The organism is Coleofasciculus sp. D1-CHI-01 (assembly GCF_040218875.1).
GTDB lineage: Bacteria > Cyanobacteriota > Cyanobacteriia > Cyanobacteriales > Coleofasciculaceae > Coleofasciculus.
This window is the reverse complement of sequence record NZ_JAVJQP010000078.1, coordinates 1-57,671: the sequence shown is the minus strand read 5'-3', so window position 1 is coordinate 57,671 and position 57,671 is coordinate 1. Positions and strand designations below refer to the sequence as shown.

At 46.2% G+C, this 57,671-nt stretch carries 52 protein-coding genes, 1 tRNA gene, 3 pseudogenes and 1 CRISPR repeat array; of the genes and pseudogenes, 22 read left to right on the top strand and 34 right to left on the bottom strand.

What is annotated here, in order from left to right; all coding sequences use genetic code 11:
* Positions 1-227: 227 nt before the first annotated feature.
* The 4 genes and pseudogenes from RIB93_RS14495 to RIB93_RS14480 form a co-directional block, all read right to left on the bottom strand.
* Complete coding sequence (locus tag RIB93_RS14495) at positions 228-1,310, bottom strand: class I fructose-bisphosphate aldolase (RefSeq protein WP_446373456.1); 1,083 nt, start codon at positions 1,308-1,310, stop codon at positions 228-230.
* A gap of 93 nt (positions 1,311-1,403) precedes the next feature.
* The gene (locus RIB93_RS14490; protein ID WP_446373478.1) at positions 1,404-1,934 is read right to left on the bottom strand and encodes a hypothetical protein; all 531 of its coding nucleotides are present in this window, start codon (positions 1,932-1,934) and stop codon (positions 1,404-1,406) included.
* Between the two features lie 866 nt (positions 1,935-2,800).
* Positions 2,801-2,899, bottom strand: a pseudogene (locus tag RIB93_RS14485) (CSLREA domain-containing protein); the annotation flags it as partial.
* Positions 2,900-3,189: 290 nt separating this feature from the next.
* On the bottom strand, positions 3,190-4,563 hold the full coding sequence (locus tag RIB93_RS14480) for an aldehyde dehydrogenase (RefSeq protein ID WP_446373455.1): 1,374 nt from the start codon (positions 4,561-4,563) through the stop codon (positions 3,190-3,192).
* A gap of 66 nt (positions 4,564-4,629) precedes the next feature.
* Between RIB93_RS14480 and coaE the strand changes: the two genes are divergently transcribed.
* Positions 4,630-5,220 (top strand): dephospho-CoA kinase, encoded by a 591-nt coding sequence (gene coaE, locus RIB93_RS14475; RefSeq protein ID WP_446373477.1) that lies wholly within the window; start codon positions 4,630-4,632, stop codon positions 5,218-5,220.
* 60 nt (positions 5,221-5,280) lie between these two features.
* Here the strand turns inward: coaE and RIB93_RS14470 are convergent, their stop codons facing one another.
* The 3 genes from RIB93_RS14470 to def form a co-directional block, all read right to left on the bottom strand.
* On the bottom strand, positions 5,281-6,063 hold the full coding sequence (locus RIB93_RS14470) for a helix-turn-helix domain-containing protein (RefSeq protein WP_446373454.1): 783 nt from the start codon (positions 6,061-6,063) through the stop codon (positions 5,281-5,283).
* Positions 6,064-6,190: 127 nt separating this feature from the next.
* On the bottom strand, positions 6,191-7,585 hold the full coding sequence (locus RIB93_RS14465) for a TldD/PmbA family protein (protein ID WP_446373453.1): 1,395 nt from the start codon (positions 7,583-7,585) through the stop codon (positions 6,191-6,193).
* 60 nt (positions 7,586-7,645) lie between these two features.
* Positions 7,646-8,179, bottom strand: coding sequence for a peptide deformylase (gene def / locus RIB93_RS14460; protein ID WP_446373452.1), 534 nt, complete (start codon positions 8,177-8,179; stop codon positions 7,646-7,648).
* Positions 8,180-8,333: 154 nt separating this feature from the next.
* On the opposite strand from def, the gene dnaA reads away from it, so the two are divergent.
* The 3 genes from dnaA to RIB93_RS14445 all read left to right on the top strand — a co-directional run bounded on the left by dnaA (position 8,334) and on the right by RIB93_RS14445 (position 13,961).
* Positions 8,334-9,719, top strand: a complete 1,386-nt coding sequence (gene dnaA, locus RIB93_RS14455) for a chromosomal replication initiator protein DnaA (RefSeq protein WP_446373451.1) — start codon at positions 8,334-8,336, stop codon at positions 9,717-9,719.
* Between the two features lie 421 nt (positions 9,720-10,140).
* The gene (gene dnaN, locus RIB93_RS14450) at positions 10,141-11,349 is read left to right on the top strand and encodes a DNA polymerase III subunit beta (protein ID WP_446373450.1); all 1,209 of its coding nucleotides are present in this window, start codon (positions 10,141-10,143) and stop codon (positions 11,347-11,349) included.
* Positions 11,350-12,119: 770 nt separating this feature from the next.
* Positions 12,120-13,961, top strand: coding sequence for a CHASE2 domain-containing protein (locus RIB93_RS14445; protein WP_446373449.1), 1,842 nt, complete (start codon positions 12,120-12,122; stop codon positions 13,959-13,961).
* Between the two features lie 652 nt (positions 13,962-14,613).
* Here the strand turns inward: RIB93_RS14445 and RIB93_RS14440 are convergent.
* Positions 14,614-14,687: transfer RNA gene (locus RIB93_RS14440), tRNA-Arg, on the bottom strand.
* 52 nt (positions 14,688-14,739) lie between these two features.
* Between RIB93_RS14440 and moaC the strand changes: the two genes are divergently transcribed.
* Positions 14,740-15,240, top strand: coding sequence for a cyclic pyranopterin monophosphate synthase MoaC (moaC, locus tag RIB93_RS14435; RefSeq protein ID WP_446373448.1), 501 nt, complete (start codon positions 14,740-14,742; stop codon positions 15,238-15,240).
* A gap of 559 nt (positions 15,241-15,799) precedes the next feature.
* Positions 15,800-16,882, top strand: coding sequence for an ATP-dependent 6-phosphofructokinase (locus RIB93_RS14430; protein ID WP_446373447.1), 1,083 nt, complete (start codon positions 15,800-15,802; stop codon positions 16,880-16,882).
* Between the two features lie 140 nt (positions 16,883-17,022).
* On the opposite strand, the gene RIB93_RS14425 is transcribed toward RIB93_RS14430, so the two are convergent.
* The 3 genes from RIB93_RS14425 to RIB93_RS14415 form a co-directional block, all read right to left on the bottom strand.
* Entirely contained in the window at positions 17,023-17,313 is a 291-nt protein-coding gene (locus RIB93_RS14425; RefSeq protein ID WP_446373446.1) for an RNA recognition motif domain-containing protein, read from the bottom strand.
* A 403-nt stretch (positions 17,314-17,716) separates the two neighbouring features.
* A complete protein-coding gene (locus tag RIB93_RS14420) occupies positions 17,717-17,935 on the bottom strand; it encodes a hypothetical protein (RefSeq protein WP_446373445.1) in 219 nt (72 codons plus the stop codon).
* 120 nt (positions 17,936-18,055) lie between these two features.
* Positions 18,056-18,301: a hypothetical protein gene (locus tag RIB93_RS14415; protein ID WP_446373444.1), complete on the bottom strand. Its 246-nt coding sequence runs from the start codon at positions 18,299-18,301 to the stop codon at positions 18,056-18,058.
* A gap of 80 nt (positions 18,302-18,381) precedes the next feature.
* On the opposite strand from RIB93_RS14415, the gene RIB93_RS14410 reads away from it, so the two are divergent.
* The 3 genes and pseudogenes from RIB93_RS14410 to RIB93_RS14400 all read left to right on the top strand — a co-directional run.
* Positions 18,382-18,852 (top strand): hypothetical protein, encoded by a 471-nt coding sequence (locus tag RIB93_RS14410; protein WP_446373443.1) that lies wholly within the window; start codon positions 18,382-18,384, stop codon positions 18,850-18,852.
* Positions 18,853-18,908: 56 nt separating this feature from the next.
* On the top strand, positions 18,909-19,667 hold the full coding sequence (gene cysE / locus RIB93_RS14405; protein WP_446373442.1) for a serine O-acetyltransferase: 759 nt from the start codon (positions 18,909-18,911) through the stop codon (positions 19,665-19,667).
* A 252-nt stretch (positions 19,668-19,919) separates the two neighbouring features.
* Positions 19,920-20,231: pseudogene (locus RIB93_RS14400) on the top strand (RNA-guided endonuclease IscB); the annotation flags it as partial.
* Between the two features lie 203 nt (positions 20,232-20,434).
* On the opposite strand, the gene sds reads toward RIB93_RS14400, so the two are convergent.
* On the bottom strand, positions 20,435-21,406 hold the full coding sequence (gene sds / locus RIB93_RS14395) for a solanesyl diphosphate synthase (RefSeq protein ID WP_446373441.1): 972 nt from the start codon (positions 21,404-21,406) through the stop codon (positions 20,435-20,437).
* 1,093 nt (positions 21,407-22,499) lie between these two features.
* On the opposite strand from sds, the gene minC reads away from it, so the two are divergent.
* The 4 genes from minC to RIB93_RS14375 all read left to right on the top strand — a co-directional run bounded on the left by minC (position 22,500) and on the right by RIB93_RS14375 (position 25,123).
* Positions 22,500-23,285 carry a septum site-determining protein MinC gene (minC, locus tag RIB93_RS14390; RefSeq protein WP_446373440.1) on the top strand — a complete coding sequence of 262 codons (786 nt, stop codon included), beginning with the start codon at positions 22,500-22,502 and terminating at the stop codon, positions 23,283-23,285.
* Positions 23,282-24,079, top strand: a complete 798-nt coding sequence (gene minD, locus RIB93_RS14385; protein ID WP_446373439.1) for a septum site-determining protein MinD — start codon at positions 23,282-23,284, stop codon at positions 24,077-24,079. The genes minC and minD overlap by 4 nt, the downstream gene beginning before the upstream one ends.
* Before the next feature lie 82 nt (positions 24,080-24,161).
* Positions 24,162-24,455: a cell division topological specificity factor MinE gene (gene minE, locus RIB93_RS14380; protein ID WP_006103004.1), complete on the top strand. Its 294-nt coding sequence runs from the start codon at positions 24,162-24,164 to the stop codon at positions 24,453-24,455.
* Positions 24,456-24,550: 95 nt separating this feature from the next.
* The gene (locus tag RIB93_RS14375; RefSeq protein WP_446373438.1) at positions 24,551-25,123 is read left to right on the top strand and encodes a Uma2 family endonuclease; all 573 of its coding nucleotides are present in this window, start codon (positions 24,551-24,553) and stop codon (positions 25,121-25,123) included.
* A 66-nt stretch (positions 25,124-25,189) separates the two neighbouring features.
* On the opposite strand, the gene RIB93_RS14370 is transcribed toward RIB93_RS14375, so the two are convergent.
* The 11 genes and pseudogenes from RIB93_RS14370 to RIB93_RS14320 all read right to left on the bottom strand — a co-directional run bounded on the left by RIB93_RS14370 (position 25,190) and on the right by RIB93_RS14320 (position 34,084).
* Complete coding sequence (locus RIB93_RS14370) at positions 25,190-25,411, bottom strand: hypothetical protein (RefSeq protein WP_446373437.1); 222 nt, start codon at positions 25,409-25,411, stop codon at positions 25,190-25,192.
* A gap of 86 nt (positions 25,412-25,497) precedes the next feature.
* Positions 25,498-26,832, bottom strand: a complete 1,335-nt coding sequence (locus RIB93_RS14365) for a DUF4255 domain-containing protein (RefSeq protein WP_446373436.1) — start codon at positions 26,830-26,832, stop codon at positions 25,498-25,500.
* Positions 26,832-27,860 carry a fused MFS/spermidine synthase gene (locus RIB93_RS14360; RefSeq protein ID WP_446373435.1) on the bottom strand — a complete coding sequence of 343 codons (1,029 nt, stop codon included), beginning with the start codon at positions 27,858-27,860 and terminating at the stop codon, positions 26,832-26,834. Before RIB93_RS14360 ends, RIB93_RS14365 begins: the two co-directional genes overlap by 1 nt.
* A gap of 221 nt (positions 27,861-28,081) precedes the next feature.
* Positions 28,082-28,228, bottom strand: coding sequence for a DUF6760 family protein (locus RIB93_RS14355; RefSeq protein WP_446373434.1), 147 nt, complete (start codon positions 28,226-28,228; stop codon positions 28,082-28,084).
* Positions 28,229-28,236: 8 nt separating this feature from the next.
* Entirely contained in the window at positions 28,237-28,554 is a 318-nt protein-coding gene (locus RIB93_RS14350) for a hypothetical protein (RefSeq protein ID WP_446373433.1), read from the bottom strand.
* 338 nt (positions 28,555-28,892) lie between these two features.
* A complete protein-coding gene (locus tag RIB93_RS14345; protein WP_446373432.1) occupies positions 28,893-29,252 on the bottom strand; it encodes a hypothetical protein in 360 nt (119 codons plus the stop codon).
* A complete protein-coding gene (locus RIB93_RS14340; protein WP_446373431.1) occupies positions 29,249-29,743 on the bottom strand; it encodes a phage tail protein in 495 nt (164 codons plus the stop codon). Before RIB93_RS14340 ends, RIB93_RS14345 begins: the two co-directional genes overlap by 4 nt.
* A 122-nt stretch (positions 29,744-29,865) precedes the next feature.
* Positions 29,866-30,354 carry a phage tail protein gene (locus tag RIB93_RS14335; RefSeq protein ID WP_446373430.1) on the bottom strand — a complete coding sequence of 163 codons (489 nt, stop codon included), beginning with the start codon at positions 30,352-30,354 and terminating at the stop codon, positions 29,866-29,868.
* A 73-nt stretch (positions 30,355-30,427) separates the two neighbouring features.
* Positions 30,428-30,916: a phage tail protein gene (locus RIB93_RS14330; RefSeq protein ID WP_446373429.1), complete on the bottom strand. Its 489-nt coding sequence runs from the start codon at positions 30,914-30,916 to the stop codon at positions 30,428-30,430.
* Positions 30,917-31,343: 427 nt separating this feature from the next.
* Positions 31,344-33,065, bottom strand: a complete 1,722-nt coding sequence (locus RIB93_RS14325) for a phage tail sheath family protein (RefSeq protein ID WP_446373428.1) — start codon at positions 33,063-33,065, stop codon at positions 31,344-31,346.
* Positions 33,066-33,267: 202 nt separating this feature from the next.
* Positions 33,268-34,084: pseudogene (locus tag RIB93_RS14320) on the bottom strand (hypothetical protein).
* Positions 34,085-34,841: 757 nt separating this feature from the next.
* Here RIB93_RS14320 and RIB93_RS14315 point away from each other — a divergent pair.
* Entirely contained in the window at positions 34,842-35,024 is a 183-nt protein-coding gene (locus RIB93_RS14315) for a hypothetical protein (RefSeq protein ID WP_446373427.1), read from the top strand.
* A gap of 147 nt (positions 35,025-35,171) precedes the next feature.
* Here the strand turns inward: RIB93_RS14315 and RIB93_RS14310 are convergent, their stop codons facing one another.
* From RIB93_RS14310 to rimI, 3 genes are all read right to left on the bottom strand, one after another.
* A complete protein-coding gene (locus RIB93_RS14310) occupies positions 35,172-35,570 on the bottom strand; it encodes an ExbD/TolR family protein (protein ID WP_446373426.1) in 399 nt (132 codons plus the stop codon).
* A 351-nt stretch (positions 35,571-35,921) separates the two neighbouring features.
* Positions 35,922-38,396 carry an ATP-dependent Clp protease ATP-binding subunit gene (locus tag RIB93_RS14305; protein WP_446373425.1) on the bottom strand — a complete coding sequence of 825 codons (2,475 nt, stop codon included), beginning with the start codon at positions 38,394-38,396 and terminating at the stop codon, positions 35,922-35,924.
* 327 nt (positions 38,397-38,723) lie between these two features.
* Positions 38,724-39,359: a ribosomal protein S18-alanine N-acetyltransferase gene (gene rimI / locus RIB93_RS14300; protein WP_446373476.1), complete on the bottom strand. Its 636-nt coding sequence runs from the start codon at positions 39,357-39,359 to the stop codon at positions 38,724-38,726.
* Between the two features lie 77 nt (positions 39,360-39,436).
* Here rimI and lysA point away from each other — a divergent pair, with 77 nt between their 5' ends.
* The 3 genes from lysA to RIB93_RS14285 all read left to right on the top strand — a co-directional run bounded on the left by lysA (position 39,437) and on the right by RIB93_RS14285 (position 42,725).
* Positions 39,437-40,846 (top strand): diaminopimelate decarboxylase, encoded by a 1,410-nt coding sequence (gene lysA, locus RIB93_RS14295; protein ID WP_446373424.1) that lies wholly within the window; start codon positions 39,437-39,439, stop codon positions 40,844-40,846.
* A 195-nt stretch (positions 40,847-41,041) separates the two neighbouring features.
* Entirely contained in the window at positions 41,042-41,965 is a 924-nt protein-coding gene (gene cdaA, locus RIB93_RS14290) for a diadenylate cyclase CdaA (RefSeq protein WP_446373423.1), read from the top strand.
* Positions 41,966-41,984: 19 nt separating this feature from the next.
* Positions 41,985-42,725 carry an isoprenyl transferase gene (locus RIB93_RS14285; protein ID WP_446373422.1) on the top strand — a complete coding sequence of 247 codons (741 nt, stop codon included), beginning with the start codon at positions 41,985-41,987 and terminating at the stop codon, positions 42,723-42,725.
* A 24-nt stretch (positions 42,726-42,749) separates the two neighbouring features.
* Here RIB93_RS14285 and RIB93_RS14280 read toward each other — a convergent pair whose 3' ends face one another.
* A complete protein-coding gene (locus tag RIB93_RS14280; RefSeq protein ID WP_446373421.1) occupies positions 42,750-43,022 on the bottom strand; it encodes a DUF3143 domain-containing protein in 273 nt (90 codons plus the stop codon).
* 8 nt (positions 43,023-43,030) lie between these two features.
* Positions 43,031-43,654: a J domain-containing protein gene (locus RIB93_RS14275; RefSeq protein ID WP_446373420.1), complete on the bottom strand. Its 624-nt coding sequence runs from the start codon at positions 43,652-43,654 to the stop codon at positions 43,031-43,033.
* A gap of 377 nt (positions 43,655-44,031) precedes the next feature.
* Between RIB93_RS14275 and RIB93_RS14270 the strand changes: the two genes are divergently transcribed.
* A complete protein-coding gene (locus tag RIB93_RS14270; protein ID WP_446373419.1) occupies positions 44,032-44,757 on the top strand; it encodes a response regulator transcription factor in 726 nt (241 codons plus the stop codon).
* Positions 44,758-44,852: 95 nt separating this feature from the next.
* Here RIB93_RS14270 and RIB93_RS14265 read toward each other — a convergent pair whose 3' ends face one another.
* Entirely contained in the window at positions 44,853-45,599 is a 747-nt protein-coding gene (locus RIB93_RS14265) for a C40 family peptidase (RefSeq protein WP_446373418.1), read from the bottom strand.
* Positions 45,600-45,636: 37 nt separating this feature from the next.
* Between RIB93_RS14265 and RIB93_RS14260 the strand changes: the two genes are divergently transcribed.
* The 3 genes from RIB93_RS14260 to RIB93_RS14250 all read left to right on the top strand — a co-directional run bounded on the left by RIB93_RS14260 (position 45,637) and on the right by RIB93_RS14250 (position 49,017).
* Entirely contained in the window at positions 45,637-46,578 is a 942-nt protein-coding gene (locus RIB93_RS14260) for a serine hydrolase (protein ID WP_446373417.1), read from the top strand.
* A gap of 92 nt (positions 46,579-46,670) precedes the next feature.
* Positions 46,671-47,891, top strand: coding sequence for an RNA-guided endonuclease InsQ/TnpB family protein (locus RIB93_RS14255; RefSeq protein ID WP_446373416.1), 1,221 nt, complete (start codon positions 46,671-46,673; stop codon positions 47,889-47,891).
* Positions 47,892-48,018: 127 nt separating this feature from the next.
* The gene (locus RIB93_RS14250; RefSeq protein ID WP_446373415.1) at positions 48,019-49,017 is read left to right on the top strand and encodes a hypothetical protein; all 999 of its coding nucleotides are present in this window, start codon (positions 48,019-48,021) and stop codon (positions 49,015-49,017) included.
* A 191-nt stretch (positions 49,018-49,208) separates the two neighbouring features.
* Positions 49,209-50,205: a CRISPR direct-repeat array (repeat unit 37 nt; unit sequence GTTTCAATCTCCTTTGGAGATCTAATGTATTTGGAAC).
* A 469-nt stretch (positions 50,206-50,674) separates the two neighbouring features.
* Here RIB93_RS14250 and cas2 read toward each other — a convergent pair.
* The 4 genes from cas2 to cas6 form a co-directional block, all read right to left on the bottom strand.
* The gene (gene cas2, locus RIB93_RS14245; protein ID WP_446373475.1) at positions 50,675-50,947 is read right to left on the bottom strand and encodes a CRISPR-associated endonuclease Cas2; all 273 of its coding nucleotides are present in this window, start codon (positions 50,945-50,947) and stop codon (positions 50,675-50,677) included.
* A 121-nt stretch (positions 50,948-51,068) separates the two neighbouring features.
* Positions 51,069-52,097 carry a CRISPR-associated endonuclease Cas1 gene (gene cas1, locus RIB93_RS14240; protein WP_446373414.1) on the bottom strand — a complete coding sequence of 343 codons (1,029 nt, stop codon included), beginning with the start codon at positions 52,095-52,097 and terminating at the stop codon, positions 51,069-51,071.
* 78 nt (positions 52,098-52,175) lie between these two features.
* Complete coding sequence (gene cas4 / locus RIB93_RS14235; RefSeq protein ID WP_446373413.1) at positions 52,176-52,766, bottom strand: CRISPR-associated protein Cas4; 591 nt, start codon at positions 52,764-52,766, stop codon at positions 52,176-52,178.
* 177 nt (positions 52,767-52,943) lie between these two features.
* A complete protein-coding gene (gene cas6 / locus RIB93_RS14230; protein WP_446373412.1) occupies positions 52,944-53,729 on the bottom strand; it encodes a CRISPR-associated endoribonuclease Cas6 in 786 nt (261 codons plus the stop codon).
* Between the two features lie 292 nt (positions 53,730-54,021).
* Here cas6 and RIB93_RS14225 point away from each other — a divergent pair, with 292 nt between their 5' ends.
* Positions 54,022-54,963, top strand: coding sequence for a helix-turn-helix transcriptional regulator (locus RIB93_RS14225; RefSeq protein WP_446373411.1), 942 nt, complete (start codon positions 54,022-54,024; stop codon positions 54,961-54,963).
* Positions 54,964-55,160: 197 nt separating this feature from the next.
* On the opposite strand, the gene cas3 is transcribed toward RIB93_RS14225, so the two are convergent.
* Positions 55,161-57,536, bottom strand: a complete 2,376-nt coding sequence (gene cas3, locus RIB93_RS14220) for a type I-D CRISPR-associated helicase Cas3' (RefSeq protein WP_446373410.1) — start codon at positions 57,534-57,536, stop codon at positions 55,161-55,163.
* Between the last annotated feature and the right edge of the window lie 135 nt (positions 57,537-57,671).

The following is a 57,671-nucleotide window of genomic DNA, read 5'->3' as shown; positions in this document are numbered from 1 at the left end:
GTACCGGTTTTTTGTTTATTGCGATAATCTCCATTGCAATTTCACGGATTATTTCAATGCATGACAGCTTATATGGAACTTTGGACAAAATTGTTACACGACATATAGTGAAATGCTTTTCAAGCGAGTATGACCCTAGATGTAGTGCTTATAAGCCTTTTGTCCAAAGTCCCAATTTATGTCTGACTACTCATCCTCCATCCGCTATCCTGGAATGAAATTCAGGATTAAGCAATGGTCACGTCGCCGGACAAGTAAACATCCTGAATCGTGTGGAACAGCTTAACGCCTTCCTCAAAAGGTCGCTGAAATGTCTTGCGTCCAGAAATCAATCCACAACCGCCAGCCCGTTTATTAATCACAGCAGTGCGAACAGCTTGGGCAAAATCATTTTTCCCTGATGAACCGCCAGAATTAATTAAACCGGCACGACCTGCATAGCAATTGAGAACTTGATAACGAGTTAAATCAATGGGGTGATCACTGGTGAGTTCCGTATAAACGCGATCATCCGTTCTGCCATATTTCTCACCCGTGGCTTTAGCCACCGCACCATAGCCATTATTGCATTCAGGCTGCTTCTGCTTAATAATATCGGCTTCAATGGTAACGCCAAGATGATTGGCTTGACCCGTGAGGTCAGCCGAAAGATGATAATCTTTATCTTGCTTAAACACGCTATGGCGTAAATAGCACCACAGGATTGTTGCCATCCCCAACTCGTGGGCGCGGGCGAAGGCTTTACTCACTTCCTCGATTTGGCGACTCGATTCTTCGGACCCAAAGTAAATCGTCGCACCGACAGCCACAGCGCCTAAGTTCCAGGCTTGCTCGACGTTGGCGAACATAAGCTGATCATATCGATTCGGATACGTCAGCGTTTCATTGTGGTTCAGTTTAGCAATGAAGGGGATGCGGTGGGCATATTTGCGAGACACCATGCCCAAAACCCCTAACGTCGTAGCAACCGCATTACAACCGCCTTCCAAAGCAAGTTTGACAATGTTTTCCGGGTCAAAGTAGACCGGGTTCGGGGCAAAAGAGGCGGCGGCGGAATGCTCAATCCCTTGGTCTACGGGTAGGATAGACAGATAACCCGTATTGGCAAGGCGTCCGCTTGAGTAGATCTGCTGAAGACTACGCAACACTGGGGCAGGGCGATCGCTATTGGCAAAAATCCGTTCCACCCAGTCCGGACCAGGTAAATGCAACAGACCTTTATCCACTTTAGCGTTGTACGTCAATAGATTGTCTGCCTCTTCACCTAACCAGGATTCTATCGATTGAGGTGCTGTTAAAGTAGCCGTCATATTGTTTTCCTCAAAGTGTTGTCACTTGTTTTTCAATTTTGACAGTCTTTGGGGGTGATCTCTGTCCCCATAACGATAGAGTTCCCCCTGGAGTCAGTGGCAGTTGCGGTTATCGATGTTCTCAATGGGGACAGAAGCGGATAAACGATGCCCTGTATCACTATTCAGAAAGACATCCTGGGATGTTGAGCGACTTTGGCTTAAACTAATGCCCAAACCTTGATTATTAAACAGACGATTCATCTGGATTAAATTATCAATTGCCTCCGCCATTCCCCCTGGAACAGTTTCCACCGTCGTAATTTGAATACCATTGGCTCCATTATCGTGAATTGTGTTATTTAAAATTTGGGTGTTAGTAATGGAGGCATTAAAGCCAGCTTCATCACCTCTTGCTTCTAACCGAATTCCATTATGACCATTATTCGCGATCGCATTCCCGGTGATCCGCGTTCCCCGAATCAAAACATCCATCAGCGGCAATACAGTATCAGGGGTATAAATATTAGAAAATATGGCAATTCCATCACCGCCATTGGCGATATTACTGCCACTGGGATTGATCCCAATATAATTGTTTTCAATCCGGTTATCCCAGGGCTGTGTCCCAAATCCTCGGTAGATATGAATTCCGTGGCGACGGTTCCGGTATAATCCGTACCAATATAATTACATTCCACTAAATTATTGCTGGCATAATTGGAAATCCAGAGATTTGTCGTATGGCTTCCGGCGATGACGTTGCCTCTAATTGTATGGTTTTGGGCAGGATATCGGGAATCTAAAGCGGCAAAATTGCCATCCCCTATCACTACACCATGACCGCGTTTCTCCGTGGTATTCCCTAATACATTTTTACCTGTGTAATCTGTGCCAATAAAATTATTAACAATAGTATTGCCTTGCTGATCGGCATTAGCATCGCCGTTGACGAGAACACCCAAGAATGTATTCCCGGAAATGACATTGTTTTTAATGATAGTATTATTGGGATTCGTTGTGTTTCCGGCTTTAATCACCACACCTCTGTTATTACCAAGGGCGACTGTACCCGTAACATCTGTACCAATATAATTGCTATCAATAATAATTTGGCTGGAGTTATTTAATATTTCGATACCAGCGCGTTGAAACTGATTAATTACCAGTCCTCTGATCACTACCTGATCCGCATCAATCGCAATACCACTTACTTTACCCGCCGCCGCACCATTTAACTCAATAACTGGACGGCTAATTGTTATTGTTTGGGCTGGAAGCGGAACGCCCATTGGGTTGGGACAAGTTAGGGAATGGGTTGCAATCGTTTGGAAACCGGGTTGAGATGTGCCATCAATAACCACCGCCTCTGTTAGAGTTGGTAATGGCGAAGTAGGGATAATGCTGGGTTGAGCCGATTGAATATTAAACGCGATCGCATCAATAATAGGATGGGGAGAACCTGTCCGGCAATCGCCATTTGTGGTATCCCTATTCGTATTGGCGTTATTAATCGCTTCGCGCAGCGTACAATTGCCATCACCAGCATTGATATCGTCGGCAGTGGTATTAACTACAATAGCAGCAGTTTGTGCCGAAGCACTATCCATGAGTAGCGAGAACCCGCTAGCCCATAAACCGATAGATGCTATAGCTTTTGTGCGCGTAGACATAATAAGTTTTTCAGCGTAGCGCTACCCCAAAAATAATTGTTCATGCCGTTGATGCTGTTCGTCAATTATAATACGAACTTACGCAATTTAATGCATTTTTTCTCTGTTCTCTGTTCCCTTATTCCCTCCCCTTGGTAAAGGGAGGGTTAGGGAGTGGTTTTTCTCAAGGTATGGGGGATTTTTCAGCTTACGTTGACGCGGAAAGAGGTTTTCCGCAACTGTTCCACCTAACTAATAATTCGCTTAAACAATGACAACTTGCCGTTATAAGGTGGATACCGCCAATTTAAATCGAACCAAAATCCTTTTTTCAATACACTCTTAAAGTGAGAAAATGTATCAAAACTAGCTTTACCGTGATAGTTGCCCATTCCACTATCCCCAACACCACCAAAGGGTAAAGTTGTCACTCCAACTTGCATTACCGTGTCATTGATACAAACACCACCGGATGAGGTTTGCTGCAAAACTTGTTGCTGTTTCTGTTTATCTTTGGAAAATAGGTAGAGGGCTAAGGGTTTAGGTCGAGCATTAATCTGCGCGATCGCATCATTCAAGTCTTGATACTCTAACACAGGCAAAATCGGACCAAAGATTTCCTCTTCCATGATCGGCGAATCCCAAGAAACCCCATCAATCACAGTGGGGGCGATATACTTATCTTCTGGTCGAGTTTGTCCGCCAGTGACAATTTTTCCATCCTTCAACAGAGGAACCAGCCGATCAAAATGTCGGTGACTTATAATTCGGGCATAGTCCGGACTTTTCTCCGGCTCCTGACCATAAAAATCTGCAACACATTTTTGCATTTCTGTCAATAGATCAGACTTAATTCGCCGATCAACTAATAGGTAATCTGGGGCGATACAGGTTTGTCCCGCATTCAGGTATTTTCCCCAAGTAATCCGTTTCGCCGTGTCTTTGAGATCCGTATCTGCATCGACAATACAGGGACTTTTACCGCCCAACTCTAACGTCACAGGCGTTAGATGTTTCGCGGCGGCTTCCATGACAATTTTGCCGATCGCGGTTCCCCCGGTAAAAAAGATATGGTCGAATTTTTCAGCCAGAAGTGCTTTACTGGTATCAGCGTCTCCTTCGACAATCGCGATATAAGCCGGATCAAAGGTTTTTTGGATTAGATTGGCGATCGCACTTGAGGTATGAGTGGAAATTTCTGAGGGTTTGAGTACCGCACAGTTTCCGGCGGCGATCGCGCCGACTAAGGGAGAAATCAATAACTGGAAGGGATAATTCCAAGGAGAGATAATCAGCACCACACCCAAGGGTTCAGGATAAATCTTCCCCGAGGCGGGGAATTGTTCTAATCCCACAGCCACCTTTTTCGGTTTAACCCAGGATTTGAGGTGCTTGATAGCGTAATTAATTTCCCCAATCGCCGCGATTTCAAAATAGGCTTCAAACTCCGGGCGCCCTAAATCAGCTTTAACCGCGTTGATAATCGCCTCTTGATCATCAACAACGGCTTGTTTAAGTCGTTTTAGCTGTTCGATGCGCCACTTGACATCCTTGGTTTTCCCTGTGGCGAAAAAATCCCGTTGTTTGCGGATAATATCAGTAACTGGTACTTGGGTAAGCATTCTGGCGTCCTTTCCGGCTGCAACTTATACTTATTGTGATAGCGTACTTTAACCTTGACTGAATCACTGTTGAAACGGATTATTGGCTTAACTGGAGGGATTGGTACAGGTAAAACCACGGTTTCTAATTATCTTGCCGATACCTATCAGCTGCCGATTTTAGATGCGGATAGCTACGCCAGAGACGCCGTGCAGCCTGGTTCCCCGGTTTTGAACCGGATTATTACCCGCTACGGTTCTGATGTAAAATTAGCCGATCGCACACTAAACCGCAAACGCTTAGGAGAGATCGTTTTCCCGAACCCAAAGGAACGCCAGTGGTTAGAACAACAAATCCATCCTTATGTGCGCGATCGCATTGAGTCTCAACTCAATATCCTAGAGTCTCCCACGGTGGTTTTAGTGATACCCTTATTGTTTGAAGCCAATATGACAGACTTAGTGACCGAAATCTGGGTTGTCAGTTGTCCCCAAGAACAGCAAATCCAGCGAATTCAAGAACGCGATCGCCTCTCACTCGAACAAGCTCAATCCCGTCTCAACAGTCAGCTTCCCCTCGCCGAAAAAGTGGCGCGTGCTGATGTGGTTTTAGATAATTCCTCCACTCGCGACTCTTTACTTCAACAAGTTGATCGGGCTTTGGTTAGAACGAAATAAACAAAAAATAAAATAGTAGTTTCATCCCCCGGTTGAAACGCAGGGGAGCCTGCACCATCGCTATTCTGTAAAGGTTACATCTTTGACTTCACCCATCTCTCCCAATGGTTTCGCTGTTTTTTGATTTAACGATACCCATACCGCCCCCGCGTTTCCAGATCGGATCGTTAATTCATTGTTAGCGTTCCAACTTTTGGGAGAATCGTTCTCCGTTAAAATTCCCTCAAACTCAGTTTTACCATCAACGCTAACCCGCACCCAGGATTCCCCTTTCACTTCTACTGTCACTTGAACCGGAAAATTGGGATCAGAGACAGTCGGCGCAGGCGTTGAGGTGACAGCGGGTTGGTTGGGATTAAGCTGTTGCTCAATTGTCCCAGAATCTTGAGCAGGTATAGAGGGTTGGGGTTTGAAGACTTGGTTAAGCAGATACACCAATCCACCGATCGCGACGATTCCACCAATACCAATGTATAGCAGAAAAGGTTGACGGTAGAGCCGATCAGATTGACGCGATCGCGAAATCGGAGTGGACTCAGAATTTTCGGCTTGAGAGTCAGCAGAATCAGAGGGTTGCGGTACCACCTCGGTGGCAAAGCTTTGGAGTAACCTTGTGCTGTCTAAATTCAGTGTTTCGGCATACCGCCGAATAAACCCTTGAACAAAGACAGGTTCAGGCAACTCCTCACACCGTCCAGCCTCTAGCGCTTTCAAAGAGCGCAAGGAGATAAAGGTTTTGAGAGCAATTTCCTCAATCGATTTCTCCTGCTCTTCTCTACAGTGTCGTAAATAGGTTCCTATATTTTTCAGTTGCTCTTCTTGAGCCGTAGTTAAATGGTTCACCTGATCCGCCTATCAAGGATTACACATTTATCGCGAATAGCGCTCCCAGTATATCACCTGTCCGTTGTCCATTGTCTATTGTTAAGGACAAAGAACAACAGACAACAGGCAAGTGACTCAAACAACGCTACTGACTACCTCCCACGACAACATTGCGAATTCGTAAAGAAGGACCACCACACCCTACAGGTAAGCCACTCTGTCCGCCTTTTCCACAACCGCCTGACTCATCCCAGTAGAAGTCATTACCGATCGCTTCGATGTCGCCTAAGGTTTTAAACACATTGCCAGATAGGGTAACATCCCGCACGGGTTCAGCAATCTGTCCCTCGCGAATCATCCAAGCTTCACCCGCGCTAAAGGTGAACATCTCCCCATTAGTCATACCCCCTAACCAGTTGCGGGCATAAACCCCTTCGCGAATTCCTCGGACTAAATCCTTAACCGGGGTTTTGCCCGGTTCAATCCAGGTATTGGTCATGCGGACAATAGGTGGATAGTGGTAGTTTAGACAACGGGCATTGCCAGTGGGAGCTTCGCCTAACTTACCTGCCGTTTCACGAGAATGCAGACGCCCCACTAAAATGCCATCTTTAATCAGTTGAGTCGTTGTTGCAGGTGTTCCTTCATCATCGTAGCAATAGCTACCGCGATGTCCCTCTGGGGCAGCACCGTCGAAGATTTGCAAATCCGGTGAACCAAAGCGACGCCCTTTGCTCATGACTTCCAACAGATCGGGGTTTTCATACGCCATATCCGCTTCTGAAAGATGTCCGAAGGCTTCATGAACAAATAAACCGGAGAGAATAGGATCAATAACCACCGTGTAAACTCCTCCCCGAACGGGTGACAGAGACAAAGCATTAACTGCCCGTTCCGCCGCCCCCTGTACTTGCCTGTCAAGATCCGTGAGATCTTCGTAACCATTGCGAGATCCGGTGGTTTCTCGTCCCGTCTGCACAATCTCATCCTTTCGGGCGGTAGCCGAGAAACGCATTTCTAGATCTGCCCAAGATTGCTCAATTAGAGTGCCTTCGGAGGTGGCGATAATGATCCGTTGATGGCTGTCCCCGTAGCGGACAGAGGTGGTTGTAATCCGGGGATCAAAACGTTTGAGCAATTGGTTGTAGCGATCGCACAGCGCTTTCTTCTCGGTTAGAGGAATCATCCGGGGATCAGTCCCAGTTAGGGGGAGTTGGCAAGTATCTTGCACGATCGAAATCGGGGCAAGTAGGGTTTCTCCATCCCCGACAATTCGGGCGGCGCTGATTGCTTCTTCCAGTCGCTCCTTCAGGCTAGAGAGTTGATTGAAACTGGCAAAGCCCCAACCGCCCTTATAACAGGCTCGTACCTGTCCACCAATAGCAAGCCCCTCACTCAAGGTTTCTACCTTATTGCCCCGCACGATAATGCTGGTTCCTTCAGATTCTTCTAAGCGAATCGCTAAGTAATCCACGCGAGAGCGATAGCGAGCGATCAGGTCTGCAATTAAATTTTGAGTATCCGCGAGTACAGTAGGCATGGTCTAGGGAACTAGCAAGATAGAACTGCTTCTATTGTGCAATGACTCTAGCCTTGGCTGCTACGGTTGTTCTCCAATCCGCCGTTGATACTCTTGCTCTGTGATTAAATCTTGGGTACTCTCCACCCGGTCTAGAAACACAAGACCATTGAGATGATCATATTCATGCTGAACAATTCTTGCCACAAAATCGGTTAACTGTTGTCGCTGCGTCTTACCCTGTTGATTGGTGTACTCTACCTCAATCGCCTGATACCTCGGCACTAACCCGCGAATACCGGGAATACTTAAGCAACCTTCCCAGCCTTTGACCACCTCATCTGAGTGAGCCACAATCTGTGGATTGATCATCGCTGTCGGTTCCATGGTGGGGGCATTCGGATAGCGGGGATTGGGACGAGACGCTACGATAAACAAACGGCAGGATTGAGAAACTTGGGGAGCAGCGATTCCTACCCCGTTAGCAGCTACAGCCTTTGCCTTGAGAGCCTCAATCAGCTTGTGTATCGATTCATCTTGAACATTATCGATGGGTTGCGCTAGCTGGCGTAAGATAGGGTTGCCTAACTGAGCGATTTCTAGGGATTGGGTCATAACAGGGTGAAATTAAACTGGACAGTTACTATTTATTGGTGTACTTTACTCAATACTAAATCGCTATATATATAGATAGACGTGTGCCGGAATATCTCGCCAATTGATCGAATGAGGAGAACAAGCAACAATTACCGACAATAGAGGAATGCCCGTGGAAATGTCCCCCGAACAGCTCTGGATAAAGGTATTGGAGCGTCTACAACTCCAACTCAGCCGACCCACGTTTGAAACCTGGCTCAAGGGAACAACCGCTCAGCAGCTCGACCAGAATTGCTTAGTGGTTTGTACTCCCAATCCCTTTGCCAGGAATTGGTTGCAAAAGTATTACATCAAAACAATCACTGATGTGGTGCAGGAGATCCTGGGACAATCGGTGGACATTTACCTTACCGTGATCACTGACGACGACAACGCCACAATCAGCGATACAGGTATTTCCTGGTCGGTTCCGGTTGCGGCTAACCCCGATGCAGAACGTCCATCTCATCAACTCCCTAAACCCACAGAGTTAAATCAGAAGTACGTGTTTTCTCGCTTCGTGGTTGGTTCAAATAATCGCATGGCTCATGCGGCGGCTTTGGCTGTAGCCGAATCACCAGGGCGGGAGTTTAATCCCCTGTTTTTGTGTGGGGGCGTTGGTTTGGGGAAAACTCACTTAATGCAAGCGATCGCGCATTTTCGGTGGGAGAATTCTCCGAGTTCTAAGATCTTCTATGTGTCTACTGAACATTTTACCAATGACCTAATTGCCGCCATCCGCAAAGATAGTATGCAAAGTTTTCGGGAACACTATCGAGCGGCTGAGGTGCTGTTGATTGATGATATTCAGTTTATCGAAGGAAAAGAATATACTCAGGAAGAATTTTTTCATACGTTCAATACCTTACACGAAGCGGGTAAACAAATCGTCTTAGCATCCGATCGCCCGCCGCATCAGATTAGCCGCTTGCAAGAACGGCTATGTTCTCGCTTTTCGATGGGGTTAATCGCCGATATTCAGCCGCCTGACTTGGAAACCCGGATGGCAATTTTGCAAAAAAAGGCAGAGTATGAGAACATCCGGTTGCCGCGATCAGTGGTCGAGTATATTGCGACTCAATATAAATCGAATATTCGCGAACTAGAAGGGGCATTAATTCGAGTCGTCGCCTACATCTCGATTTCGGGAGTACCGATGAGTGTCGAGAACATTGCACCAATTTTGAATCCGCGAACCCCAACCATACAAGCTGCTCCGGAGATCATTGTGACAACCGTCGCTGATGCCTTTAATGTCTCGGTAGAAGACTTGAAAGGGAACTCACGCCGCCGAGAAATTAGTTGGTCTAGGCAAATTGCTATGTATCTGATGCGGCAGCATACTGACTTGAGCTTACCCCGAATTGGTGAAGAATTTGGCGGCAAGGACCATACCACGGTTATGTATAGCTGCGACAAGATTACTCAATTACGAGAACGCGATCCCAGCGTGGCACAGAAACTGAGTCAATTGAGCGATCGCATTAATTTGGCAAGTCAAACTCAAAGCCAAGCTTAAAGGGAACAGGGAACGGGGAACAGGGAACGGGGAACAGGAAACTGTGCAGGTAGAGTGTAGGGTGTAGGGGCGGGTTAGACAGATAACATTTTGATCCGTCCTTGGCAGAGAAAAAATTAAATTAGAGCTTATCCGAGAAGTATTGGGTATGGGATGAGTATAAATACACGGTGGAAAAATTTCCGCAATTTTCCACAACCTTTTCCACAAGGACTCCGTTCCTAAAACACGAAGAATTCAGGAATTGGCAATCATCTGAGTCTAGTTTTTCCACAGTTTCCCCAAGGTCTGAATTCCATGCTAGAGTTGCCTCTGGATAGATGAGAGAGCCACGATTGTGCCTCATGTAGAGTCCAACTCAAATCTCGCTGACTTTCCTTGACGAGAATTCTAGCTGTGCCAAACATTGACGATTCCTTCTATGAAACTAACTTGTACCCAAAGTGAACTCAATACCAATCTTTCTCTCGTAAATCGGGCGGTTCCCTCACGTCCCACCCATCCGGTATTGGGTAATGTGTTACTCCAAGCCGATGCGAAAAATCAGCGAGTAAGTTTAACCGCCTTCGACTTGAGTCTAGGTCTGCAAACCAGTTTCAACGCCAACGTCGAAGCGGATGGTGCGATCGCGATTCCGGCTAAACTGTTCAATGACATTGTTTCCCGTTTGCCAGAGGGAGACATTACTCTCGATGACTCCCTATCCGAAACGGAGAGTGATGCACACACCGAAAGCCTATCGATCACCTTAACCTCGACATCCGGACAATACAAAATGCGAGGAATGAACTCAGAGGACTTTCCCGAACTCCCCCAAATCGAAGATGGAATGGTGGTTAAACTCCCGGTTGAAGCCTTAATTGAAGGATTGGGCGGATCATTATTTGCCACCAGTGCAGATGAAACCAAGCAGGTGCTGACCGGAGTGCATCTGATGGTTCAAGAAGATAGTCTGGAATTTGCCGCGACTGATGGTCACCGACTAGCGGTTGTGGAAACTCTTAACGCTAAACCAACCAGTGAGGAGGATGAAGACCAACCCTCTGACGAAACCCAACCTGGAGAAGAGACTCCCTCGTCCTTTGAGTTAACTGTACCCGCTAGAACCTTACGGGAACTTGAACGGATGTTAGGACTCTCTGAATCCAGTGATACTGTCGCCTTGCAGTTTGAGGTAGGTCAAATTATCTTCCAAGGCGGTAATCATCGCTTGACCAGTCGGACATTAGAGGGACAATATCCGGCTTACCGCCAACTCATCCCCGGTCAGTTTCAGCGCCAGGTGGCTATTCCTCGGCGTCAATTACTGAGTGCGGTTGAACGAATTGCAGTCTTGGCTGATCAGAAAAATAATATCGTCAAGTTTGATATTGATGCCCAGGCGCAAACCATTGATCTGACCGTGGAAACTCAAGATGTTGGCAGTGCCAGAGAGTCCCTATCAGCACAAGTTACGGGTGAAAGTATCGAGATTGCCTTTAATGTGAAGTACTTAATCGACGGCTTAAAGGCGCTGTCTACGTCAGATATTCAGCTCCAAATGAATGCGGCGAATACTCCAGTGATTCTCACACCTCTGGGTGGCTTGAAAATGACCTACCTGATTATGCCTGTGCAAATCCGGGATTGAGGTTTTTGTCTAGGGTTCATGGTTCATGGTTCATAGTTCATTGGTTCTTACATTTGTAGCTGCCATGGACAATGAACGATGAGCCTGGTATATGGCAAACTCTTTCTCATTTTAGTTATAAAACTATACATTATTAATTTATATTTTTTTGCCAAAAAAATTAAAAGCTTATTGTCGTTTACGAGGATAATCTTAAACACGACGTTACCTAGAAATTATTGATTAATTTATTTCTCCCAGTGTCATTACTTTTATTTATCGTTTTGAAACCCTTCTTGATATCTGCTATTATCTATAAGCAGATTTGAGCTTTAAAATTGCGCCATGGAATATTGGAGTCAGCCAATGGGAAAAACCGACATCCATATTTTATTGTATTCCATTATACAATTATCTAGCCGATCTACAGGATAAGTAAAAAATAATGCTGAATAATGTGTCCAGCACAGATTATTATTTCCAAACTGATTTAGACACATTATATCTTGCCATCAATAATTGTTTAGCGACTCGAATCTATCTTCTGGGTGCAATAGACAGACCATTATAAGCTAGACAAGTGGTAATCAGGGTTCAATTTAAACATTTGCCGGACTTTTATATAAACTTTACAAAGTCTTCATTGTCCATTTACAAAGTCTTCATCATTACTTAACTTAATACTCCTGTCTCATTTTCAAATTCTTGATAACTGTAATGTAAACAGTAAGTTAAGCCAGTCAGGGTTCATAAGCGTGCTTACCTTCCCAACAGCGAATGATTGATCTGTGATGCAACCCGTAATCGATAAACAAGTTGTCGTATCTGACCATGTGGTAACCATGGTGTTCACAGACCTAGTTAGTTCCACAGCGGTCAAAAAATATTTAAAGGGAAATGACATCACTACCCGCAATCGCCTCTACTTTGACACGATTCTCAAACCCCATCGCCAGCGTGTTGAAGCGAATTTAGTGGCTTACGGAGGGCGTGTAGTCAAGACCGAAGGTGACGCTTACTTTGTGGTTTTCGCCAATGCGTCTCAAGCAGCTCAGTGGGCAGTGGCGCTGCAAATTAGTCACACCTGTGAACCCATTGACACCCCCCTGGGTCCGTTACAAGTCAAAATTGGCATGCACACCGGGAGTCCCTTACCCGACGGTGATGATTTTATTGGCGAGGAAGTTGACTACGCGGCTCGGGTGTCCTCACTTGCCCATGGGGGACAAATTCTGCTGTCGGAAGTGACAACAGACTTGATTTACGATGGGGGAATTACAGACTTAACCATTATCCCCCGTGGCAATCACTACTTAAAGGGCATTGGCAAAGCGCCGATTTTTGAACTGCTATACCTCAACAAACGGCAACGACAGCGTAAAAAACCCAGATCTTGGAAATCTCGGGGTCTTCAACTGTTGGCAAGTCTAACCGGTGTCGGCGTGGCAATGGGTGTTGGTTTGACAGGTATGCTACAGCCTTTGGAACTGAAGGCGTTTGACCACTTTATGCAAATCCGTCCTCAACCGGAAAGTCCTGACCCACGCCTGCTGATGATTACGATTACAGGGGGTGAGGTTCGAGCACAATCCTCTGCTCAACGGCAAGGGTTATCCTTGTCGAATGCTAAACTGGCTCAACTCCTGGAAAAATTAGCCCAATATCAACCGCGAGTCATTGGTTTAGACCTCTATCGCGATTTTCCAGTAGACCCTCAATATGGTGATTTAGCGAATCGTTTACGGCAAGACAAGCGTTTAATAACCGTCTGTAAGGTGGGAGATACAACTGATAATCCCGGAATTCCGCCTCCTCCAGATATTCCTCCAGACACCTTACCCGAACGAGTTGGATTTAGTGATGTAATGTTAGACCCAGATGGCGTTGTGCGTCGTCATCTTCTGGGTTTAGCGCCTCCTGACCAATCCGAATGTCAAATCAGTAACTCTTTGAGTCTAGTTATGGCTTTGCGTTACTTAGAAGAGGAGGGCATTACGGCTGAGTTGACTCCCAATAATGATTTGCAGATTGGTCAGGTTGTTTTCCCGACCCTAAAAAATAATAGTGGAGGGTATCAGAATATCGATGCCGGGGGCTATCAAATGTTACTGAATTATCGGGCTACGAGTTCAGTAGAAACGATTGCGCGTACCTATACGTTAAAAGAGGTACTTGAGGAAAATAAATTAACGCCTGAATTGGTCAAAGACCGTATCGTGTTTATTGGTACTGTTGATAAGACCTTTCATGATTTTCATGCAACTCCGTACAATAAAAACAACCGACCTGAGACGGCTGGGGTATTTCTGCAAGCCCAGATGACGAGTCAAATTATCAGTGCGGTTAAGGATGAGCGACCTCTTTTGGTGTGGTGGTCTGAGTGGGCTGAATATCTTTGGATTGGGGCTTGGTCTGTTGTGGCGGGTCTAGTCAGTTGGCGTTTCCGGTCCCCTCTGTTGCTGGGCTTGGCAGTCGCTGGAATGCTGAGTGTTCTCTATGGCTGCTCTTATGTGATCTTTATCCAAGGAATTTGGGTGCCGATGATACCATCAAGCATAGCGATCATTGTCACCAGCGGCATGGTTAGTGTGTATTTTGCCCATCCCCGTTTAAAATATTGGATACTCTATTGATACCAAATCCGCCTTTGTCACCCCCTTTATACCTTGGCTGCTATTCCCCACACCCCACACCCCATTTAGCACCTATAAAGGGGGTAGTTAACCCGGATATTGTCATAGACATGGCTCATATTATGCTTGGATCTTTGTCTATAAAACTTTTAAATGACTTTATGGGTCTTTTGGAAGATGGTGGCGAACATTTAGTTATGACTCTCATCGCTTGGTTTGTATTTTTGCTGTTCGATTCCTCCTCAGATCACCCTGTCTCTAAACTCAAGTTTCCTAATGCGGCTACCAAGCCAAGGCGGGACATTGATCTGTGAGAAAGTGTTAGGTGTTTAGTTTTAGGTTGAAGTTGAACAGAAGGAGTAAGCAGGCGTACGATTATGATAGTGTATCGGGGGGCTTGGAGTGACTGAAGCCGAGACAAAAAAACCTAAAACCTCTGTTCAGCTAGAACATCGGTTAAGAAACCAGGTTTCTTTGGGTGAAAGGTTGATATGGCGCTGTCATCTTCACTCCAAACCCGGTTTCTAGGAATACTTGACCGACGCTCTAGCATGTCCCGCCTTAAATTGATAACTAATTACCTAAATAGTGTTCCCTAGCAACGATAGCTGCACTCTTGGGAACACCTACTTTAGTCAGTCGTTTAAGTTAACGGGCTAGGAGGGATTCGAACCCCCGACACCGTGGTCCGTAGCCACGTGCTCTAGTCCACTGAGCTACAAGCCCTAGCTGTGAGTGATTGACTCACCGATTACTTACAATATCACATCTTTATCCAATGACGCAAGACTTTGCCAAAAAAACATCTCTGAGCCATCTAAATTCTCAGGGTCAAGCCCAAATGGTCGATGTTTCCAGCAAACCCGCTACCCGCCGCCAAGCCATCGCAGCGGCTCAAGTGCGGATGCAAACGGCGACATTCCAAGCGATTGAGACAGGCAATGCGCCAAAAGGAGATGTTTTAGCCACCGCCCGACTAGCTGGAATTATGGCAGCCAAGCAGACGGCAAACCTGATCCCGTTGTGTCATCCCTTACCCTTACACCAAGTAGAGATACAAATCCAACCGGATGCTCAATTACCGGGGTATCAGATTCAGGCATCGGTAACAACAAAAGCCGAAACCGGAGTGGAAATGGAAGCTTTGACAGCCGTTTCCGTTACTGCCCTGACGCTGTACGATATGGCAAAAGCATTGGAGAAATCTATTCAAATTGAATCCATCCGCCTGGTGAGTAAGACGGGTGGCAAATCCGGCGAGTATCAATCCCCCAGTTAAGCGATCGCACTGTCGTATCCCCTGTACGCTAATTGGCGCAGGGGATTTACGTGTATTTACGGATGTCTAATCAGCTTCAGAGTATTTAAATTTAAATTTGATCAATTAACTTGTCTGAATTAATCAACAGAGACAGGCAGTTTAGTTAAAGCAATCACTCAATACTAAATGATTTACTGTATAGGCATTATTTACGTAACAATCGCAACTCATTTGTTTATGACTTGGTTTGAGTTGGCTGATGACATGAGGAATTTATCTGAGCAAGAAAAAGTCCTCTCCTGGATTACATTGGTTATTGCGGCTATATTTTGGCCACTTGTGATCCCTATTGCTTACACAAAGCTACTTAAATCTCAAACGTCTAAAAGACTTACTTAAACTTCCATCTTGCACGCCTTCAGGGTAAGCCGATTTTAGCGTAAGGTTACGACTAAGGAAGCCTACACTGTACCTATAGGGTCAGTGTAGTAGAATATCATTCTCTATAGGCTTCCCCTGTTGTTTCAGCTTGTAGTATTGAGGATGAACAGGCTGAGGTAACCAAACTATAAACAGTATGGCAGAACACAAACGGATTGGTATTCTCACCAGTGGTGGGGATTGTGCGGGGTTAAATGCGGTGATTCGAGCGGTGGTTCACCGAGCGGTGGGAACGTACAATTGGGAGGTTTGGGGCATTTATCGCGCCACCCAAGGCTTGATGCAGCGCCCTCCCCAAGCGACTCGCCTCGAACCCAAGCAAGTGGATGCGGCGCTAACTTTGGCGGGAACGATTCTGGGAACGACGAATAAAGGCAACCCATTTGCATTTCCCATGTCTGATGGTACAGTACGCGATCGCTCGGCGGAAATTGCACAAGGGTATCATCAGTTGGGACTCGACGCCCTGATTGGGATTGGTGGTGATGGTAGTTTGGCGATTTTGCGTAAACTGGCGGAAGTTGGGGGGATAAATTTGGTGGGGATTCCCAAAACGATTGATAATGATGTGGGGATTACGGAGCGCTCCATCGGATTTGATACAGCGGTAAATATTGCCACAGAAGCCCTCGACCGTTTACAGTTTACCGCCGCTAGCCATGATCGGGTGATGATCCTGGAAGTTATGGGGCGCGATGCGGGTCATATTGCGATTAGTGCGGGAATTGCAGGCGGTGCTGATATTATTCTAATTCCGGAAATCCCTTATACTCTAGAACGAATCTGCCAGCAAATCCAACAACGCAAACAACAGGGCAATAACTATAGTGTGGCAATTGTCTCCGAAGCCGTTCGCACCGAATCTGGGGAAGTGGTGCAGAATATGCTCAGTTTTGGCGAATGTCGCTATGGTGGAGTTGGTCACTATTTGGCAGAACGAATTAGCGCATGCAGTGGTGCAGAAACACGAGTGACGGTGTTGGGACATACCCAGCGCGGTGGTACACCGTCACCCTTAGATCGTCTCACCGCCTCAGTCTTCGGTGTCGCGGCAGTGGATTTAATCGCAGATCAGGACTACGATAAGATGGTGACCTGGCAAAATCGACAGGTTGTCAGCGTCCCGATTGTAGACGCGATCGGTCAGTATAAAGCGGTGGATTCCCAAGGGACTCTGGTGAAAACCGCCAGAGGTTTAGGAATTTGTCTAGGAGATTAATGCACGTTAGACTCTTGACGTTGTAGCGACAAATACGGCAAATACCAGAAAAGGGACACAAGGCAAAATCAGGCTTTATGTCCCTTACTACGTAAAATTTTTTCTGGTTCAAAGAGCGTTAAATCGGGTTCGCTTTAGCGCTACCACGCATTATTTGCGGTATTGCGGCGAGATCCACCACGATTATTATCCCGGGGTCTGGCTTTATTAACTTTGAGCTGGCGTCCCATCCACTCTGCGCCATCCAATTGGGAAATAGCAGATTCTTCGTGAGCTTCGTCTGTCATCTCGACAAAAGCAAAGCCTCGAACTCGACCTGTTTCCCGATCTGTGGGTAATACGACTCGCTTGACAGTGCCATAATCAGCAAATACTGTTTGTAAGTCGTCTTCGGTAGCTTGGTAAGACAGGTTTCCGATGTAAATGGTCATTTGAAATCGATAAGGCTGAACGAAAGGCTAAAGTTCAGAGCCACAGACGAAAACTCGAAAATGCAAATAGCTTAAAGTCTTGTCTGGTAATCCGTGGTTAGTTTCCAGGGTGATCAACTAGGAATGTAGCTGCCCAACCAAAAATCTCACCAAAGGTAGAACTGAACTTACAGATATCGTTAATGATAACCTAGAAATGGTTTTCTGGTCGGTTATCTAGCTTACCTCGGCTTACTTCGACTTCGCTCAGTAACACGCTCGGTAACACGCTCGGTGTGTCACAGGCAACAGGCAATGGATTTGAGGGTCGTTAACATTTCTTAGTACAAAAGGAAGCCTACCCTGTACCCTTAGGGTCAGTGTAGGAGGATGTCACCAGTGAGAGTGTTATGCCCTCGGAGTTCTATTCAATCGAGATAGATTGAGGTCCGTTCGTCCTGCCATTGTCACTTCCTGTCGGAGTGGTTGTATAGCTTGTGGAACCCGTTTGCTGATCGAGCCAACTTTTAACGGGGTCATCTGAAAGATTGAGTCGAAACACTCCTGAACAAAATCCGCCTAAGAATGCTACAGGCTGTTGGAACAATTCTTTAACGATAGGGGTGAGTTCATCAAGAAACATTGGTTAAATTCTCCTTCGGTCAATCACAAGTTTACTTATGGGTGGAATGGACAAAACCCAACCCTCTATTTGCCAAGACTGACGTTCCTAATTTATAGGCAGAGTGGCATTACCATTATCTTACTCGCCAAAGCACCACAAAAAAGCGAGTAAGGCAACAATCAGGGTTAATGAGGTGAAAGGTTTCAATGAATTTAAGATATCCACCGGAAACAAGACGAGAACCTCTGAAAATAGCCAACTCATAATCAGCAGCAGCGAAATCAATATAATTAAAGGCACAGTACCTCCAGAGCCAAACGAGTGTGGCAGATGCCAAGGTGTCACCTCTTCAACACTATATAAGCGGGAAATCAGATAGAACAAGAGTAGACAGTCTGATCAACTGGTACTCAAGGGGGATAGGGAAAGAAGTTAACAATCAGTGTTTCCAGGAGAGTTAAGGTATGTTACGGCAAAGGGGTTCTCAAGTATTAATAGCCATGGTGATAGCGCTAACGGCTACACCCGTTTTATCCCAGTCAGCCAATTTTGGCACGTTAACCTTATCACCCGGATTTTCCTCGGAGGAGGGAGCGGCGATAGGTACGACAGGGGGTTCATTTTCATTGCCGTCGCTAGTGAACCGCGATCGCGAAAATAATCCTTGTCTAGGTTATGCCGAGGAAACTCCCGATCACATCATAGACTTAGACGCAGATTTTAATCAGCTCCAGATTGCCGTTGATAGTGGCGGTCAAGACACCACATTATTGATTACTGGACCCAATGGCTTTGCCTTGTGCGGTGATGATACGGGCGCAAGCAAAGATGCTAGCGTAACCAGCTCAAACGTTGAGGCAGGAGAGTATCAAGTCTGGGTGGGAACCATCAATCCCAATCAAGCCTGGAACTATACCCTGACTGTGCGAGAGTAGCCAAGAACGATAAGATAGTCAATGAGTTGTTTACGTTTGTTTCTCTTAACTCGCTTGTGCTATCCACGTTTTTAGCTGACTTCCGCATCATCTTTGATCGCGACCCCGCTGCTCGCAACTGGCTCGAGGTTTTATTATGCTACCCCGGTCTACAGGCACTCCTGTTTCACCGCCTCTGCCATTGGTTGCATACTATCGGGATTCCGTTCATCCCTCGTTTTATTTCTCAGTTTTCTCGCAGCTTGACGGGTATTGAGATCCATCCCGGCGCCCAAATTGGTCAAGGTGTCTTCATTGATCATGGCATGGGTGTTGTCATTGGTGAGACGGCAATTGTGGGCGATTACTGTCTTATTTATCAAGGCGTCACCCTAGGGGGTACAGGGAAAGAATGTGGCAAACGCCATCCCACCTTAGGAGAAAATGTTGTCGTTGGTGCGGGTGCCAAGGTTCTCGGTAACATTCAAATTGGCAACAATGTCCGCATTGGTGCAGGTTCAGTCGTTTTGCGAGATGTTCCGTCTGACTGTACAGTTGTCGGTATTCCAGGTCGCATCGTTTATCGTTCTGGAGTGCGCGTTAATCCCCTAGAGCATGGTAGTTTGCCCGATTCGGAAGCCACTGTGATTCGATCATTAGTGGATCGGATTGAAATCCTGGAACAAAAGTTGGCAGAGTTAAGCGAAAAGCCGTCATCGACACCTGTGCAAAATTGGCGCGATTTGAATTCTGATCGGGTTCCGATGGTTAAGGCGGATAGCTGCCAACTTCGAGATAAAGCGATTCAGCAATTTTTGGATGGAGCTGGAATTTAAGAGTTTTACCGGAATTCACATCTTAGCCGAGGACAAAGGGTCAAGAACTCACCGTCAACCCTAACGGGTATGACGGGAGCTTGAAAAAGCTCGCTCCTTGACCAGACTCAGTTCGCAATAACTACGTTATTCAGTTCATGAAACCTACAGATACGTGCCAGTTTGTAGCTCTTTCGTACAGTTTTAAACAGGCGTAATGAGTTAAGCCAGTGAGCTTGTTGTTCAATCCTGTAAGGGGCGAGTAACAAATGCCTATTGCTTAGGGGGATTAAACCTCTCAAGGTGGCGGCAAAAGGACACGGAACAAGACAACGTTGCCGACCTGATCAATACGGTTTTCCCAAAGCTCATGCTCCAAAAGCTAAGTTTTTTCAGGGGTTTCAAACAGGCGACGTTGTTAAAGCAGACGTTCCAAAAGGTAAGTTTGTAGGTCAGTACGTTGGTCGAATTGCTATTCGATTTAGACCAAGCTTTATTCTGCAACTACCCGCTCAAAAGTTTGATGTACATCCCAAATACCTGAAAACTATTCACAAGGCTGACGGCTATGAATATCAATTCTGAAACAGAGGATTCACTTTCGCTCAATTGTTTATTTGGCGGCAATTCCCCTGCCGCTAACCAAGCGCGGGTATAACGGGAGTCCTCTTGCCGCATCCAAGATGGAGGATGGAGGAGGGAACCAGGATATTCTAATGCTTCATCCTTCATGCTGCATTAAGCTGATGTGCTTTTTAATTGGATATTCTATTCCCTGTTCCCTTTGACTAGTACATGCGACTCAGGACGTAATCAGTTAGCTCGACTAAAGCTGTCGTAGCGGGTGAGGGTTTCAAGGGCGTCAGATTGTCTAAGGCGAGACGAGCATGGTAAGCCGCCAGTTCACGCGATCGCTCAATACCCCCACTCTCCATCACTAATGCCAAGGCTTGATTAATGTCATCCGGTTGGGCAAACTCTCGCTCAATCAAGACCTCTAGGTAGGGTTTTTCTTCCATAGCATATAAGACAGGGGCAGTTAGATTTCCGCTAATCAAATCAGAACCCGCCGGCTTGCCCAACACCTCTGTGGATGCGGTGAAATCGAGGATATCATCAACAATCTGGAAGGCTAAACCTAGATGATTTCCATAGCGATACAGATTTTCAGCTACCTCGGCTGAGACGCCACTCAAAAGTCCGGCTGACTTGGAACTGTTGGCAATCAGGGATGCTGTTTTCTTGTAGGTCTTTTCTAGATAGGTATCAATGGTGGTACTCGCTTCAAATCGCGTCAGTCCCTGCTGAATTTCTCCCTCCGCCATATCCTTAATCACTTGGGAGAGTAACTTGACCACCTCTAAGTTGTTGAGATTAGCCAGATACCAAGCCGATTGACCAAACAAAAAATCTCCAGCTAGTACGGCAACACGGTTATTGAACATATTATTAACCGTGGGGACATTACGACGGACTGATGATTCATCTACGACATCATCGTGAACCAGAGAAGCGGTATGAATCATTTCGGTAATTTCCGCTAGACGTCGATGACGGGGGGTAATATCCGAATCCAGCACCGTCGCTCGCGCAATCAATAGGACAATGGCTGGTCTTACCCGCTTGCCCCCAGCCCCAAATAGGTGTTCTGCTGCGGCATAGAGGATGGGGTGACGGGCACCCACTAGGTTCTTTAAGTTCTCGGTCAGCAGATAGAGGTCTGCTTCAACAGGGGCAAAAAGGGAAGTCACTGAGGTCATGGATTGGGCGACTCAGAAATTAGGTTACGAAAGTTTACATATTCTTTCCTTAATTTTAAGCGAAGCGTCCCAAGTAGGGAAATCTGTTTGACCAATAACCTGATGGGGGGGACTCCCTGGAATTGTATCGACTTATTAAGTTGATAAGAAAATTCCTAGAAATTGCTGGAACTCTTATGTTAAGCTAAATATTAAGGATTTCAAAAGATTAATCGACCGATTGACTCCGAGATGGTAGGGACAACTAGCTTCCTTACCTTTAGGTTAAGGTGCCGTTAGGTAGGCAGAGATAGCCTCAAGGTTTTGGATGACGGCTGGGTAGTTTAACTAAGTGTCGTCCTCTATTTTACATAAACAGGAGCTTTCCGGTAGGAAACCTGTCAAGCTTCATCCAACTGAGTTGGAGAAAGGCTTGTACACATCACTGTCAGTAGTAGTGAAGCAACCGAAAAGCTGGGGAAGTTTTCCCCGGGGTTCATGGTGCTAGGGTTTATTGCTCCCTGGTTAGCTAGTACCGTTGCCTCAGCTTCTATGAAATCTTACATAACTTTGCTGTTCGTTCATACTATGATTTACACTGATATGCCTTTGATTATTCCTGTTCTGGCAACTGTTTATTTGGTCGCGATTTACTTGCTGTTAATGGTAGCTCAACGCACAAAAAAGAGTTCGCAATACCTAGCTAACTCTCTGACCGACGTTTATGCTACTTCAGTAGGTCTGACACAAAACACTACATCTTCAAGGGATGAAGTAGAACAATCGCCAGCTTCAACGGTTCAAGAGGTGAGTAGTCCACCACTGACTTAAATATACCACTCTACTCTACAGAGGTCAGACCTGATAAGGGGGGAGATGTTGATATCCACCAGAGAACTGGTGAAAACGTTTGACTCTGGACGTTAGCGTTTAGCCCAGTCTCTCTAACCCCCAATTCAACTAATTCTTATTATTATTTATGATCATCTCAGGGGACTTGTCGGACGTTCTAGGTTGAAGGAACACCCTTGAAGAAATTCTCGACCAAGACTTGCGCTTAAGGTACGATGTCGTTTAATTTAGGTTGTTTGCCGATAAGAACGCCTGTGGTTGCATGACTTCAGATTCTGACCAACTATTATTTATGTCAACGGTTGCCGAGAGCGACATGGCAATGGATTGCCAGTCTCAAGTCCGCCTGAAACAGACCGAGGAAGGGCTACAGCTTATCTTGCCCTCAGTGGAAGATATGTCCGATGCCAGTTGGGCTGATTTGTGGCAGCAGTTTAAGCATCGCTGTCATGGAAGCGATCGCTTTTGGCAAGTGCCGGGTACGGTACATCTGATGGCAGGTGACCAATTATTGGATGGACTGAAGTTACAAGCGATCGCGGATGTATTGAACGACGTTGGGCTGCGAATCTCACGGGTGTACACCAGCCGACGCCAAACAGCCGTTGCTGCGGCGACAGCCGGGTATTGTGTCGAGCAACAATCGGCTACCTATTCTCTCCATCAAACCCCTGAACTCTCTCAGGAGTTAACCGAACCCCTATACTTACAAATGACCGTGCGATCGGGTGTAGAAATTCGACATCCTGGTACTATTGTTATACTGGGAGACCTAAATCCGGGTGGTACAGTGATTGCAGCCGGAGACATCTTCATCTGGGGGCGTCTACGCGGGGTAGCTCATGCGGGAGCTGATGGCAATCGTTCCTGTCGGATTATGGCTCTGAAAATGGAACCCACCCAACTCCGAATTGCGGATGCTGTGGCTAGGGCACCGGAGACGCCACCGATTGAGTTTTACCCAGAAGTGGCGTATGTCACACCCCAAGGTATTCGTATTGCTAGAGCTGCTGATTTTGCTAAGACCCAGTTATTGTTAAATTCATGAGTCGTATTATAGTGATCACCTCTGGCAAAGGAGGGGTGGGTAAAACAACGGTTACGGCGAATTTAGGCGCGGCGATCGCGAAATTAGGTCGTCAGGTGGCACTCATTGACGCCGATTTTGGATTGAGAAACTTAGATTTGCTCCTGGGGCTAGAAAATCGGGTGGTTTATACCGCCATTGAAGTATTCGCAGGGCAATGTCGCTTAGAACAGGCGTTGGTTAAAGACAAGCGTCAAGAGGGATTGGTACTGCTTCCGGCTGCCCAAAGCCGGAACAAGGAAGCGGTTAGCCCTGAGCAAATGAAAAAACTCATCGCTGTGCTATCTCAGAAGTATGAGTACATCTTGGTTGACTCTCCAGCCGGAATCGAAATGGGATTCCGTAACGCGATCATTGCGGCGTCGGAGGCGTTAATCGTGACGACGCCAGAAATTGCGGCGGTGCGAGATGCTGATCGCGTCGTGGGTTTACTGGAAGCTCAAGGCATAAAGCGCATCTTCCTGATTGTCAATCGTCTGAAACCCGCCATGGTGCAAGCGGATCAAATGATGTCTGTGCAAGACGTCCAAGAGATTCTGGCAATTCCCTTAATTGGCGTGATTCCTGATGATGAGCGCGTGATTGTTTCCAGTAACCGGGGCGAACCCTTAGCCCTGGCGGAAAATCTCACGCTTCCCGGTATTGCTATTCACAATATTGCTCGGCGTTTGGAAGGCGATAAAGTTCCCTTCCTGGATTTGATGGCAGAACATGACACCTTGATTAATCGTATCCGTCGCATGTTCCGCAGTTGAAGTATTGAAATTTTGAGTGTTGATAATCAATTAACCCAACTCATCACTCCCCACTCCTCACTCACCACGGATGCAAAACCCCATGATTAGCGAACTTCTAGAACGACTTTTTCCCTGGACAAGTGCCAGTAACAGTCGAGCGGAAGTAAAACGCCGCCTACAACTGGTTATTGCCCACGATCGCGCCGATCTCAGTCCCCAGATGATTGAGTCAATGCGTTCCGAAATCCTAGAAGTAGTGTCTCGTTATGTGGAGATTGATCAAGAGGGTTTGGAGTTTACCCTAGAGAGTAACCAACGGGCAACAGCGTTAATTGCCAATCTTCCTATCCGCAGAGTTAAGGAAGAAGAACCCCCCTTACCGTCGGTTGATTAAAGAAAATCCCTTTTTGCCCTGTTGAAAAGGAAGTCACGGCTATACAAACAAAGTCTGAGACTATCAACTTACAATGTAACTCTAGGTCACTGAAAATGTTACAGACACCCCCTAAACCATTGACTCTGGCAGAGTTTATCAAGCTACCCGAAACCAAGCCAGCCAGCGAGTATATTGACGGTCAAATTATCCAAAAACCGATGCCACAGGGAGAACATAGTACCATTCAAGGGGAACTTATTATTTCAATTAATGCTACCGTTAAGCCTAAAAAAATTGCCCGCGCTTTCCCCGAACTGCGATGTACATTTGGCGGGAAATCAATTGTGTCAATTGTGCCAGATGTAGCCATATTTACCTGGGAAAGAATTCCTCGCCAGGAAAATGGTCGTATCGCCAATGTATTTGAAATCGCACCCGATTGGATCATTGAAATCCTATCACCTGATCAAAGTGCCACGAAAGTCATTAAAAAGATTCTGCGGAGTCTTCAGTTTGAAACCAAAATGGGTTGGCTGATTGATCCAGATGAACAGACGGTATTTGCCTATTTACCACAGCAACAACCCCAAGTATTTGACCAACCCCACGATTTGCTTCCGGTTCCTACTTTTGCCAGTGAATTTCAACTCACGTTAGGCGACCTATTTGCTTGGTTACTAGAATAATAATATATGAAAGTTTGTCGTCAATATTTGCCTCGCTTATGGCACTAAAGTGCCTACTACGAACCTTTATGTCACGTCCTGAATTAACTTTTCCAAATAAGTTTGAGCTTCATCAGGCGACATCAGCAACGCCTCACCCTGACGCAGAATTTCATATTTACCCCTATGATAACCATGACCTGCAATTAGCCCCAACTGAACCGCTTGATTCCCCAATTGGGTCAACTTGTTAATACTAATTGAATCCAACTCTTGATTAAGTTTTTGTCTGATAAAATCTTCGTTCATCGTCTTTTCCAGAATAAAGGATAACCAACAGGGACAAATTTAGGATGTCAAAACCAATGAACAATTAACCATGAACAATCAACCCTTTAAATCGATATTCTCGGACCCACATACTGATTAAACGTCGGACTATCGGGTTCAGTATCCACAATCAACGGACTCTCTGCACCATCAACCAACAAACGAACTAAATAGCGTCCTCCTTTCATCCGTTCCACCGGGAAAGACACCCAAATTACATCTGTCTGGCGAGGTGAGGCTTCAAACAAATAAGCCGCTGGTTGATTCGTGTCAATTTCATTCAGGGCTAACAAAACGCGCTGCTTTTTGCCTACGGTTAAATTTGATCGTACTCGTATTTCCGCAGACCGCAAATCTTCATCATCAACTTCTTTTTTGGATACCGTGGTTTTGGTAATCGTGGGACGAATCACCAACGGAGATACATTCGACTGAATACTAGAAACAAAGGTTTGCGGCTGATTAACCGTTTGCATCTGACCCCCATTCCCGCTTGCCCCATTACCATTACTAGATGTAGGTGGCATCACTTTGGCAAGACGATGCACCACTTGGAGACTATGCATTCCCGCCTGTAACGAATCAGTGGGTATAGAGGACAGGGGTAATACAATTTGGGTATCGGTAATTTCACTGGGGGTAACTTCCATTTCCCCAATCCAAACTTGGGTGATATCGCTTTTTAAATGGTTTCCTTGAATTAAGACAGTACTGTCAGCTAATATGGGTTCCAATCGTCCAGCTTGAGAAATGATCCGATCAATTTTCGGTTGATTGGTAAAGGGAACGATTCCATCTAAGGAACGAGCGCGTACTGGCAAAGGTCTACTGCCTGTATCTTGCCCTTCGAGCATAATTACCCTAGCCCGATACGCCACCGATAACAAGTAAGTGGTTTGAAAAAAAGCTGACCAGGCTTTGGATAAATCTTCTAGGGACAAATCGAGGGGCCACAGGGAGATTTCTTGGATCTGATCGGGTAAGTCAGACTCTAATAAATAAGAATAAGTAGAATCATGGAGAGTCCGCTCAATCCTCTCTTTTTTCAGAGTACGCCAGTCGTTAAGTCCACCCATCACACTACCCATCAACCGTTGCGGTTGTAAGTCGTTGTCATTGCCGTAGAAACTGATCATGTAATGTAAGTCTAGGGCAGTTTGCGATCGCTTAGCACCTGGGTTTCTCCGACTGCGGGCTTGTACTTCAGCCTGTTGACGCCACGCATGGTTAATCTGAACCTGGTAGAGAAAGACATTCACACCCACTTGGGGAGTCGCTGTTCCCACTTCATTAGGTCGTAGTGTGGTCACCGTTGCCCCACTAATATCGTCCTGAATCGACGTCTGTACGATTCGTTGTAGAGTGGCGGTTACGGTAGCAATGGCTAGAGAATTACTCATTACGATGACTCATAGGTTTCCACGGTTGACGATTGACAGTTGATAGTTAAGCTGCCATGACACGCTTGAAACAATTGACCTGACCCACAGGGACAGGGGCGAGTGCTAACACCTTGAGCAAATAGGGGATTAAATGAAGGTAGATCATCAAAATAATCGGCTGGTGGTTCAGTATCTACAAGCACTTGAGCTTGGTCTAACTCAGGGATAGACTCAATCAACTGTGACCCTATTTTTACCTGAACAGCGGATTCTGACAAGGGGAAAGCAAAGTGATAGTCCTTTTGTAATCCTTGGATTCGTTCCAGGATTTCCGGCAAATGAAGCGGGGAACCATTCGTCGCCAGTACAACGGTATTCCCCACCTCTAAGGGACAAAGATAAACCTGGGCAAATACGGCTTGAATGGTTTTTACTTTGTCAGCATAGAACCGTTCTCGTTGAAACAAGTTAACCGCCAAAACCCCATCTTCAGACAAGTGTTCTTGGCAGAGTTGATAAAATTCTTGAGTGGCTAACCGATAGGGTGTGTAACCGTTACCGATAATCGTGTCGGTGAAAATGATATCGTAACGAACATCAGGGTCTTGGTTGGCGAGATAGTCTCGTCCATCTTGTAGGATAACCTTAAGACGTTGATCAAACGGGACACCAAAAAAGTCTTTGGCAATCTCAATTAAAAGGGGTTCAATTTCCGTACATTCAATCTGAACCTGGGGAAAGTAGTGATGTAACACCGCCGGAATTCGACCCCCAGCAAATCCAGCGCAATAGACTCGTTTGGGTTTAGGTTGCCAAACTAAGCTGAGTAGCATGGCTTGGCTGTAGGGGGAGATTAAGTTAAGCGGATTCTTAAAATCAAGCTGAGATTGGACAAAATCTGAGGTTAAATAATCCCGGTCAATTAAGGCGACTCGGATTATAGATTGGCTTTTTTCCACCATGACAAAGTGAACCCCGGATGGCTTGAAAAGTAGACATCCGTCGGGTTGAGCCTGTAGCCAATCTAGTCGTTTGTCATTCGTCATTTGTCATTTGTCATTCGTCATACTAATACCAAGTTGCAGTCTAAGGTAGATTTGTCATGCTGAGCGGAACGCAGTGAAACGGAGTGTAGCGAAGAATCTGGACAGATGCTTCGCTTCGCTCTCCAATGACATGATAGAACGTAACTCGGTATAAATCCGGGGAACGCTACCCCGTTATAACCCAGTCCGCGCAGGCGGACTTTGTTTGTGTAGCAGCGATTTCAATCGCCTCCTCTTGCTTTTTTGGTGAATCTGTGGATTTCTGTAACCCAGCGCAGCCGTTCTTCATGTTCTAAGTTTAAAATATCATCTAATGACCAGTGAAAGTAAAAAGCAATTAAGGCTACCTCTTGGTATAAACGATCCAAGGGGTAGCCTAATATTCCCCCGATCGCGCCATTCCTCCCTGATACTGATTGATGTGATTGAAAAAGTTCTGTAAGTAGATCAAGTCTACTAAGAAAATTTGTTCTAGTAGCTTTGGTGTAACCGGAGAAAGGTTGCCGAGACGGGTGATAACTCTAGACAAAATAACCAAAATGCGGTAGTAGGGTTCTTGCAGCACGCGGCTATCTTTGTGAACTACAATCTCATCTTTCCCGGTGACTAGACGCATTATCCCATGCCGATGAATACCACCATTGGTATCAACAAAACCTTTGGGTAGAGTAAATTCAAAATAGGTATAGTCCATAGTTATTGGTTATTTGTCCTTTGTCATTTGTCTTATGTCATTTGTCTTATGTCTTTTTACCGGATTCTTTTACTCCCCTCTCCCAATTCCCCCCTTTCAAAGGGGGGTTAGGGGGGATGGAGAGGGGCTGGGGATGAGGGGTTGAGCTTAAGTTGACACGGATGCCCACTGCATCACATCAACAACTCTAGAAACAGGGCGGGTTTAGTCACATCAAGGTGCAACCGAAAAGATAGTGGTAAAACCCGCCCCTACAGAGGATCGGATCGCCCTTTACTAAACCTTCTGTGTCACAACGTGTTTCTTGAGATTTATATGTAATAACCAATAATTTTATATCACTCAGAATCCGATGAACTTGATACAGATTGTCTTGACAAACTAGAACTTTGTTCGACTTGGTTATCCGGCTCTAATTCGTTAATTTGCCGATAAAATTGTTGCAAATAATTGAGATCACAGGCAAATAAATTTTCAATTACTGTGGGAGTCACTTCATCTAATGCCCCCAAACGCAAAATCACGCGCGATAAAATAATCACAGTGGCATACGCAGGATTAGACTTCACGCGCGGATCACGCATGGGAACGATTTCGTCAATCGCCCGCGCTAATCGCATTACACCTTTGCGGTGTAAGTTGCCCTCCCCATCCAGATATCCTTTGGGAAGATCAAATTCAAACTCGGTTTGAATCATGTCCCTGGTTTAATCCGTCTTAACTGTTCAACTGTCACCTCGACTTCTTCGATTTGATACTCATCTCCTCTGACATTTAAATCAGAAATTTGGTAGCTAACGGGCCACGCGCCTTTGAATTCAAATCGAAACTGCTCTGTGGATGAGGTATCATAGATGACTAATGCACCATTCCGCCGTTGATCTTCCCAATCCGCGCCTTCCTGTACGGAATTCAGCCAATTCCACAGCGTCATGGAAATATTTAAACCTCGTTTCAAGGTTAGATTGGTGTAGGTCATATTACCCGGAACCTTAGTGCGAACTACTCGCCCTCTAGCGTTCCCACTTTTTCCCCACTTTTGCGGCGTTACCTCGCAGACTTCAACAATGTCCTGGGTTGCTTTAAAGCCCTTACATTCCTCAAACAAACCATCTACAGCGTCATTACTCCCATCTAAGATTAACTCTAAATAAAAGCGCGATCGCGTCAGAATTTCAACTTCTGCCATTGTTCACCTCCTTTGCCTTTTATGTTATCCGGCAATGGACAAAACACTGCCCGGTGTTTTCCAAAGAAACACCCAGGCAGCCTATTAAACAAACTAGATTACCAATGGAGGCAATACTCACATTACACGTCTGCCCGTACCATTTTCGTGAACCGAATCTCCATCGTATCTTTCGCCAGTTCTCCCGGCTTACCGACATCTAATTGACTGGTTTGGGTCAGATTACTAGGGAAACAATCAATGAAATCGTACTGACACCCAATATTGTCATTCATATCATAAATGAAGAGTGAAGCCGTTTTACGATTTTTCCTCGACTCTGTAGCACCGCCTGAGAACGAGGTGGCGTGGCATTTCTTATACCAATCGGTTATTTTCTGTTGATCCGCCTCGTTACCTGCCACATATTCAAGTTTCAGACCCGAACCATACTCGACTGCACCAGGGGTTGCTTGAGTTTGGGTTTTTCCCCCTCTTCCACAACCAATTGCTCCGCTACCTGCTGCCACTTTCATTTCAATCGGAGGAATTGTACATTTTTCGATGACTAACTCCATACCATCACAGTCAAAGTAGAAAGCTGCGTTAGTGTTATATTCAATATCCGCCATGGTTCAACTCCCAGATCATTCAGTTAATTAGATTTAATTAGATTGCTGCTGATAATCAAATATCCCAGATGTTTTACATCACGCGGGTGCAATTTTCGCACACTACCGTCCAGGTTTCTTTCAGATAATCTTTGCCGTTGACATCTAATTCAGCAATGCTCATTTTCGAGATCCACGCTTCCTTGAAGTCCCATTGAGCTACAACCTCATCAGCATTATTGTAGGCAAAGATACTTCCTGTTTTTTTGCTATCTGCCCATTTGCCCTCACCACCATCGGAGGGAGGCAGACAAGCTTTGAACCATTTCCACATGGTTACGCTGGCGCTGGTGGGACTTGGGCTAGAAATGCATACCGCCTCAAAGGTAACGACTTCCTCAAAGCCAGCCGAGTTAATCTGCCGCTCGGATTTCCCACCTTTCATGGCACCAACCACGGCAGCTTCACCCGCTAGTTTCGGCTTGTGCTCAGGCACTTTCACACTAAAAAACGAAAGTTCACCCATGCCATCAATATCTAAGGAAAAACTACTAGGGGCAAGGGCTTTTACTAAATCAGCCATATCTTTATCTCCTTACAGTCACTTGTCAACGTTTTGTTTTGATCCGTTGCCGATACAGAGCTTAACAAATTGACACAACCATCAAGCCATAATCAGACATTTTAACAGTTAGAGACTTCTGTTATAGCATGAATTTTCGCTCAGAGCGATTACAAAATGTCAAGGTCTGTGAGTTGCTGTTAAGCGTTCGATGAAATTCCAGTTCCTTCCCTTTGTATTGGATGTTTCTCAATCCTTTTTCGTTACAATTATTTACTTTGCCTAAATTCAGGGCGACCCGATGTAGGGGCGGGTTTTACTACTATCTTTTCGGTTGCACCTCGATGTGACTAAACCCGTCCTGTAGTTGTCCATTAATCCAAGCGGGTCGCCCCTACATGGCGTTTTAATCCCTACCTAAGGCGATTGCTTGGGTAGGATTCAGAACCTATTGATTCGGTGCCCACTGACTAATCCGAAATATTACAAATTCAGCCGGACGTACTGGACAAACACCGACTTCTACATAGAGACGACCCAGCATAATCGTCTCATGGGTGTTAATTTCCCCATCGCATTTGACGTAGAACGATTCCGACGGTGCAGTTCCAAACAATGCACCCTCACGCCATAACCGTTCTAGGAAATTGCTAACCGTGCGGCGTACCCGCGCCCAGAGAATTTGGTCATTTGGCTCGAACACCACCCACTGGGTACCAATTTCAATGGATTTCTCAATGTAGCTGAGTAAGCGGCGAACACTGATATAACGCCATTGCACGTTATCTGGTTCTACCAACGTGCGAGCGCCCCAAACTTTATAGCCTCGGTTGTAATTGGCGAAGTTACGGATACAGTTAATTCCCATCGGGTTCAACAGTTCCTGTTCCCGCATATTGGTGTCATAGGCTAAACCTGTTACACCGCGAGGCGTTTCATTCGCGGGTGCTTTGAACACGCCGCGTGTTTCATCCGTGCGACACCAAATCCCCATCATGTGACCGCAGGGTGGCACATACATGGGACGCCCACCATTGCGAGGATTCGCCACTTTAATCCAGGGATAATAAAGAGCGCCAAACATTGAACGGCGGTTAAATAGTTTTAACCAAGCCGCCACATCTTGAGGCTTCTGTTGGTCAGCCGAAACCGGGTTATCTCCTTTTGTCGGCTTGACTGGGGGTGCATCAAGAACCGCCATCCGGTAAGCTGGACCAGGGAAGGAATTCTCGCACATACTCAGCATCATTTCCATGACACCGTGAACTTGTTCTAAGTTCATCAATCCTTCTTGATACACCTTCATCAAGTCAGGACAAGCAATCATGGCGACTTCATCAATTTCAAAAATCCCCTGTGTCCCGGTGCGGTCATCCCGTTGTCCTTGTAAATCGCGGGCGAAGTGGTCGGGGTCAGAAATGTAGGGTGGCGGTGTAATCTCATACGCTCCCTGCATGGGTCGCCGTGACAGGGGTTGTCCGCTTTGGGAAATGTCAACCGCCTGGATAAATTCCGAATCTTCAACAGCGGTAACTACATAGTCAGCCACCTGAGTTTCCGCTTCCGGATTCATGGTCAGGTGGTCATACCGTTCCAATTGCTCTTCGCCCCGTGCCACAATCAGGTCAAAGAATTCACCCGTGTTGTACGGGGGTTCGGCATCCTCTGGTGCGTCTTCCGGTAAGGGTTTGGGTGTGCTTTCTTGAATCACCACCCGCAGCCGAGGTTCATCCCCACCGGGTAGCGCTAAGGCTCCCCCTTCTTCTGATTCAGATTCAGCCGGCTTGAGCGTGAACTGTAAAGAGGGGCGATTTCCGGCTGTGAGAATCTTAGTCCCCGTTTGCTCGATTGGCGGCGGTTCAGCACCCGGTAATTTCGTCCCAATACTGGTCACCCAACAGCGACCGCCACCATTAAGAAACCACCCTTGAACCGCAAAGGGTAAATAGGCGTCAAAGTCCGTGAACCCATCAGACCCTTCTTTGGCAAAAGACTGTAAATACTGATCCCAAGTGGTAATCAGCATGGGTTTAAATAATTCGGCGTCACCGCGTATATCCTCGGTAAAACCAATAAACCCAGCGACACTCATACTAATGCCCTCAATCGGGCGACTGCCACGGTCTACCTCTTCAACGTAGACTCCTGGTGCAAAATAATCTAATGCCATGGTAATATTCCTCCATTTAGGATTTAAAATCAGTCAACAGAAAAACAACCTGAGAGTGTCGAACTCTATAAGCCATTGACAGGGGCAGTTTTCTGTGCCGATTAAAGGGAACAAGCGCCCACGAAGACAAAGCGGGACTTGGTGGAATCTCTGGTGTATTCCGGAATGCTGCTGGAGCTAGCCAACCTCTGAATAATATCTTTCAGTGTTGACATCTCCCCCTACTGAAAGTTAGGGGGATTCTGAGCGGATACGAAGCGGCAATCTTCCAAGTTGCCGCTTCGCATTTCTCACGGTATGATCGCTTCATGCTAGTAAACAGGTCATACCGCTTTGGCAGTGTCAAGCTGCCCATACCCACCTTGGCTAGGTTTATGCCTAGCTGTGTGGCTACTTTTCTGATTATATTTGCCGCTCCATTGCAGTCAGCATTAATCAACTGACCAACAGATGTTTTATACAACCCACGTTTCACTCTTGTGCCTGATGGTCTCCACCTTTGGGGTTTTTCACCGTATTTCGGTAGGGAGTCGCCATCTAAGAATGATGCTTGACTTGTATAAGATTCCTCTGTCAGGGTCAACACAATCCCATACTTAAACGCAAGCTGCCTTAGACGCTCAATTAATTTCCCCGTGGGGATGGACATGAAATTTTGATTCCCACGCTTACTCATTTTGGAACAAGCCATTGTAACTCTTGATTGATTCACCTACAGACTTAAGTGTTTGCTGTGCGGATTGAGCGGCTAATGCTTTGTAGTGGGGGTTGAGCTTAAGTTCTTTATCTAACTCAGGGTAGGTTGTGCGGCACTTGTACAACTTCCAAGCACACTGAAACTCGTCACCACGCCAATAAACAGTAAACGTTAATGGTTGTTTTTCTCTCCACTGGTAATAGCTTTGCCTAGTGTAATAAACAGCGCAATTAATCAAACTATTGGCGTTCTGACATTGGTCTACCCAATAGGCTTTTTCCTCATCTGTAAACTTCCCCCTAATCGGAATAGTTCGATACAGTTCAATCACCCCCTTTTTGGCTTTCTATTGTACAATATTTGGCGACTATTATCATTATGAGACGCAAGGTTAAAACCGGGTTCCAAGGCTTTCATCTCCTGGTTAAAACGCAGAGGTTCTCAGCCTCGGTTATGATAGCATGTCAGAACCTGTTCGTACAGGAGCCATTCCCTTTTGTAGTAACCGGGTGCATGTCACCTTTGTCGCTTGGGTTGAGGTACGCAGGCGAAGCCTTCTCGAAAGAGTAACCCAACACCATCGCGCTTCATGGACATTATTATGCTTTCACGCTCCATGCTCCCGTAGCAACCAGCAATGAAGCCGTCGCTCAGTTAAGTTCTCATAGAACAACTGTTGCTTATTTAAAGCAGTATAGACCCATTGGGTGAAAACAAATAGCATTCTGCCAATTTGGGAATTTCCGCCAGATAACCTATTTGCCCAGGTTGGGATAACAGCAGCGATCATAAAATTCCGTGATTAGACTGCAAAAGCGGATAAGCGAGCGGATAAGCGTAATCAGAGAGGCTAACCTTAACTATATTATTAGACTATAGTCGAAAATTTACCTAAAATATGTTTACAAATTATAAATTAAATCTTAAAAAATGTTTATTTTTGCCGTTGCCGATTTGAGACCTGTATCCGGTTGTGGGCTATGATTATTGTTTAGCATTTTTTAGCTCAATTTAGCTTAAATTGTAACGAAAAGTAAAAATCTTGAATTCTAGAGACTCGCTGTTAGAGGACTCCAGTCATGTCACAACTCGTCAAAGTTTCTGATGCGGTATCCCAGGCGGCGGATACAGCATCCCAAGCTGCTTCCCAAGCCTCTGATGCGGCGTCTCAAGCTGCCTCTCAAGCCTCTGATGCGGCGTCTCAAGCGGCGTCCCAAGTTTCTGATACGGCATCTGATGCTGCTTCTCAACTTGAAGAATGAACATCATAAGCTGTTATGCATTTAAATTGGGTATTAGTAGCGAGTAAGATGCAAAGCCTGCGGCATGGCTTCGCTAAACGTACTACAAGGATTTCATTATTTTAGATAATAAATTTATTAAATGCCGAACAGCTTATCTTATTGCCTCTACTGAGTCGCGATCGCTAAACGAATGCCTTTGACTAACCGTAAGCGATCCATAACCCTAACCACTCGACCATGAGGGACATTTTCATCAGCATTAAGAATCACCAAGAATGGCGAATCTGCCGTCACTAATGACTTGACCTCTGTTTCAAGTTGTGATATATCAATCGGTTTCTGGTTAACAAAAATCGCTCCATTTGCCTGAATCGTGACTGTAATTATTCGGTCTTGTACCTGACTCTCGGCGGTTATCGCCGTCGGTAAATTAACTGGTAATCCTTCAGATCGGGTTAAATAAAGCGTAGAAATGATAAAAAATGCCAAGATTGCGAATATCGCATCAATCATCGGCACAATATTAATCTGGAACGGTGTTTCTGAATCATCAGGTAGACGCATATTAAGTTGGGGCAGCTGAATAAGTGTTGTGGTGAGGGGAAGCTGGGGAAGCTGGGGGAGATGGGGGAGATGAGGGAGATGAGGGAGATGAGGAAGCTGGGGGAGATGAGGGAGATTAGGGATATGAAGGAATTGTAGGGGCGGGTTTCACCACTAACGGGAAGCTTTGCACCCTGATATAACTAAACCCGCCCCGACCTCACCGTTCAATTATCACAAATGACGAATGACGAATGACGAATGACCAATTACCAATTACCAATTACCAATTACCAATTACCAATTACCAATAAAAACGGTAGAAAAGGCTAACCTTCTCTACCGCAAAATGGGAATTATGAATCAAGTGGATTATTCAGCACCTTGAGGCAAAAGTTCCCGTTGTTCCCCAGGTTCTCCAGGAATCACTTTCACTTTGCCCTCTTCATCCACATCGACGATCGCACTGTCTCCTTCTTGCAGGCGAGTCGAAAGGATTTCTTCTGCTAATACGTCTTCTAACAAGCGCATGATTGCCCGACGTAGGGGTCTTGCGCCGTAAGCTGGACTGTACCCTTCTTCCACCAACCTTTCTTTGAAGCGATCGGTGACTTCTAAGGCAATTCCCTGTTCGATGAGACGCTTGAAGACTTCCCGCAGTAGGATGTCGCAGATTTCCTTGATCTCGTCTTTGGTAAGCTGACGGAAGACAATAATCTCATCCAAACGGTTGAGAAATTCGGGACGGAAGTACTGCTTGAGTTCCTCGTTGACCAAAGAACGGATGCGGTTGTACTGGGATTCGGCTTCATTGTCGCTTAACTCGAAGCCTAAACCACCACCACCTTTTTCAATCACCTTAGACCCAATATTAGAGGTCATGATCAATAGGGTGTTCTTAAAGTCTACTGTCCGCCCTTTAGCATCGGTGAGACGTCCGTCTTCCAGGATTTGCAGCAGCATGTTAAAGACATCGGGATGGGCTTTTTCGATTTCGTCGAATAGCACCACCGTGTAAGGACGACGACGTACCGCTTCGGTTAGCTGACCGCCTTCGTTGTAGCCGACGTAGCCTGGAGGCGAACCAATCAACTTACTGACGGTATGGCGTTCCATGTACTCGGACATATCCAAGCGAATCATCGCTTCTTCTGATCCGAAGAAGTAAGCCGCCAAGGATTTGGCTAACTCAGTTTTACCAACCCCGGTAGGACCAGAGAAGACAAAACTGGCGATGGGGCGGTTGGGGTTCTTCAACCCAACCCTTGCCCGTCGAATCGCCCGTGATACCGCTTTCACTGCATCTTCCTGACCGATGAGGCGCTGATGCAGTGTGTCTTCCATGTGCAGCAGCTTCTCGGACTCGGATTCTGTCAGCTTGCTAACGGGGACACCCGTCCAAGATGCGACAATATGGGCGATATCTTCCTCATCGACGACCGGCGAATCATCGGTTCCCGTTTCCGCCTTTTTATTTTGAGCGATCGCGCGAATTTCGCCTTTAATTTCCATTTCCCGATCGCGCAGTTCCCCCGCCCGGTCAAAGTCTTGCGATCGCACGGCGTCGTCTTTTTCCTTAAGGACTTGTCGCAGTTCCTTATCTAACTCTTTCGCCGCTGGGGGAAGTTGGGAGTTTATTAAACGCACCCGGCTACCGGCTTCATCAATCAAGTCAATCGCTTTATCGGGTAAATAGCGATCCGAGATATAGCGATCGGACAGTTTTGCCGCTGCATCCAGGGCTTCATCTAAAATTTTCAGCTTGTGATGCTGTTCATAGCGTTCGCGCAACCCGTATAAAATCTCAATCGTCTCTTCAACGGAGGGTTCACCTACCATCACGGGTTGGAAGCGCCGTTCTAATGCCGCATCCCGTTCAATATGTTTACGATACTCATCCAGGGTTGTCGCCCCGATACATTGGAGTTCGCCCCTAGCTAAAGCGGGTTTCAGGATATTTGCGGCATCTATAGCCCCTTCAGCCGCACCTGCACCAATCAGGGTATGAACCTCATCAATCACCAAAATTACATTGGCAGCTTGACGGATCTCATCCATGATTTTCTTGAGGCGTTCTTCAAACTCACCCCGATACTTCGTCCCCGCCACCAGTAGCCCGATGTCCAAGGTAACGACGCGCTTTTCTTCTAAGATATCTGGGATATCGTTATTGGCAATTCGCTGCGCCAATCCTTCTGCGATCGCAGTTTTCCCCACCCCAGGTTCCCCAATTAATACAGGGTTATTTTTGGTGCGGCGTCCCAAAATTTGGATAACGCGCTCAATTTCCTTAGCGCGTCCCACTACCGGATCAAGTTTACCTTCACCCGCCATTTGGGTAAGATTGCTACCAAATTCATCTAAGGTTGGTGTTTTCGTGCGACCCGAAGATGCGCCACTGGTGACTTCTGCCGTCTCGCCCAGCATCCGGATGACTTGAGTTCTCACCTTGGTCAGGTCTACACCCAAATTTTCCAAAACTCGTGCCGCCACCCCTTCGCCTTCCCGGATCAAACCCAGCAGTAAATGCTCAGTTCCGATATAGTTATGACCCAGTTGGCGGGCTTCTTCGAGTGATAATTCTAATACTCGTTTTGCCCTAGGGGTAAAGGGAATTTCCACAGCGACAAAGCCGGAACCTCTACCAATGATTTTCTCAACTTCAATCCGGGCATCTTTCAGATTGACACCCATCGACTTGAGGACTTTGGCGGCGACGCCAGTTCCCTCCCCGATCAAACCCAGAAGGATTTGTTCCGTGCCGACAAAGTTATGCCCCAGGCGACGTGCCTCTTCCTGGGCTAGCATGATCACCTTAATGGCTTTTTCTGTAAAGCGTTCAAACATGGCGTATTTCCATCACCTGTTGCGTGCCCGTGTACGCTGATTCTAGCATAGGAGACTTGTCAGGCTGTCTTCTATACAACAACCTGTCTAAAATTTATCTTTAATTTTCTCTATCTCCGGGGAGGGATTTGGGAAGCTGGGGAAGCTGGGGGAGCTGAGGGAGCTGGGGGAGCTGGGGGAGATGGGGGAGATGGGGGAGATTATGTAGGGGCGGGTTTCACTACTATCTTTTTAGTTACACCCAGATGTAACTAAACCCGCCCCGACTAAATGACAAATGACGAATGACGCATGACAAATGACGAATGACGCATGACAAATGACAAATCACAGATAACTAAATAGTTGCCAACCCTGACGGGTTAAGCGGGAGACGATTTGCTCATAGCGCTCTTGCAGGGTTTGCTCAAATTGTGGCTGTTGTAACCCCTTTCGCCACAGAATTAGGGCATCTTCACCCGTATCTTGGTAATATCCTCGGCGTCGTCCGGCTGGGATAAAATCAAACTTTTGGTAGAGAGACAAGGCGGCGTGATTAGAGGGTTTAACTTCTAAGGTTGCCCACTCCAACTGACGTTGTTTAGCGTCCTTGAGTAAGGCATACAGTAAAAATTGCCCCAGTCCCTGATGTTGGTAGTTGGGATGCACCGCCAAAATCGTAATATGCGCTTCCTCCAGAATTGACCAGTAACAACCTAAACCCACTAAGCCTTTCGGTAAAGGGGGATGCGTGGGTAAATCGTCCCCCAGTAGATTGGGTGGCATAACAACGGCTGAATGGCAACCCAATGGGCGCTTATCCAAGCTGTTGTGTGCTTCTAAAACCAGTAATTGACTATTCGGGCTATTTAACTCGCGTTCGTAGCCCGATCGCGTCCACAGCCCGCCAAAACATACTTGATCCAAATCCACAGCCGCACTCAGTTGTGCTGTGGTTAGCGGCTTTAACTCTAAGACAGTCACAGTCGTCAATTGTACACTAAATAACGGACGCTTTTGGTGTACCTGCCCATATCCATCTCAAGGATGATAACGACATTATGCTATTGACTGATTCGACTCAGGTGCAAAACTCTGGACAGCGATATCTCTCAGCGAACTCCAATCCCGATGATCGCTCGCCCAATCAGACACTGTTACCGCTTACAGCCACCGTTAACAGCCAAGACTGTCTAGAAATTGGTGGTTGTGATGTCCAGGGTTTAATCGAGGAATTTGGCTCTCCCCTTTATATTCTAGATGAAGTCACGGTAAGAACGGCTTGCCGCCAGTATCGGGATGCCTTTGCCCGTTACTATTCCGGAGATACCTTAGTGCTGTATGCTTCAAAAGCCTGGAATTGTTTAGCGATTTGTGCGATCGCGGCATCGGAAGGTTTGGGTGTTGATGTCGTATCCGGAGGCGAACTCTACACAGCATTAGAAGCCGGAGTCCCAGCCGATAAGCTGTATTTTCATGGCAATAACAAGTCTATCGCTGAACTCCAACTCGCGATTGAAAGCCATTGCACGATTGTTGTGGATAATCAGTTGGAGTTAGAAACTCTGGCAGATTTGGCACAAAAAACCTCTCCAGATACCCAGGTGCGGATCATGATTCGGATCACACCTGGGATCGAGTGTCACACCCATGAATATATTCGCACGGGTCATCTGGATAGCAAGTTTGGTTTTGATCCCCACACTCTAGATAACGTTTTTGCCTTCATTAGCCAACACCCTATCCTCGACTGTATTGGGTTACATGCTCACATTGGGTCACAGATTTTTGAGAGTCAACCGCACAAAGACTTGGGAGCGGTTTTGGTCGATTATCTCCAGAAAGCCGCTCAGTTCAATTTATCCCTACAAGAACTCAATATCGGCGGCGGTTTAGGAATTCGCTATACCGAAGATGATGATCCCCCCACGATTGATGCTTGGGTCAAGGGGGTTTGTGAAGCCGTGGTTAATGCCTGTAACCAAAAACAGTTACCCTTACCCCGGTTATTATCAGAACCCGGGCGATCGATTATTGGACCTGCTTGTGTGACAGCGTATACCATCGGTAGCCGTAAGGAGATCCCGCAAACGCGAACCTATCTGGCGGTTGATGGGGGAATGTCTGATAATCCACGTCCGATTACTTATCAATCGGTCTATCGTCCAGTCGTTGCCAATCGCATGTCAGCACCGATAACTGAAACCGTCACGATTGCGGGTAAACATTGCGAATCCGGGGATATTTTACTCAAAGATGCCCAATTACCCGAAACCAAACCTGGGGATCTGCTCGTGATTATGGGAACTGGGGCATACAATTACAGCATGGCGTCTAACTATAATCGTGTACCTCGACCTGCAGCGGTGTTAGTTAAGGATGGAACGGCTGAATTAATTGTGCAGCGAGAAACCTATCAAGACTTGATCCGGTTTGATCATTTACCGAAACGACTGGTATCTCAGGATTAGGGATGAAGGAGCAATGTAGAGACGCGCCATGGCGCGTCTGGAAGCGGGGGAAGCGGGGGGAGCCAAGGACGAATGACAAATGACAAAGGAGGAATGACGAATGACAAATGACAAATCAGTCGCAACTCCCCGCCTAATCTCGTTACAATCAAGCCAGAGTCAAGCTCTCAGTTGCTAAACGTTTAATTAAGTTCAATGCCTGCGTCGTCGTCGGGTTCTTTTCCTGACTCTGGCTGGGTTCAATCCTTATTGCTGGACAGCGTTGATGTCGGATTGGTTCTAGCCCTCACCTATATGGTTCTCCTCATTATCGGGGAGCGTCGTACCTTGTGGATGGTTCGAGGGCTAATCGTCTTGATGCTAGCGGCAGCGGTCAGTAATCAACTAGGATTGACCCTGTTGAGTTTTGTGTTAGAAAAATTGGTAGTTGGTTCGGCTGTGGCGATGGCTGTCATCTTTCAGTCAGAATTTCGCCGCTTTCTCGAACAAGTCGGGCGGGGAGAAATTAGGCAGTTGTTTCGATCCCAACGCCGTCCTATCCCTAAAGCAGATAGCGTTACAGATGAAATTGTCGATGCGGTTAAAGAATTATCCCAAAATCGGATTGGCGCATTGATAATTATGGAGACCAATGGAACCATTGACGAGCGAGATTTTTCTGTACCAGGGGTACAGTTAAATGCTGAACTGTCTAAAGAACTGCTGCAAACTATCTTCCAGACGACGACGTTACTCCATGATGGGGCAGTATTAATTCGGGGGTCTCGCGTAGCAGCAGCAGGCGTGATTTTACCTCTGTCAGAGCGAACGGCTTCACGACAACTGGGTACGCGCCATCGAGCCGCGATGGGAATTACGGAGCGCGTCGAAAATTGCCTTTGTATTGTTGTATCAGAGGAAACGGGTTCTATCTCATTAGCAGAACGCGGTGGACTCAATCGACCCTTAACCAGTAGTAAACTCAAGGAACTGTTAGAGGCTCGATTTTCAACGGCGGTTGACCGTGAGGCAGTTGCCCCCGGTTTACGCAGTTTAGGTCGCCAAGTCAAGTCTAAAGGACGGCTACTCATTTCACGCTTACTTCGTCTGCCGTCATCCACGTCCCGCAAAGAGAAATGACTATTATTATACAACTATTATGCAAACGATCCTAAAAGAATTACCAAGCGATCTCGACCAGGAACGTCTACCCAAACATGTGGCGGTGATTATGGATGGTAATGGTCGTTGGGCAAAACGTCGAGGCATTCCTCGGATTATGGGTCATCGCCGAGGCGTAGACACATTAAAACGGTTATTGCGCTGTTGTGATGATTGGGGTATCCAAGCCCTGACTGCTTATGCCTTTTCTACAGAAAACTGGGGACGTCCTATCGAGGAAGTTGAGTTTTTGATGACGCTGTTTGAGCGGGTGTTAATTCGAGAACTCAAAGAGATGATGGAGGAGAATGTACGCATTCAGTTTGTGGGGAATTTAACAGCATTACCCCAATCCCTGCAAAATCAAATTGAACGGGCGATGACCCAAACGCAAAATAATACCGGGATTCAATTTACCGTGGCGACCAATTACGGTGGACGGGAAGAGATTTTACAGGCTTGTCGGACAATTGCGACTCAGGTTCAGCAGGGTGAGATTCAACCGGAGGATATTGACGAAGCGCTGTTTTCTCGCCATCTTTATACTGCCAATATCGGTGATCCTGATTTGCTAATCCGCACCAGTGGAGAGATGCGTTTGTCCAATTTTCTCCTCTGGCAAATGGCTTATGCTGAATTTTATATTACAGACGCTTTTTGGCCCGATTTTGACCGCGAAGCGTTTCATCAAGCTTTAATTGCTTATCAGAAACGAGAACGACGATTTGGTAAATTGTAGAGACGTAGCATGCTACGTCTCTACTCAAGGACCAGAGAAAACGGCTGCTTCTACATCTTCGCGACTGAGGGAATACTTGAAAGAACGCATAATGTCACGCCGTCCTTCCGCCGCATTAATGTAACGCACGGCTAATTCCTCAACTTCCAGACAGAGTTCGGCTTGCCAATTTGGTCGTTCCACGCGCCAGCAATTGAGTTCGTTGCTATCTTGTTGACATCCTTGAGAACGGAGCCAATTTTCGATTTCAGGAAGGGGATGGTTATAGAGGGGAGTGTCAGATGAGGGAAGTACCATAGAAGTTTTCATAGATTGAGGGATGAAACAAAAACAGGGATTGACGGTGGATTAGATGGGGAGGGAAGTTGGTGAGAAGTGGGATATCGCGGGATTGGCTGTAGTTGAGTTAGGGGTGGAGTGGTGACTCGACTCGATAGAGATGTCCCAGACACTTGAAAGGCATTGTCTCCTCGGGTTAAGCCAATTACAATTGCCAGTACCAAGCATCCCACGAAAGTTATCCCCAAAATAAATAGGGCAAATAACTCGCCAGCGGAGAGAGGACGGTCTGTGGGGTCAAGGTAAGCCGAGGATGAATGCTCCACTCGCGATCGCACAACGGGACGGTTCAATCCAGGTGGAGGTTGAATGACGTTGACACGAGAATAGCGAATAGTTTGATCATACAGGATTCGCCGTTCTGGATTACTCAGAGTCGCGTAGGCTTCATTAAGCTGTTGGAACTTCCTCTTGGCGGTTTCTTTTGGTAAGTCGGTGGTATCGGGATGGTAACGTTTACTCAGTTCCCGATAGGCACGACGGATATCTAGAGCAGATGCGCTAGGGTGTACCCCCAGAATCCCATAATAGGTTATGGATTGTAGCTCTTTACTTGTCCTAGTCTTCTGTTTTACCCAGTCTTGAGCCATCCTAGCTGGTCTAACAAACGGTCTTTAACATTTTACGCGATCGCTCTCGGTTCGTAGTCAGGGATGCGAGCCTTAGCAAACCCTGTGGAGGTGGGCATTGCCTACCCTACACCTACGCCAACTGGAGTATATAAGTTAATGGTTGTGGTCTGGGCGGGTTTATTGAATTAGGGTTTTGTCGCAACAGGTAAGGTAAAACCCGCCCCTACAAATTATTAGGTTTTGTCTGTGATGAAAAGTATACCAAAAAATTGTGCGATCGCCTGCTGAAACGGCAATTCTATTAGGGGTGATCAGAAACCTGGGAGAAATGGGTACACTTAACCTAATCTGCGCTAGTCGCACGAAAGCTTCCCCCAGTCAGCAGGTTGTTATTAATGAATACTGTTTTAGTTGTCGAAGATTCTCTCAGCCAGCGGGAATGCGTTTCTCAGCAGTTAACGTGGAGTGGGTGGAATGTCATTCAAGCCCGTGATGGTGTAGAAGCACTTCAGCAAATTCAGAGCAATTCTCCCGATTTAGTGCTATTGGATCTGCTGATTCCCCGGATTGATGGCTACAGGGTTTGTCGCCTAATCAAGGCAAATCCCCACACCCAAAATATTCCTGTGGTTCTTTTAACTGGAAAAGGACAGCGTTTAGCCCTTTCCTATGGTATTAAACACGCTGAGGCTTATGTCGGTAAACCTTGGCAACCGAGAGAATTGCTAGATACTCTGAAACGAGTGTTATTGGATACGAAAAAAGAACCGCAAATGGCTTCGGCTGATATGTGGACAGATTACGGTATTCTTATTTTCAAGATTATTCAACTCTATGAATGCCGTGTCCAACCCTGGACTGAGTATGGTTCCCAAATGATTAAACTTTACGAGAAGGCGTTGGCAGCTTTTGAAAAAGCTTTGACAATTGAACCCTATCATCTACGAGCCAATCATTACCGCTTAATGGTTGAGAAAAACTGGAATAGTTTACAGGAAAAACTCGAACAGTCTCAACCCTGCAAAGTTTGTCAGTATTATCATGGCAGTGATGGGATTAACTGTGCTGTTTATCCCTGGGGACGTCCGGGAGAATTTTGTCTAGATTGGGAATTGAGTTAGTCGTTGTTTGTAGTAGGCACTTTAGTGCCTTAATAATTTATTGATAAGCACTAAAGTGCTTACTACGGACTGGGAACGTTAAGAAAATAATTATATCAGGGGCAATAACTGGCAATAACCCGCCCTATTCCCCTAAACTGCTGATAATAGGTTCGACTCACGTTATCTCCTTGAGCCGAAAGCTGATCAATGCCAATCCCATTACGACCTTGTTCTTTCCCCGAACTGTGAATATAATAGCCATCACCTAAAAAAAGACCTACATGATTAATTTTCTCAGGTGTGCCAAAAAATACTAGATCACCCGCTTGCGCTTCGGCTAAAGGAATTGATTCAGTAAACGCCTGCTGCTGATAAGAATCTCTGGGTAACCAAATTCCCGACGCTGCAAACGCCGCTTGCATCAATCCGGAACAATCATAATTGGGTCCTACAGTTCCTCCCCACAGGTAATAATTCGGCTGCTGCATCGCTTTTTTGGTAAATGCTATCACCTCTGGGAGTCGGTCTTGGATTTGAGGGCGGGAGAGTGCGATTGAGCGAAGCTCAGCGCCAAAGGCGATTGAGCGAAGCTCAGCGCCAAAGGCGATCGCATGATAAGGTTGAGAGGCGATTTCCAGTTGACTGATATCCTCGACTCGTAACCAAGCCTGATATCCATCCTCACATAACTGCACCTCTACTGCTTGATCCCTGGCTGTGGATAACAAGGCGTGTAAATGGCGTCCAGCCGCCGCTTGAGTGGCTAAACTAGCACAAGCGGGAGAATCATAGAGGTCTAAATTAACACGACAACGGTACTCACCATGTTTTAATTCAGATAATTCTTGGAATACAACCATATTGGTAAGCGTTGACATCACTTGTTGAGACCCGATTATGACATTCTTTCGTAAGGACGACCAACTGGAAAAAATTGGTACAGAGATTCTCGACGCCACCTGGTTAGAGTTTCCTGGATTCGCCCGCAATCACATTGCTCTCACCTGGATGGTTTATGATCCCCCGATTCCCGTCAATACAGGGGGGGCGCTTTCGGCTGATGAATTTTGGAAATATCCTGTCCGAGGCTTTAGTTATCGAGGGGTTGAGCGAATTTACCCAGCGGATTTGGTTGCCCTATTTTATCTGGTCGCTATCCAAGAATGGTTAGAAAGTGCCATGGTTGAATCATCGGATGAACTGGAACGGGCAATTAAGGCGATGATGGTTGATGCTAGCCATGATGCTTTAAGTTTAGTCGTCGATATCTTGAGTGGAACCACCAGTGGTCCAGGGTTAACCCTTGGTCCCTTTGAAACCTGGAAGCTACAACGTAATATTGTTAATCGTTACTTTCAATCCCTGGGTTGGCAAGATTTAGAGTCGATTAACGTCAATCAAAAAACCTGGAGTGATGGACCCTATGGTCGGGAACGGCTATTTATGGGAACCTTGATGGAAAATCGGAATATGTTAACCACCAATGCCACAGCACGGCTACTTCATAGTATCGTGGGTGGGGTGGCGGTATCCTCCGTGCGATCGCAGGTGATGATGAGTCTGCTTAAACACAGCCTAAATTCAGCTGATGTCCACGATAATAATCATCAGATTACCGGATTCTTAGGCGGTGGTCTTCCGCCAGAGGCTCAGTTGTGGTCTAAATCCGGCTGTTCCACCCAAGTGCGCCATGATGCGGCTTACATCGAGATCCCGTCAATGTTACCGTATTTACTGGTTGTATTCACGGAAAGCAAAACTCAGAGTCAAAATCCAGACCTTCTCCCGTTTATTTCTCAAAAGGTTGTACAAGCAATGAGTATTGTTTCCATTCATTAAGAATACGGAAAATTAGGGCAAGTTGCGGTAATCTATACAGAGGTTCTGGAAAATTACCGCAGAAAATCATTGGATTACGCATCTCTAAGATAATGAAACTTGTTGAGAAGCACGTAGTTCGTCAAGGCACTCGAAAATGGAAAGAGATTGATGACTTAGCCTTCAAGTCGAAAAATCTTTACAACCGAGCCAATTACGAAATTCGTCAACATTTCTTTAAAACCCATCAAATCCTCTCCTACAACGAGATGGCATCTCGAATGCGACTAGAGGAGTCTTATTGTGCCTTACCTCGCAAAGTCTCTCAACAAGTCCTGCGGTGCTTGGACAGGAACTGGAAAGCCTGGAAAGAAGCAAATAAGGCATATAAGAAAAACCCAGTCTTATTCAAGGGTAAACCCAAGCTTCCCAAGTATAAAGATAAAGAGAAGGGGCGTAATCTGTTAGTTTACACCATCCAGGCTATTAGCTTGAAAGAGTTGAAAAAAGGATGGATCAAGCCATCGGGAACCAACCTGATGATATCTAGCCACAAGCAGGATATCAATGAAGTAAGAATTGTTCCCCGCCTTAGTTACTACGTGATTGAGGTGATTTATGAGCAACCCATTCAGCAATTGGTTAACGGTGAAGCGGTAGCTGGTGTAGATATTGGACTGAACAACTTAGCGGCTGTAACTTCAAATCAAAAAGGATTCAAACCTTTCCTGATTAACGGCAGACCGGTTAAAGCGATCAACAATTACTACAACAAGAAAAAAGCCGAGGGACAATCTCAACTGAAGGGAAACAGGAAAACGTCAAAGAGAATTCAGCGTTTATCAGCCAAGCGAGGATTCAAGATTGACGACTATCTGCATAAATCCAGTCGGTTTATTATCAATCAGTTAGTTGAGAACAATATATCAACTCTTGTGATTGGCAAAAACGAGAACTGGAAGCAGGGAATCTGTATCGGTAAGGTGAACAATCAAAACTTTACCAGCGTTCCCCATGCAAGATTAATCAAGATGTTGACCTATAAAGCTGAACGGGTTGGCATAAAAGTCATCATCACTGAAGAATCTTATACGTCGGTTGCTAGTTTCCTGGATGGAGATTGTATTCCTGTTCACGGAAGTCCAGAGGCGAAAACAGCAAAATTTAGCGGTCGTCGTGTTAAGCGTGGGTTGTACCAATCAAAAATCGGCGTCAAATTCAACGCCGACATCAACGGCAGTTACAACATCATTCGTAAAGTAGTCCCAGATGCTTTTGGCAACGGGATAGAGGGTGTAGTAGTTCACCCAGTTAAGATTACTCTTGCCAACTAATTTCCGCGATCTTCCGCAAAATTAGGAACTATATTGACTTAGTGGCTAGGAAGCCGCAATCCTAGACAATAATAAGCAAATCGGTTTTGCTGATTTCAATCTTTACATTTTTTGTCGAGGAGTGACCTTGAAACATAATCTTTTACGCTCCGTTACTTACGGCGTTGGTTTAGGGGTAGTCACCATGGGGAACCATCCCTTACCTGTTCACGCTCAAGTATCCAGTCCAGGGGGATCATTGACTAGCTTAGAATCCATTGCGGCTGAAATACGCGCTGAGGGGACGGCTGAACCCGCCAATGCTTGGGTTAATCGACTGACAGGTGACCCCGCACTGACTCAGGATGCAGTTAATCTCCCGGCTGGGTTTTCATTCCCAGAAGTAACACCGATACCCAGCGCTACGGTAGACTCACCACCGCCTTCGGTGTCCTGGAGTAAAGGACTCACCAACAATTCAGCTACCGCCCAGAGTTCAGTGAATCCAACGGTTGCAGATTTTCCAGCCTCATCTCTAAAGCGTATCAGTCCAGAGGATGCGATCGCGACTCAGCCTATCCCCGAATCCCTGACATCATCTGCTGAGGCGCTAACCCTACAACCGACTCAGGATGCAGAAATTGTCTTGAATGAGTCACAGACTCTCGCTCAAACTGACCTGGATATCCGCCGAGGAACTCCCGGCGTTCCTAACTATGTAGGAATTGGTATCAACATTGGTTTAACTGAAGATGATGATGATGAGGCTACCGATGATGGTGGCGGAACAGCTTTAGGGGATGCTGGGTTTGTTATAAATGGCAAAATTGGTTTATCTCGTAACCTATCCCTGCGCCCGGGTGTAATTATTGGCGATGATGCACTTTTTATGGTTCCGCTGACTTACGACTTTCTGATTCCCCGTGTTGATCCCTTTGAACCTGTACGCTTTGCGCCGTTTTTAGGTGGGGGTGTCGCTTTGTCAACAGATAGCGATGACAATATCGGATTCTTACTCACTGGGGGAGTGGATGTACCCTTGTCGCGTTCCTTTGTCGCCAACGGCTCAATTAATATTGGTTTTATCGAAGATGAAACTGATATCGGGATTATCCTTGGCGTCGGTTACACATTTCCTGATTTCTAGTTCCTAGCCAATTTTTATCCGTAGGGGCGACCCGCTGACCTAAACAGGACTTACGCATAAACGCCATTTAGGGTAGGGGCACGGCATTGCCGTGCCCCTACAGGTAGTGCCTGTGTCGTAAAGAAAGCGTAAGTCCTACTAAATTAACAACACCATTCCACTCAATTGGTTCGGGTCGCCCGTTCAAACCCGTTTCAATCTTCTTTGGAGATCTAATGTATTTGGAACCTTCTCATCTGTACGACGGCACTGATTTGGGGGAACCGTTTCAATCTCCTTTGGAGATCTAATGTATTTGGAACAAGTTGATGAATTAGCCTACCGTTATTTATTCGCGTGTTTCAATCTCCTTTGGAGATCTAATGTATTTGGAACTTGATAACGTGGTATTTCACGCTTGTGGATTCTACGTTTCAATCTCCTTTGGAGATCTAATGTATTTGGAACCTGACTGGTTTGTTGTCGGGATTGGTGAGTCCTCGGTTTCAATCTCCTTTGGAGATCTAATGTATTTGGAACCCGCTTTTCGCAGACAATTCATTTACCCAGAGCAACGTTTCAATCTCCTTTGGAGATCTAATGTATTTGGAACAGCCGACGTGACTGGCACTCTGCTGGAATGAGGCACGTTTCAATCTCCTTTGGAGATCTAATGTATTTGGAACAAAAGACGATCGAGGTATTTTGAAAGAGTTACACTCCGTTGTTTCAATCTCCTTTGGAGATCTAATGTATTTGGAACCAAGCTTGTTCTAAAGATAGACGATCCATTGCCTCGGAGTCACCAAGTTTCAATCTCCTTTGGAGATCTAATGTATTTGGAACAAGTGGTGCTGGTAGAGCCTTAGATCTGTCAACAGTTTCAATCTCCTTTGGAGATCTAATGTATTTGGAACATGTCAGCGTTAATTTAACGGTTAGGTTGTACTTCGTTTCAATCTCCTTTGGAGATCTAATGTATTTGGAACTTCACGAGAGAATTTTGGTTCTAGAACGGGAGCTTGTTTCAATCTCCTTTGGAGATCTAATGTATTTGGAACGGGAGAATCTTTTGGAAAGATTCCATCTTGGGCTGCCCTCGTTTCAATCTCCTTTGGAGAGGTAATGTATGTGGCACCGTCGTCTGTCTCTTACTCGGTATTTAGTCTTGGTTTTCAATCTCCTTTGGAGATCTATTGTATTTGGAGAGCCTATGCTCAGAACACGCTCCCAGAGGTCGATCTAACCACGACTTGCGAGTTAACCGCCTCTGAGATCCAATTATACAGCATATCCACCAAAAAACAACAATCCACCATTTTCTCAAACCCTTACCCAGTAAGCCTTACAGATTTTGCGAGACGCTTTTTAGACCAGAAACACGATAAACCCTTACCAGATAAAGGATTCAGCCTCTGGGATGATTCGGCTAAATTCCAGAGCCTAGGTGACTCGCAAAACTCTTCCGGTAAGCTGTCATGCATTTAAATTGGGAATGGGTAGCGAGCAAGATGCAAAGCCTGCGGCATGGCTTCGCTTAACGCACTACGGCAAGGATTTCGCTCTTATTGATATTAAGGTTTAAATGCCGAACAGCTTATCGAGTCCACTTATGCGGACTTTGTTTGTCTAGCCGCGATTTCAATCGCCAAGACAAAAAGGTGACAGTTTCTAACCCCTAAACCAAAAATACATCATCCTGACGGGGTGCAGCACAGCCAATCCGTTCAACGTGACGCTGACAACATTGTCCCAATCGGTAAAACAAAATACTATCTTCTGCCGGTTTAATCAATTTATCCAAACGATGACGCAGCTTTTGATATTGAGTAGCCGTTAAGCGACATTCAAATACCGAAAACTGTTTCCATTCACCATAAGACTTTAAACACTTATGGATTTTGGTGCGGCGCTTGTTCTCGGAAATGTCATAACTGATGACGTAAAAAATTTCCTCTGGCATGATTAAAAGCAATAGGGAACAGGCAAAGGGTTGTAGAGACGTTGCATGCAACGTCTCTACACAAGGGGGGTAAACCCACACGGCGGTACATTTCCCCCTAGGGATAAAATTACCGAATCTTTAAAGGTAAATATGCCTCCAATTCACCCATCAGATGTTTCGCCAATAACCGCGCCTGTAAAATCAACGCTCGGCGATAATCAACTTTCATCTCAAACACCGGATGCTTGAACTTGGTTAACTTGCGTTCTTCGTAAGCCTTAATCAACCGCTTTTTCATCTCATCCCCTAATAATACTGCCCCGCCGGGATGCTCAACAAATAAGTCTGGCTTCAAAGATTCATTTCGCAGCAGTGTTAACACCAACCCATCCACAAAAATAGCGCGAAACTCCTCCATTAAATCCAAGGCTAAATTGGCTCGCCCATAGCGTTCACTATGGAGAAATCCCTGATACGGATCAAGTCCCACCGTATGCAGCGCCGCCCGACAATCCCCATAGAGTAAGGCATAACCAAATCCCAACATGGCATTGACCGGATCAGTGGGCGGTTGACGAGTGCGCTTAGAAAAATCCCACGGTGTCTGTGCTAAAAGTTCGCCCAATACACCAAAATAAGACGCCGCCCCCTGTCCTTCATAACCGCGAATTGAATTCAAGGAATCCGCTGTTTCGACCTGTTTTTGACAACATTTTAAGGATTTCAACGCTGCTTCCATGGGTCTTGAGCGCTTGTCTTGGCGAGAAAATCGCGCTAAAATGGTATGTTGATTAAACAATTTACCCTGAACAAATTGTCGAGCAATCGCCATAGTTTGATCGGGATCAAAACTAGCTTTATATTGGCGCGATCGCAACAAGGCATTAGGATTAGGTTCCGGTAGCAATGTGCCGATAGTTCGCCCATTTTCAGATAGGTAACTGATCGGGATAGACCGCTGATTTAATATCCGTAAGGTTGGCGTGGTTAGAACCACTTGACCATAAACCACAACGGCTTCTAATTTACATAAGGGGATATCCATTAAGCGCTGTTTATACTTAAACACTTCCAATCGTTCATCCACTTGGCGGACTAGGGTATTTTGTTCAACCAGAAATAAAATTGACATGATTTGTCCTTTGTCATTGGTCATTAGTCATTAGTCATTGGTCATTGGTCATTGGTTCTTTGATGCTTCCAATTGCTTTGCCATAAACCAAGCAACATTGTTTTATAAACGTCGCCTTGCTTTCTCTGTTTCTTTGGGTAAACAAACCTCAGATAAACTACATCCTCGACATTGGGGTTTATACGGATTGGGTGGACAATTTCCAGTTATCAGCATCTCTCGCACAGCGACAATTGTCTGTTCGGTTTGCTGGCGTAATTGGGGGGTCAGTTCCACAGCAATTCGTTGATGACTGGCGGCATAATACATATACGCTTGCGGAATTTTAACCGCTAACATTTCTTCTAATGCCAAGGCTTGGGCGCAGAGTTGGAGTTGGTCATTGCGCCATTTTGCACTGGGTCCGACTTTGTACTCGACTGGATAAATTTGTCCATTCATTTCTTCGACTAAATCGGCTTTACCGATTAACCCTAATTGATGGGCATATAAGGGCATCGCCCGCCATTGTTTTACCTCTGTTTCACTAGAAAATTCTCCGCCATCGACTCGTTGATGGTGGCGGGTGCCAGCGATGGTATATTCATTATCTATCCATTCTCCGGTGACATAGATATACCAACAACATCGGGGACAATAGTCGTAGTTGTTTAGGGCGGCGATGGGAATAAAAATATCATCAGTATTTGTCATTGGTTATTGGTTATTGGTCATTGGTTATTGGTCATTGGTCATTCGTCATTGGTCATTTGTCATTGGTCATTCGTCATTTGTAAAGGGCGGGTTTAGTTACATCTGGGTGTAACCGAAAAGATAGTAGTGAAACCCGCCCCTACAGACAGACGCGCCATGGCACGTCTCTACATGGGTTTATTCCTCTCGCGTGGTTTGTCCCATGCCAATTGTGGTTTTATATCCTGTGCCACAATAAAAGGCAAATTGACCTAAAATAGCGGCGGTTTGCTGGATGAGTTCATCGCCAGTTATTTCATAGGTTGCCCACCCTTTAAACCCTTTTTGTTTGAAGCTGCCAAAGCGAACGGTTGTGGTTTGTAACTGATAGTTGCTGATTTGAGAATGGCTAAACCAATCGTCTGGGGAAAATACCTGGGGTAAGGGAATCGGTGCTATCTTTTGCCAGCGCTGTTGCCAGGTGTAAAATAGGGTTTCGGGTATGGGAAAGAGTGAGTTGCGGTGTTTCTGTTTAATCGCTGTGGGGGAATGCCATTTGATTGTAATAAATCGTTTGGCGGGTATTTCTACTAACTCTTGCCACGGTTGATAGGCAACCCAGGGATTTTCGGGTTTGGGTGAGGCTTCTACTTTGTCTAAACTAATGGGTGTATGGGCTAAGACTAATTCTAAGGGTTGTATGCCAATGAGAACGTTTAATAATTCCCCTAACCGTTCCTCATCCAAGAGGGTTAAGCGTACCCGACAGGGTTGTCCCGGATGAATTTTACTGTCTTTTCCGGTGGTGAGGAGGGGGGATAGGGTAAAGGGTTTGTAGTCTTTTTGTTGATGCAATCCTTCGGCGTAGTCTGCATCGAGGCGATGAAAGAGTTCAAAAACTAATCCGTGTAACCATTTACCACTGGCGGCGCTGCGGGAGAGTTCGCTTTGGGGGAAAAAGTGAATCAGTAGACTGGCAGGCATATTGGGTTGCTGTAAACAATCTATACTGGGATAATATCGAAGCAACTGTAGTCCATTGCGCTACAGTCTGTAGTAGGCACGAAGCGTGCCAGAAGCGCTTCAGCGCTTACTACAAACTCTAAAGTCAGTGTTATTGCACTACAAATAGTGTGGCTATCCGATTTTTCCCCGCTTGTTCCCGATGTTGGCAGCAATGTGGAAGGTTTTGGCGTTTTGTTGAATAAGGGGGTAGTTAAGCTGGATGGCACTAAAGTGCTTACTACGAACGAACGAACGAAGGAATAAAGCGTTGATGACGAAGCGACAAAGTTCCTACGCGGCGACTGAACGGATGCTGTATCTGTTGCGGTATCTGTCAGAAAAACCCCATTCTATGGCTGAGTTACGCGATCGCTTACTCTATGATACGGCTCATCAGCCAGACCGGGTGACGGTTCAGAATGATTTGTCTCGGTTGAAGGATTGGGGATTTTCTCTGGAGGTGATTCAACAGCAGCGGGTTTTGACTCATCCGGCGTTTCCGATTACTCTATCGGATGCGACGCTGGAGGCGTTGCGAATTGCTTTGAAGCTGTTAACGGATTCGGGATTAAGTCATTCGGCGGCGGCGTTGACGGAAATTACTCAATTGTTAACGGATTCGGGACGCCAGAAGCTGCAAGTGCGAACGGAGGTGAGTCTGGCGCCTAATGTGTTGATGGATTTTAGCGCGTATCAGGAGATTATTGGTAAATTGGAGTATGCTAGTCGGGTTCATCAACAGGTGGAGTTTGATTATCTGGCGCGGGAACGGGAAAAACCCCTGCATCATCAAATTGAACCGATGGGGTTGGATTGGCAGGATGGGCGATTGTATTTAATTGGGTATAAGGTGGGGAAAACTTATGAACAGTCGTTTCGGATTGAGCGGATTGTTGGGGATGTGCAGGTTTTGCCGTTTAAGTTTGTCCCGAAACCGCCTCGTACTTATCCGATTTCGTTTCGGGTTTGGGGGCGGATTGCTAAGGGCTACTCGCCACGATTTTACCAGGAAGATGAGCCGATTCCTGACCCGTGCGATCGCTATCCGGATGCGATGTTGATTCGCGCCCAGACGACGAATTATTTTTGGGCTAAACGGCGTCTGTTGGGGTATCTTCCGTTTGTGGAAGTTGTTGAACCGGGTTGGTTGGTAAAGGAGTTTGGTGAGATTGCCATGGATATGGTGGCGATTTATGTTGGGGTGGAGGGGTGAGAGTTATGTTTTTTTAACGCAGAGGAACGCAGAGGGAACGCGCAGAGGGGCGCAGAGGTTTTTTGGGGGTGGAGGGGTGAGAGTTATGTTTTTTTAACGCAGAGGAACGCAGAGGGAACGCGCAGAGGGGCGCAGAGGTTTTTTGGGGGTTAACCCTGAGCGAAGTCGAAGGGTTGGTTCCTGTCTTCCCTATCTCCTTAAATGATGCAAGCTGGGTTAATACTATCCAGGCTACTGAGAAAAAAGGCGTTTAAGTCAAAGGCGAGATAATACTGTGCCTCAGATGCTCCCCAGCGACAGGGATGGAGTTCAAATAAGGGGGGGAGATGGGTCTCGATGGCATAGCGGAAGGCATTGCCTTTTCCAATATACGCGATCGCGTCTCGTTTTTCTAGGGCTTGATTCAGGATGTCGATGTCTAGCGCGGCTTCGGTTTTTTCGAGTTCGATGGAGAGTCCGCTAATTCGTCTCACTTTGTCGAGTATCGGATAGTCTCTTTTCTGTTTAATCCCCTGCTTAACCCAGCGATATTGACCGGAATTAGTATGAAAATGCCACCGACGGGGTTTGGGTAAATCTCCGTATACAATGGCGTAATTCATTGGGTTGGCTTGTGCGAGTTGCTTGAGATAGGTTGGGGTTTCGGGATAATGGTTATAGGGCTGTAAATAGTCCAAAAATTCGGCTTGAGTGATAAAGCGGCAGTGAGTACGACGTAATAAATAGGTTAAGCTGTAACGGTGAAAGGGAAAGGTCTGGGCTTGTTGGGATTTGGCATAGTCGAAATAGGGAATCTCTAGATTGAATAAGGGCGAAAAGTCGGCATTTAAGGGCTTGCCATTCTCCCGTTTTCCGCCAATGGCGCGATAGATATTGGCTTCCACGACACCGCCGCCATCGCGAAACCCCAGAATCCCACTAATTGTGCCATTGGCGAGTAATTTTCTCAGCGCTTGGCGGGCGGTTTGACGATTATGTCCGGGATAAAGGGTTTGAATCAATTGATTTAATTGGTTGCGGGTGAGGCGTCGTTCCTGGGTTTCTTCCCATTCCCCGCTAACTGGATTTTTGCCATATTCAAAGCCTTTGAGATAGATTTGACTGGTATACTCGGCTTCTAAGGGGGCATAGTGTTCTAAATACCCGACAAATCCTTCCGGATTAAAATAGCGAAACCCATATTCAATTAACATCGGTAGGTGGGTGCGGTCAAAGGGTTGAGGAAGCTGAGGGTACTCCAGTAAACAGTTTAAAACCTCTGGGGGGACAATTGCGATCGCGATATTTTCTCCTCCCTCTCGCCCATTGCGCCCAATCCGCCCTAACCGTTGTAAAAATTGGGCGCTGGTGCGGGCTTCAAAGAGTAATATGTCTTTAAAATAGTCCCCGGTAAAATCAATGCCGACTTCTATTCCACTGGTTCCTGTGGTATGGCGTTTTCGTAATGCCTGACGCTTTTCCTCTGGACGTACAAAGCCATGGGCTTCGCCTACGTCATCGGGATTAAATAACTGTGTTAATTCCTGTTTTAATCGCCGCGCCGCCGCTACTGCATCCATGACATAGAGACAGCGATGGTGGGGATTTTGGTGGAGTACGGTTTGCAGTTCTGGCAGAAATTCGATGGCTTTTTCTTCACCTTGCCATGCCCGTAAGTTGGCGGATTCTAGGCGGAGTTTTACGGCTTCCATGACGGGACGCCCTTGGGATTCACCGGGTTGTTGAATGGTGACAGTTGATACTCCCAAGGCGTTCAATGCTGCCAATTTTTCGGCGAATTCGGGTTCAGTTAGGGGAGTGGCGGAGGAAAAAATAAAGGAATGGGGGTGAGGGGTTTCTACGGTGGAGAATAACTGGGCGGATAATCCCACCAGCCAGAGGACAGCGGCTTGCTGTTTGCTGTTATAGAGATGGAATTCATCAAAGATAATCGTGCGAAAATCTCGGATTAAAATCGAGAACGCCGTAATTGTGCGTCCGGTGAGTTCCCGACTACTGGCATAGAGATGATGGCATAAGAGATAGAGGATATCGGGGTTGGTGAGGACAATTTTGGCGCGTTTGAGGATATATTCGATGAGTTTAATGTTCTGTTCTCCGGCGTCTTTTTCTTGACGCAGGAATTCGCCATCAACGACTAAGAGTTCCCCATCAATGCCTTCGGTTGGTGGGCGTTTATGAATGGTTTGGAAGAGTTGACAAATTGCCCGTTTTTGGTCATGTAATAATTCATTGGTGGGATAGACACCGAGAACTTTATCTCCGGTTAGACAATGTTGTACACCATAAGCGTAGGCGGCGAGGGTTTTCCCACCCCCTGTTACGGCGGAGTTGGTGATACAAAGGGTGCCATGTTGGGGAAGGGGTTGGAGTTGGGCGACGGGACAGGTTTGGGCGAGTTCACAGGTTTGACACCAGGTTGAAACTTGGGGGTAATTTCGGGTGCGGGTAACGGCGCAGTAGGTTTGCAGTTGATGGGCGTAAGCAGAGGCGTTAGCGGGTAATCCGGGAAAGGGAACCGGGGAGTTTAATCCGGTGCGGTAATAGATAGGAGAGAGGTTGATTTCTAGCATAGAGGTATTCTGTAGGGGCGGGTTTTACTATTATCCTTTCGGTTTCACCCGGATGTGATTAAACCCGCCCTGATTCAGGTAGAGGTATTCTGTAGGGGCGGGTTTTACTATTATCCTTTCGGTTTCACCCGGATG

Bases quoted from the DNA above. Each gene is read 5' to 3' on its own strand.
- RIB93_RS14280 (WP_446373421.1), bottom strand. From the start codon at position 43,022: ATGGTACTTCCCTCATCTGACACTCCCCTCTATAACCATCCCCTTCCT.
- RIB93_RS14370 (WP_446373437.1), bottom strand. From the start codon at position 25,411: ATGAACGAAGATTTTATCAGACAAAAACTTAATCAAGAGTTGGATTCA.
- minC (WP_446373440.1), top strand. From the start codon at position 22,500: ATGACTTCAGATTCTGACCAACTATTATTTATGTCAACGGTTGCCGAG.
- RIB93_RS14465 (WP_446373453.1), bottom strand. From the start codon at position 7,585: ATGCCTACTGTACTCGCGGATACTCAAAATTTAATTGCAGACCTGATC.
- RIB93_RS14265 (WP_446373418.1), bottom strand. From the start codon at position 45,599: ATGGTTGTATTCCAAGAATTATCTGAATTAAAACATGGTGAGTACCGT.
- RIB93_RS14305 (WP_446373425.1), bottom strand. From the start codon at position 38,396: ATGTTTGAACGCTTTACAGAAAAAGCCATTAAGGTGATCATGCTAGCC.
- RIB93_RS14260 (WP_446373417.1), top strand. From the start codon at position 45,637: ATGACATTCTTTCGTAAGGACGACCAACTGGAAAAAATTGGTACAGAG.
- RIB93_RS14350 (WP_446373433.1), bottom strand. From the start codon at position 28,554: ATGGACTATACCTATTTTGAATTTACTCTACCCAAAGGTTTTGTTGAT.
- RIB93_RS14360 (WP_446373435.1), bottom strand. From the start codon at position 27,860: ATGACGAATGACAAACGACTAGATTGGCTACAGGCTCAACCCGACGGA.
- cas6 (WP_446373412.1), bottom strand. From the start codon at position 53,729: ATGCCTGCCAGTCTACTGATTCACTTTTTCCCCCAAAGCGAACTCTCC.
- RIB93_RS14340 (WP_446373431.1), bottom strand. From the start codon at position 29,743: ATGGCAGAAGTTGAAATTCTGACGCGATCGCGCTTTTATTTAGAGTTA.
- RIB93_RS14270 (WP_446373419.1), top strand. From the start codon at position 44,032: ATGAATACTGTTTTAGTTGTCGAAGATTCTCTCAGCCAGCGGGAATGC.
- RIB93_RS14315 (WP_446373427.1), top strand. From the start codon at position 34,842: ATGTCACAACTCGTCAAAGTTTCTGATGCGGTATCCCAGGCGGCGGAT.
- RIB93_RS14225 (WP_446373411.1), top strand. From the start codon at position 54,022: ATGACGAAGCGACAAAGTTCCTACGCGGCGACTGAACGGATGCTGTAT.
- RIB93_RS14325 (WP_446373428.1), bottom strand. From the start codon at position 33,065: ATGGCATTAGATTATTTTGCACCAGGAGTCTACGTTGAAGAGGTAGAC.
- RIB93_RS14420 (WP_446373445.1), bottom strand. From the start codon at position 17,935: ATGTTTCTTGATGAACTCACCCCTATCGTTAAAGAATTGTTCCAACAG.
- RIB93_RS14375 (WP_446373438.1), top strand. From the start codon at position 24,551: ATGTTACAGACACCCCCTAAACCATTGACTCTGGCAGAGTTTATCAAG.
- RIB93_RS14445 (WP_446373449.1), top strand. From the start codon at position 12,120: ATGCAACCCGTAATCGATAAACAAGTTGTCGTATCTGACCATGTGGTA.
- RIB93_RS14335 (WP_446373430.1), bottom strand. From the start codon at position 30,354: ATGGCGGATATTGAATATAACACTAACGCAGCTTTCTACTTTGACTGT.
- lysA (WP_446373424.1), top strand. From the start codon at position 39,437: ATGCTATTGACTGATTCGACTCAGGTGCAAAACTCTGGACAGCGATAT.
- RIB93_RS14285 (WP_446373422.1), top strand. From the start codon at position 41,985: ATGCAAACGATCCTAAAAGAATTACCAAGCGATCTCGACCAGGAACGT.
- def (WP_446373452.1), bottom strand. From the start codon at position 8,179: ATGACCCAATCCCTAGAAATCGCTCAGTTAGGCAACCCTATCTTACGC.
- RIB93_RS14330 (WP_446373429.1), bottom strand. From the start codon at position 30,916: ATGGCTGATTTAGTAAAAGCCCTTGCCCCTAGTAGTTTTTCCTTAGAT.
- RIB93_RS14255 (WP_446373416.1), top strand. From the start codon at position 46,671: ATGAAACTTGTTGAGAAGCACGTAGTTCGTCAAGGCACTCGAAAATGG.
- RIB93_RS14410 (WP_446373443.1), top strand. From the start codon at position 18,382: ATGTTACGGCAAAGGGGTTCTCAAGTATTAATAGCCATGGTGATAGCG.
- minE (WP_006103004.1), top strand. From the start codon at position 24,162: ATGATTAGCGAACTTCTAGAACGACTTTTTCCCTGGACAAGTGCCAGT.
- RIB93_RS14365 (WP_446373436.1), bottom strand. From the start codon at position 26,832: ATGAGTAATTCTCTAGCCATTGCTACCGTAACCGCCACTCTACAACGA.
- sds (WP_446373441.1), bottom strand. From the start codon at position 21,406: ATGACCTCAGTGACTTCCCTTTTTGCCCCTGTTGAAGCAGACCTCTAT.
- RIB93_RS14425 (WP_446373446.1), bottom strand. From the start codon at position 17,313: ATGACCATTTACATCGGAAACCTGTCTTACCAAGCTACCGAAGACGAC.
- cas1 (WP_446373414.1), bottom strand. From the start codon at position 52,097: ATGACCAATGACAAAGGACAAATCATGTCAATTTTATTTCTGGTTGAA.
- cas3 (WP_446373410.1), bottom strand. From the start codon at position 57,536: ATGCTAGAAATCAACCTCTCTCCTATCTATTACCGCACCGGATTAAAC.
- cdaA (WP_446373423.1), top strand. From the start codon at position 41,042: ATGCCTGCGTCGTCGTCGGGTTCTTTTCCTGACTCTGGCTGGGTTCAA.
- minD (WP_446373439.1), top strand. From the start codon at position 23,282: ATGAGTCGTATTATAGTGATCACCTCTGGCAAAGGAGGGGTGGGTAAA.
- moaC (WP_446373448.1), top strand. From the start codon at position 14,740: ATGACGCAAGACTTTGCCAAAAAAACATCTCTGAGCCATCTAAATTCT.
- dnaN (WP_446373450.1), top strand. From the start codon at position 10,141: ATGAAACTAACTTGTACCCAAAGTGAACTCAATACCAATCTTTCTCTC.
- RIB93_RS14310 (WP_446373426.1), bottom strand. From the start codon at position 35,570: ATGCGTCTACCTGATGATTCAGAAACACCGTTCCAGATTAATATTGTG.
- RIB93_RS14430 (WP_446373447.1), top strand. From the start codon at position 15,800: ATGGCAGAACACAAACGGATTGGTATTCTCACCAGTGGTGGGGATTGT.
- RIB93_RS14480 (WP_446373455.1), bottom strand. From the start codon at position 4,563: ATGCTTACCCAAGTACCAGTTACTGATATTATCCGCAAACAACGGGAT.
- RIB93_RS14275 (WP_446373420.1), bottom strand. From the start codon at position 43,654: ATGGCTCAAGACTGGGTAAAACAGAAGACTAGGACAAGTAAAGAGCTA.
- RIB93_RS14345 (WP_446373432.1), bottom strand. From the start codon at position 29,252: ATGATTCAAACCGAGTTTGAATTTGATCTTCCCAAAGGATATCTGGAT.
- RIB93_RS14495 (WP_446373456.1), bottom strand. From the start codon at position 1,310: ATGACGGCTACTTTAACAGCACCTCAATCGATAGAATCCTGGTTAGGT.
- cas4 (WP_446373413.1), bottom strand. From the start codon at position 52,766: ATGACAAATACTGATGATATTTTTATTCCCATCGCCGCCCTAAACAAC.